Genomic DNA, 57,404 nt, shown 5'->3' with positions numbered 1-57,404 from the left:
GGGCCACGGTCATAAAGACCGTGAGACCGATCAATGGACCACGGAATCTCATGAGGGCCCTTCCTTGACGAACGACACCGCACTCCCCCGGGCCACCGGGCCGAGTAGCAATTGAGTGGCGGAAGTCGCTGAGCCACCGGCGATCACACCGAGTTGATCCCGCTCACCGCGGCTACCGACGGGACCGACGTTTCCGCCGTACGAAGCAGGCGCCAGGGCAGGCCGAACAGCCCCGTTGACACCACCAGGAGCCACCGGCGCGGGCGGTATCGGTGGCACCGCCGGCGGCGGGGGTGGTTCCAGATCGTCGGGGTCAGTCGTACCGGGTACCCGGGGCAGCGGGACGGGCTGCCACGGCGGTAGCGGCGGGTTGGGGTCGGTCAGGTTGGGTCCGCCCGGAGGGACGACTCGTGGCGGGCCGACCGCGACCAGATTTCCGTTGGGGCCGATCGCCGTTCCGGCGGGTGGAGCCAAGTCGGCCGGCGGCTTGTAGTTCTGCGGCAACAGCGTCTCGGGGAGATCTGGGCGCACCACCTGCTCGGGGGCGGTGAAACAGCTCGGGCCCTTCACCTGTCCGTACCGGGGGCAGTCGGCGCGGGTGTAGGTGTAGCTCGGCGCCAGGGTGACGGCGATCGGCATGTGCGGGAGGTCCCGGTCTGCCATCCACATCTGCTCGAACCAGTTCCGGGACAACTTGTTGATGTTCCGGAAGATCGGGACGAACTTGTCGGCGTTCTTGGCGAAGACACCGATGGGCGGGGTGAGTCCCGTGGTGATGCCGATGAGCTGGTCCGTGTGGTTGTCAAAGGCCTGCTTGTTGGTGCCCACTGTGGTGAGCCCGGCGTGCACCAGTGTCGTCAGTTGCTCGCGCTTTTCGGCCAGGGTCTGCATCGGTTGCACGGCCTGGTGCAGCGCGTCGAGCAGATCAGGGGCGCTGCGTTTGAGGCCCTCGGTGGCATCGAGAAGTGCCGAAACCGTCGACGGCCCGGTATCGGTGGCCACGATCGCGTTGAGCTGGGAGATGAGCCTGTTGAGCTGCGCGCCGGCGGTGAGCAGCTTGACCCGGCGGCTGTCGGTGGCAGCTCCCACCGCGGCCAGGATGCCCACCGAATTGTCGTCGCGGCCGCGGCCGGTGGCGTTGAGGACGTCTCGCAACTTGCTCACTGTGGTCTGGAAGAGCACAGTGGGCAGCTCTTGATCCTCGGCGATGTGGGCACCGGCGCGGATAGGTGCGCCGGGACCGCGATCCACGAGCTGCACCGACGACACCGCGAATACGTTGCTCGGCACCACCCGGGCCGTAGCGGTCGACGGGATCGACTGGGCGTACTCGGGTTTCAGATTGATACGCACAAAATTGGGTTTGCCGCCGGTGGCCGGGGTCACGTCGTCGACCTCGCCGACCAGCACACCGTGATACTTCACATCCGACTTCTGCGGCAGTCCGTCACCGACATTCATCAGATCGGCGACCACCGGCACGTAATCATTCAGCCGCCCTGCAGATTTCAACAGCATGGTGCCCGTGAGCGCCACGATCGCCGTCAGTGTGACAACGGACAGCACCAACAGCTGGTTACCGGACGGGCCACGCCCGTCGACCTCGAAGGGGTTCGGCATCTAGCCGCCTAGCCTGGCGCCGGCGTCCACGCTCCACAGCGCCATGGTCAGCAACATGTTCACCATCACCACCACGGTGATGGCTGCGCGCATGGCGTGCCCGGCGGCGATTCCCACGCCCTCCGGCCCGCCACTGGCATAGAAGCCGTAGTAGCACTGAACCGTCGAGGCGATCCAGACGAAGACAACCGTCTTGATGATCGAGTACACGATGTCGATGCCGCTGACACCGATGCCGAAGTAGTGCAGATACGACCCCACCGAGCCGCCGCTGAGAATGCCCACCATGACCTGACAGGACACGTAGCTGATCGCGAGGCAGGCCAGATACAGCGGGATCACCGCGATGATCGCCGACATCAGCCGGGTGGTCACCAAAAATGGAATCGGCCGAATGGCAACCGAATCCATGGCGTCGATCTCCTCGGCGATCCGCATCGAGCCCAGCTGCGCGGTGAATCGGCAGCCCGCCTGCATCGCGAACGCCAGGGAGGCCATGATCGGCGCCAGCTCCCGGGTACTGGCCAGTGAGCTGATGATGCCGGTAGCGGGCCCCAGCCCGAGCAGGTCAAGGAAGTTGTACGACTCGATCGCTACCAGGGCACCCGCGGTAACACCCAGGACCAACGCGACTCCCGCGGTTCCACCACCCACCACCAAGGAACCATTTCCCCAAGCGATATCGGACAGATGGCGCAGGAACTCCTTGGGGTACTGGCGTAGCACCACCGGGATGCCGCCGAGGGCACGGAAGAAGAAGGCCACCATGTGGCCGAACCGCATCAGCGGGCGGCGAATCCTGTTGTAGACAAGGATGAATGGCCGACGTCCCGGCGCTAGATAGCTGGAGACCGTCATGTCACAGTCCCGTCCGCGGGAACATCATGATGTACAGCTGACTGATGGCGACATTCACGACCATCAACAACAGGATCGACTCGACCACCGCGGCGTTCACGGAGTTGGCCACACCGATGGGGCCGCCCTTGGTGGATAGACCCTTCTGACACGACACCACGGCCACGATGGCGCCGTAGATGATGGCTTTCAGTACCGCCAACACCATGTCATCGGGGGTTGCGAACGAGGCGAAGGTCGATACGAAGCTGCCGGGGGCCCCGCCCTGCCAGTAGACGTTAAACAGATAGGCGCCAAGGAATCCGACAAAACACACCACGGCGGTCAGCGCCACCGCGATCATGATCGCCGCCGCGAACCGGGGCACCACCAGCCGGCGGATCACCGAAACACCCATCACCTCCATGGCGTCGGTCTCCTCACGCATGGTGCGCGAACCGAGGTCGGCCGTGATCGCCGAACCAACGGCCGAAGCCATGAGTACCGCGGCCACCAGGGATGCCGCCTGCCGGATGATTGCGATGCCGCTGGCCGCACCGGCCAGTGAGGTTGCGCCCACTTGCCCCGCGAGCAGGGCGAATTGGATCGAGAGCGTGACGCCGATCGGCAGGGTCACCAAGATGACCGGCATCACGGCCGTCGCGGCCTGGAATGCTCCCTGTCTGACGAATTCCTGCCACTGAAACTGCCCGGTGACGAGGTCCACGAAGAACCACTGGATGGTGCGAACACCGAGCATGAACTGCTCGCCGACCGTGCTTAGGGATTCGAGAGGGTGACGCTTGACGTAACCGGTGGCCCAGTCCTGGATTGCCGCCGCACCCTCATCGGTCGCTACTCCTGCGCCGGGTGTGGTCACGAGGGACCCAAACACAGCGCACGACGCATTCCAGACTCCTCAGTGAACCGGCATTCGCTGGCGCACTAAGGGCTGCGGCGCCAATGAGCGTTGACGATAAATGATGAATCGTTAATTGAATAGTCGGTCATATTCTATATCACACCGATCGGTGTACTGTGCGCTGCGTCACATAGGCCAGAAAGTGTTGCCGGTCCGGGATATCCCCTCGCCCATACCTGTCCCGAATCATGCGGTAAATAAGTGTTTTTGGGAGCCATTACGCCCTGCGACGTCGACCTAGGCAATCAGGGGCGAGTCATCCCATCCACGTTCCCGCAGATCGCCACCGGCCCCCGCCGCCCAGTCATCGCCCAGCGTCCGGCCCGGAGACATGAGACTCCACACCCGATTTGCGTATCAAAACTGTTTGCTGCGGGAAGACGGGTGAGACCACCCGCGTGCGCAGGTCTATTCGTCGAGACCGTGTTCTATGGCGTACCGGGTCAGCTCCACACGATTGCCCAATTGCAACTTGCGCAGCGTCGACTGCACATGGTTTTCGACGGTCCGGTGGCTCAGCGCCAGCCGAGTGGCAATCTGCTTGGCGCTCAACCCCTTTGCGACGAGCCGCAACACCTCGGTCTCCCGCTCGGAGAGCCGTGGCGTCTCGTCGGGATCCGCGGCGGGCGCGCTCGACATGCGGCGGAATTCGCCGAGCACCAACCCGGCCAGGCCCGGCGTAAACACCGCCTGCCCCCTGGCGGTCGCCTTCACCGCCTCGATAAGTTCGGCGGCAGAGGCACTTTTGACCAGATACCCTGTCGCTCCGGCCTTCACCGCTTCCAGCACATCCTCGCGTTCCGCAGAAGCCGAGAGCACCAAGATATGACTATCCGGGGACGCTGCCAGCACCGCAGCGGTGGCCTGCGCGCCGTCGCCGTCGGTCAGTTGCATATCCATCAACACCACATCAGGTTTCACCGTCGCCGCGATCCGGCCCGACGAGGCGACACCGTCGGCGGTGGCCACCACCCGCAGTCCTGCCGCTTGCAGGTCCCGGGACACCCCGTCGCGCCACATGGGATGGTCATCGACCACCATCACCGAAATCAGCTCATCGCCAACGTTTTCTGTCACACCCCCACCTCCTGAGACTTCGGCACCGTGATCTCCCATTCGGTACCCGCGCCGGGCGCCGTCTCCAGCAGAACAGCCCCACCCAGGTCCGCAACCCGGCCCAGAATCGACCGGGACACCCCCATACGCCCTTCGCGTTCAGCCTGATCCAACCTGCCGTCGGCGATACCACTGCCGTCATCGCGCACCGTCACCACCACCGAGTCCTCCAGGTCCTCGACGAGCACGTACGCGTGTGCTTCCGACCCCGCATGCAACGCGACGTTGGACAGCGCGCTACGCACCACGGCCGCTAGCTCACTGGCCATGTGCTGACCGATCAACACCGGTGAGCCCGGAGCGGAAACCGAGACAGCGGTGCTGGCCTGCGTGCGCAGCAACGGACGCAGATCGACCAACTCGTCGTCGGCGAACGTTGTCTGTGCCGCACCGGAGATGAGCTCCCGCAGCGCGACTTCCTGCTCCCCTGCGATGGCGGCCAATTCTGCCGTCGGGCCGCCGATCTCGGTACCCCGGCGCTTCACATACGACAAGACCTGCAATACCCCGTCATGGACCTGACGAGACAGCCGTTCGCGCTCGATCGCCGCCGCGGCCGCCCGTTCGGCGCGCCGCAGTTCATAGAAGGTGCGTTTCGCGGTGGTCGACGCCGCCCCGATTGCGAGCCCCACCACCACCAGTGCCGGCATGGTCGCATCGAGCCACAACGCGCTGACGGGAAGTCCGCGCGCCGCGATGCTGATCGCCGCGAGCACGAAACCGGATAAGACACCGGCGAGCTGACCACGCAACAGACCCATGGACACCACTGCATTGGCCACCCATAGCGTCGTCGGAAGCGCTTGATGTCCGCTGTACCACTGCACATCGACAACCAGGCGCCCGGCGAGCATCAGCGCGATGACGATCACCTGATCGCACAACACCAGCTGCCAGCGATGGAACCAGTTGCGCGACAGCGCGACCGCCGCGAACCCGGTCCACATCGCCATGGCGGCATAGAGTGCCCAACTCAGTCCCTGCCGCTCATAGTGGGTGTAGGACGCCAGCTGCGAGGCCAGCAGGGCGTACCCAAAACTGGCCAATCGGAACACTTGCGCCGCACGCCAGAGCGACGCTGTTGGATCGTTGCCGCTCATCCATCGCGGGACGGTTCCGTTTCCGGATGCCATGTGAATTCGTCAGTCCTTGGGCGGAGCCGGGCCTAGTTCCGGCACTCCGTTACCGGGCTTGGCGCTGACCGCCGGCGGGCCGCCATCGGGCACCATCTCCGGGTCGAGGATCACGGCTTCCTCTTCTCCTTCAAGCAGATACGGATCGTCGGAGTCTTCGGGCTCGATCAACGCGCGGATTGCGGTATTCAGCACGGCCACTGTGGGCACCGCCAAAAGCGCGCCGATGATGCCACCCAGCACACCGCCCGTAGCGATGGCGAACACCACCGCCAACGCATGGATCTGTACCGCGTGCCCCATGATGAGCGGTTGCAGCACATGGCCTTCCACCTGCATCACCACAACGACGATGACCAAGATCATTGCCGCGGTGAAGGCGCCCTTGGTGATGAGCGCGATGAATACCGCGACAAATCCGGAGATCGCGGCACCGATAATCGGGATGAACGCACCCAAGAAGACCAGTGAGGCCAGCGGAAGAGCAAGAGGCACACTGAAAGCCGCCAGACCCACGCCGATACCGATGGCATCCACCAGCGCCACCGCGACAGTGGCACGCACGTAGCCGATCAACGATCCGAAGCCCAGGACACCTGCACGGCGCACCCGCGGTCGCGCCGCCGTCGGGAAGACGCGGGTGACGAACTCCCAAATCTCCTTGCCACCATAGAGAAAGAAAATGGTGGTGAACAAGGTCAGCACGGCGCCGGTAATGATCTCGGTGACCGTAGTGGCCGTGGCCAATGCCCCGCTGGTGACCTTGTCCTGGTTGTCCTTGATGGTGTTGACCAGCGCGTCGCCGGCCTTACTGATCTGTTCCTCGCTGATGTGGAACCGGCTGTGAATCGCCCAGTTCTTCAGCGACTCGATGCTGTTGGTCAGCTGGGCCGACAGGTCCGGGAGACCCTTGATGAACTGATCCACCACAAACGTCAGGATCCCGCCAACCGCGGCGCTACCGGTCAACAGGACTACGACGACCGCCAATGAGCGCGGAATATTGTGCCGCTGAAGGTAGTTGACTGTCGGAACCAGCAGCGCCGAGGCCATCAGGGCCAGCAGCAGCGGGATGGTGATCGTCTTCAGGTGCCAGAACAACCACAGAAAGGTGAGTCCGAAAGCAAGCAGCACCAGTAGGCGCCAAGCCCACGCAGCCCCCTTGCGCACATACGGGTGAACCGACTCTGCGGCATCAACGTGCGTCATGGGCCGAGCCTAACGGCGATGAGCCGCTTGTGCGACGGGCTTCACCATGACCAGCTATCCCTTCGGCGCGGGCTCGGCCAGCACCTCCGAAAGCCACTTCACGACCAACTCGGGCTGCTCGTCGACGATGAAGTGACCGCAGTTGGGCACTTCGGTGATGTTCAGGTCGTCGGCGTGGTCCGTGAAACCATCGAGTAGCGACGGGTGCACGGCCACATCGTCGAGCCCGAACAGCACCCGCACCGGCATGGTCAGCTTCTGGTCGTCGTAGGGGCCGCGCGCAAGATTGACGAACTCCTTGCCCACCATGGAGCGATAGATCTTGGACCCCGCTACGCGACGGTCGCGATCGCGAAAACAGCCGCGGAAGAAGTCCACCGACTCCTTGGGCATGCCGCTGCGGCGAATGAACCACCACAGCGTCGGCGACAGATGCGAGAGAGGCCCGACCACGGGAGCGCCCACCACGAGCTGGTAGGCCAGCTTGTGCGCGTGCCGGGCGACGCGGCCCGGCTGCTGCCACACCGGCGGGATGTTCAGGACGGCCAGCCGCCGGACGCGCGACGGCGCCTTCAACGCGACCAGCTGTGCGGTCCAGCCACCCCAATCGTGCCCGACCAGGTCGAAGGATTCGAGCCCCAGCGCGTCGGCCGCGGCCAGCACATCGGAGGCGAACTGCTCCTTCTCGTAGCCCGTCGGAGCCACCTCGCTCCAGCCCGCGCCGCGCAGATCCATGGCGTGCACCCGGTATCCCGCAGCGGCCAGGGCCGGGATCACCTTGTGCCACATCCACCAGTTCTCGGGCCAGCCGTGCAACAACACCACCGGTCGTCCGTCCTGCGGCCCCGCGACGGCGACATGGATCTTCACGTCCCCTGCTTGTACATACTGGTGATCCACGCCGTCGAGAGCGGGCATGCTGCGCTGCGTCATGGACCGAACCCTACCGCGCAGTAGGTTCCGTGGCACCAGGGTCCCTGAGCCACCGCGCCAGCCCGACCTGGACATACCCGTGCTCTGAAGCAAGAAGAACTGGCATGCTTCGTCATGTCACGGAATTCGGAGTACAACGGGAGTAGACCGATCGGAATACCTGTGTGATGGAACGGCTGCGCGAATGGTTTCGGGCCATGCATGTGCTGGGCCCACGTTGGAGCGTGTTCGTGGGATCCATGGTCGGTATCAACGCCGCCACTCTCCTGTTGTTGTTCTACTTTCTGCGCCACTGGATGCCGTTCAAACGCCCGGCTCACGACTGGGTGTTCGAAAACGGGCCACCGCTGTTCTGGCTTCTCTTCGGCGTCATGATCCTCACCAGCGTGGGGTGGGCGCTGCACATGGAGCACCGGCTCGCCCGCTGGTACTGCCGGGGCGGGCCACCCACCGCGCTGGAGCTTCGCACCGCGCTCACCGCGCCGCTACAGCAGTCCTTGCTCCACCTGGCCGGATGGGCGTTGGGCGCGGGGGTCTTCATCGCGGCAGGAGCAGTCCACGACTCCAAGTGGACTCTCGCGACCATCATCGGTTGTGTGCAATCGGCAACGGCCAGCTTCGGCATCACCTATCTGCTCGGTGAGCGTATTCTGCGACCCATTGCCGCAAAGGCATTGAGCGCCAGCGAGTTCCACGGCCGGTTCGCGCCCTCGGTGTTCGTGCGGGTCCGGCTCAGCTGGTGGATCGGCACCCTGGCACCGGCGATCGGACTCATCTCGCTGTGCGGCATGGCCCTCTGGAAGCCCGACGATTTGACCTCGACACGCGACCTTGCCCTCACCGTCTTGCTGATCGTCTCGACCACCTTGGTCGGCAGTTACGGGCTGGCCCTGCTCACGGCCGGGCAGCTGGCCGACCCGGTGCGGCAACTGCGCAGCGCGATAAGCGATGTGGCACAAGGCGATTTCGATGCGCGGGTCGAGGTCTACGATGGCAGCGAGCTCGGCGTGCTGCAGGCCGGTTTCAACCGGATGATGCAGGTCGGCGAGGAACGCCGTCAGCTGCGCGAGCTGTTCGGTAAACACGTGGGCGCCGACGTCGCCAGCCAGGCGCTGCAGCTGGGTACCAACCTCGGCGGCGAGAATCGTTATGTCGCAGTGTTCTTCGTCGATATGATCGGGTCCACGTCGATGGCGGCGGATCGTGACCCCGAAGAGGTGCTAACGATCCTCAACGACTTCTTCCGCATCGTGGTGGAGGTGGTCGACAGCCGCGGCGGCTTCGTCAACAAGTTCGTCGGCGACGAGGCCTTGTCGGTATTCGGAGCGCCGCTGCACCGCCCCGACGCCACCACGGCATGCCTGGCGGCCGCGCGCGAGCTGCGGGACCGGCTTGACGAGGACTTCCCCCACCCGTTCGAGTTCGCGATCGGCGTCTCGGCCGGGCTGGCGGTTGCCGGGAATGTGGGCGCCCCCGAGCGCTACGAATATTCGGTGATCGGCGACCCGGTGAACGAAGCCTCACGACTCACCGAGCTTGCCAAGCACCGGCCAAGCCGGCTGTTGGCGTCCACCAACGCGCTGTATTTCGCCGACCCCGATGAACAGAAACACTGGGATCACGGCGACTCTGTGCTGCTCCGCGGCCGCACCAGGGCGACACACCTAGCGTGGCCTGCGGGAACCTGAAAGAAGCGGCCAGCCCGCGCCGTTACTGTGGTGCCCGTGCCCCCGTCCGATGACCGAGACCGCGACCGTCTCGAGGGCGGCTTTACGCCGCCCGAGCGAAACGGCCCGGAGCCGTGCTCGGACGACCCCGAGGCGGACACCGCTCCGCAACCCGTCATCAAGCGCCGGGGAAAGTACTGGTGGATTCGCTGGGCGATCCTCATCGTGCTCGCGATCGTGCTCGCGGTGGAAATCGGGTTCGTTTCCGATCAGCTGGATCGGGCCTGGCAGAGCCTGAAGACCGCCAATCCCTGGTGGGTGCTGGCAGCCGCGCTGGCCGCGATGGCGTCCATGCACAGCTTTGCCCAGATTCAGCGGACGCTGTTGCGTTCGGCGGGCGTGAAGATACGTCAGTGGCGCTCCGAGGCTGCCTTCTACGCGGGGAACGCGTTGAGCACCACCCTGCCCGGCGGTCCCGTGCTCTCGGCCACCTTTATCTATCGACAGCAGCGCCTGTGGGGTGCCACGCCGGTGGTCGCGTCCTGGCAGCTGGTGATGTCCGGGGTACTGCAGGCGGTCGGACTGGCGATCCTGGGCCTCGGCGGGGCATTCCTATTGGGCGCCAAAACCAACCCGTTCTCACTGGTCTTCAGCATCGGTGGCTTGTTGGCGATCCTGGTCCTCGCCCAGGCCGTCGCGTCACGACCGGAGATGCTCGACGGCATCGGTGTCCGCATCCTGCGCTGGGTCAACGATCTGCGCGGCAAGCCACCGATGATGGGCGTGGCCCGCTGGCGCGAGATGCTCAAGCAGATGGAGGCGGTGACGCTGACCCGTCGCGCCCTCGGGGAAGCATTCGGTTGGTCGTTGTTCAACTGGATCGCCGATGTGGCCTGCCTGGCCTTCGCCGCGTATGCGGTGGGAAGCCGTCCCTCGCTGGTCGGTGTCATGGTGGCCTATGCGGCGGCGCGTGCCGCCGGATCGGTCCCCCTGATGCCCGGCGGTCTGCTGGTGGTCGAGGCCTTCCTGGTACCCGGTCTGGTGACCTCCGGGATGACGCTGCCCGACGCGATCTCGGCGATGCTCATCTACCGCGCGGTCAGCTGGGTCTTCATTTCCGCGATCGGCTGGGTCATCTTCTTCTTCTTGTTCCGCGACGAGAGCCAGATCGACCCGGACGCGAAGCCCGGGTCGACCAAGGAACCCGAACCCGACGCCGGAGCTGCTACGGACCCGCCGCCGAAAATTTCTTCCGATCCCCCGAAATAAAGCGGACCATAGTCCGGTTGGCATGAGTGTCCGACCCAAACTTAAGGAGCACTCATGACCACCACCACGCCCGTTCTCACTGCCGGAACCTGGACCATCGACCCGGTCCACTCCGACATCACCTTCTCCGTACGCCACCTGGGCGTCTCGAAGGTTCGCGGCTCGTTTACCGACTTCGGCGGTGAAATCACCGTTGCCGAAGACGGCACCCCCTCCGTATCGGCCACCATCTCCGTAGCCTCGGTGAGCACCCGTAACGACCAGCGCGACGGTCACCTGCGTTCGGCCGACTTCTTCGACACCGACAACCACCCCACTGCCACCTTCCGGTCCACCTCGGTGCGCGCCGACGGTGACGACTACATCGTCGACGGCGAGCTGACCCTGCGCGGCGTCACCCAGCCGGTCGCGCTGAACCTCTCCCTGGAAGGTGTCGGACCCGGAGCTCAGGGCGGCGCCGTTGCGGGCTTCGAGGCCAGCACCCAGGTCAACCGCGGCGACTTCGGCGTCAACGGCGGCGCCGGACTGGTCGGCGAGAAGGTCGCGCTGACCTTCAACATCGAAGCCGGCCACCCGGAGGCACCCTCCAACTGATCGCCGCGTGGCACCCGCTACGGTCGGGGAATGCCCAGCGCGCAACCGAATTCATTGACGAAGAAGCCGACGGCGTCCGTACTGCTCGCACTGGTACTGGATGTCGTCGGCATCTTCGTTTTTTGCGCCATCGGTCGCCGCAGCCATGCCGAGGGCATCACAGCGCTCGGCGTGTGGCAGACGGCCTGGCCGTTTCTGTCGGGTGCAGGCATCGGATGGGTGCTGAGCCGGGGCTGGTCACGCCCCAGCTCGATAGCCCACACCGGCATCGCGGTGTGGGTCTGCACCGTGCTGTTCGGGATGATCCTGCGCCGGCTGAGCAACCAGGGCGTCGCATTCAGCTTCGTGGTGGTCGCATCACTGGTCACCGCACTGTTCCTGTTGGGGTGGCGTGCCGTCGCCGCCCGCGTCTCAAAAAGCTGACGACCACCGTCAGGATCTCGTCAACGCGCTTGGATCGGTGCCCCGGGGACACGCAAGCTGGCTGCATGGAAGGTCTCGCCGCCGTGCTGGTTCCCCTCGCCGGTTATGCCGCGGTACTGCTGTCTGTGCGGTACCTCAATCGTCACGACGACATCGCCCCAGCGGCGAGCTCCGACGCGCTCACCCACTAAGCCCTTCAACGCCGAGTGCGAGCCTCGCGCGGATATCTCAGTTGAGATCCGCGCCAGACTCGCACTCGATGTAGGTATGTGCCCTTAGATACGCGGCCCGGGCGCGGGGCCCGTTCCTACCGGACCCGCAGGAGCGGCGGGCTGCACCGGCTGCGCCGGTCCGGGGGCCGGTCCGGGGCCCTGCGGGAAGTTCGGCGCCGCCTGCGCGGGCGCCGGGTTCTGGATGGCGGCCTGTACGGCCGGGTTCTGCACGAGAGCCTGGGCGGCCGGGTTCTGTGCCACCGACTGCGCGGCCGGGTTCTGCGACAGGGCGGTCAGCAGCGCCGGGTTCACACCCATTGCGGCCGGGTTCAAGCCACCACCGTTGACAACCTGAGCCAGATCCAGCGGCAGACCGCACTTGGTACGCAGCTCATTCAGCGGTGCGGCGATACCGCCCATGGAGGCGGCGACATCGGGACGCGACACCAAGTAGCTCTGTGTCTTCGTGGCGATCTGGTCCTGCGGAGCCGCCTTGATCTCCGTAAAGGCTTGGTCGACGTCCGGATGCTGCTCCAGGTAGCTCGCCGCGTTCTGTACGACGTTGCCGACAGTCTTGGTCATCTTGCTGGCCTGGCATCCGTCCGGAGTGGATGTGGCCGGATTCACCGTCGCCGCGGCCGGTACGGCAGCGTTGGGGGCGGGTGCCGGCGCAACGGGAGCCGCTGGAGCCGGGACGGGCGTCGGGGGGACCGGCTCGGCCGCGGCAATCGGTGCCAGGGCGCTCATCGCGAGCCCGCCAGCTAGAACACCTGCGCTCAGCAAGCCATAGGCTGCGCGCCGCGAGGTTGTGGCTGACATGGAATTCCTCCTACTTGTTGCGGGATTACAGCCAACGTATCGAAATCCGGCGCCATTTCGAAACACGGACGCGCACCGTCACCAGAGCGTTACCCACTCTTTATCGTCGCCCAGATTCTGAAATTCAAGATCCACCCCTAGATCCAATTCAACGTTGCCAGGAACGACGAAGAGCATGTACAGCCACCACTGGTTTTTCGCTAAGGGCGGCTGTTAGTAAACACGTCACCGCAGGTTGCCGCGATATATACAGACAGGGGGCGCGGTTGGTCGCGTTGCTGTAGCATCACGACCACGCCACAGGAGACTGCGTGCGTCACACCGAACGACAGGAACCATCGTGCAGTCAGTCATGATGCGCACCAGCGACTACCTCCGTAGGTACCGATGGTTGACCGTCGCTGTCTGGCTGATTCTTATTGTCGCCGCGGTTGGACTCGTGGCCGGCAAGGGCGAGAAACTCACCGGCGGCGGTTTCGAGGTTGCCGGATCGCAGTCGCTGAAAGTGCATGACGCGATGGAGACCGGATTCCGGGAACACGGAGCCTCCCCGTTGGCACTGGTCGCCGCGCCACGTCCCGATGCGACGGTCGCAGATATGACGGCCGCCGTCGACTATCTCAAGCAGGTGGCGGCGCAGATCCCACAGGTTTCGGTCGAGCCCATCCCCCCACAGCTCACCCCGCAACCCGACCGCCCGTTCGTGGTCACCCTACGGATCGGCTTCGACAACACCGGCGCCACCGATATCGCCAAGAGCCTCCGCAAGAAAATAGGGGTGCAGGGCGGCCAGCCTGGCCAGATCGCCGGGGGCCGGGTATCCCTCTATGTGATCGGCCAGGGTGCGCTGGGTGCCGCGATGACCGAACAGATCGCAGGTGACATCAAGAAGGCCGAGAAGTGGAACATCCCGGTCATCCTCATCGTGCTGATCGCGGCGTTCGGGTCCCTTGCCGCGGCCTCGCTGCCCTTGTTGTTGGGTGTGTGCACGGTGGCGTTGAGCGTGGCAATCGTCCTCGGGCTGTCGAACATCACCACCATCTCGGTGTTCGCCCTACCAACGGTGACCATGATCGGCCTCGCTGTGGCGGTGGACTATTCCCTTTTCATCCTCATGCGCTACCGCGAGGAGCTGAACTCCGGGAAAAACCGGCAGGAGGCCATCGCGGGGGCCATGGCCACCTCGGGCCTCACCGTCACGTTCTCCGGATTGACGGTGATCGCCGCCCTCGCCGGTATCTATCTGATCGGCACTCCCGCACTGGCCTCGATGGCCTCCGGCGCCATCATCGTCGTCGCCATCGCGGTCCTTACCTCCACCACGCTGATGCCCGCAATGCTGGCCATCTTCGGCAAGGCGGCCGCCAACCAGTCCCGCTTCCTTCGTATTTCACCGTTGCGCAAGCATTCGATTCCGTTCTGGCGCAAGTGGACCCAGCAGGTGATGCGCCGACCATGGCTCTCCGCGTTGGGGGCATCGGTACTCCTGCTGGTGCTTGCGGCACCGAGCCTGCAGATGCATGTCTCCAATAGCATGCTGCGTCAGTTCGATTCGTCGCACGAGATCCGCCGGGGAATCGACGCCGCAGCGGTCGCGATGGGTCCGGGTGCGCTCGGGCCGGTGCAGGTACTGCTGACGTTCAAGGACAACCCCAGTAACCCGGACAACGCGGCAGCGCTCGAGACCGCCAAGGAAACGATCGCGCACGCTCCCAATATCGCGCGGGTTTCCGACGCGTCCTTCTCCACCAACGGACATGACGCGCTGATCTCGGCGGTGCTATCGGTGGACCCCGAGGCGAACGCAGCGCGCGACACCGTCAATTGGCTGCGCACGAATGTGCCCGATGCGCTCAAAGATTCGGGTACCGATATCAACGTGGGCGGGCCGACGGCCTTGCTGTTCGACTACGACGCCCGCGTCGAACACTCGCTGCTGGGCGTGTTCGCCTTTGTCTGCGTGCTGGCATTCGTGATGCTGCTGGCCACACTGCGTTCACCGGTGCTGGCGCTCAAGGGCGTGGTGATGACGGTGCTGTCGGTCGCCGCTGCCTACGGCAGCCTGGTGATCGTCTTCCAATGGGGATGGCTGGAATTCCTGGGCTTCCACAAGGCCAATATCGACAGCAGTATCCCGCCGTTGGCGTTGGCGCTGACCTTCGGTCTCACCATGGATTACGAGATCTTCTTGCTGGCACGGGTGCGCGAGCGGTATCTGCGCACAGGAGATTGCGGCGACGCCGTCTCCTACGGGGTCCGGACCAGCGCGCGCACCATCACCAGCGCCGCACTGATCATGATCGCGGTGTTCATCGGATTCGCCTTCGTCGGAATGCCGTTGGTGGCACAGCTGGGCGTCGCATGCGCGGTGGCGATTGCCGTCGACGCGACGGTCGTGCGCCTGGTGCTGGTCCCTGCGTTGATGGCGATGTTCAACAAGCGCAACTGGTGGCTGCCCGGCTGGCTGGACCGTGTACTTCCGAACGTGGACTTCGAAACGCCATGTGTCGACGAGCTTCCCGGCCCGCACACCGAAAGCGCGCTGCGGCTTCAGGGATCGGGCTTCGAGGAACCGCGTATCGATTACCACGCCATCGCGGTATCGGCCGCTCGACTCAAGCGCCTCGCCGACGGCGGCACGGTGACCGCACCCGACACGCAGTCGGTGCTCGCCGACCGCTGGCGTGACAACTTGACTGTGGCCCTGGAAGCGTTGCAAGCCGGCAAAAACGGAGCGGACACCGACACGGTCACGATGCCCGGCCCCCTCTCGCGGCTCACTCCGGTGGAAATCACGCAGGTGAAACTGCCGACAGGGCAGAACTGCGTGGTGCCCACCGACGCCGAAGCCCTGCGCATGCAGGGGCTGTTGTTGATGCGCCGCAACGCCGAACGCGATTACACCGAGTTCGCCCGGCTCGCTTCAATGATGGAGCCGCGGACCGCGGCAAAGGTCCTCGCCGGGATCGATCAGCATTACTGTGTACAGTCCAATCAGAGGTGGGTTTCCAGCCAGCTGGTGCGCCGGCTCGCTGACCCGAAGCCCGGTGATGGTGCGATGGAGTGCGCCACGGTGCGCAGGCAGTGCCTGTCGGTGGCGGTGGCGATGTTGGAGGATGCGAGGTGACGGTCACGAGCGACGCGCCAGCCGTCTCCCCCGAAGTGCCCGAAGAGCCTTCGGGTTCCGGCGCCATCGACTCCGGTTCCACGCAGCCCGACCCTCCCGGACGCGGCGACAAACCAGTCACTCATTGGACCACCCACGAGATTCTCGACGCCCTGCAAAGCGGCGACCTATCCGACTGGCAAGCGATTGTGCACGCGCTCAAGCGCGATCCATTTGGGCGAACCGCGCGTCAGATCGAGGAAGTCGTGGGTGCCGATGAGCTCTACGGCATTTCGACCGCGCTGCAGGAGATTCTCACGCGCGCCCGCGACGACCTTGCCGAAGCCGAGCGCCGCGAGGCCGCCAACGAGATCAACCTGCTGTTCGAGGCCTCCGGTCTGCGTGAGGCCGAGTTTGCCTCGCGCATAGGCGTTTCAAGTAACGAACTGTCCGCGTACCTCGCGGGTAGCAGCGACCCGTCGGTCGCGATGCTGGTCCGGATGCGACGGGTAGCCCGCCGGTTCGGGCGTACCCGCCCCCGCGGATGACCAGCGCGTAGATCAGGCGGGTTACATCCGGTTACCTGCGTACCCAGTGCCAGTTCCCTGGGAGCATCCCGATCGTTATGGCAGGCCACCTGAAATCGGCCTAACCTCGGTGCCATGAGCGACGAGACGAAATCAGACGAACCCACTGGCGCCATCACGACGCCCACTTACACGCCCCCACCTGCACCGACTAGCCCGGCGGGGCAACCGAAACCTCCGGCCACCAATGTCGGCTGGGCGGTGGCCTCCGTTATCTTCTTCTGGCCGTTGGCTTTCAGCGCGTTCACCAACGCGCTGAATGTCACCCAGTACTGGCTCACCGGTCAGTACGACCGCGCCCAGGAATCCTCGGACCGCGCCAAGCTACTCGGCAAGATCGCCCTGCTCACTGGCCTGGTGCTGCTGTTCCTGTTCATCACCCTGCGCATCGCATGCGCCATTTGGTGGCACACGCATGGTGGCGGCGGCTGGGGACACCACGGCGGCGGGCACCGTCCGTGGGACGACGGTGGGTGGAACGGCCCCGGCGGCCCGATGGGCCGTCCCGGTCACGACAACTAGCTAGAAGTCGTCGGGCGCACTGGGTGCAACGGGCCAGCCAAAAGCGATGGCGGCCCGTTGCACTGCGCCTGTCCGCAGTTCGGTGGCCAACCCGGCGCTGGCCAGCGCCTGCAGGCTCACCCCACCCATGTAGACAGACCCGAGATCGCGCACGGACAACGCGATATCTGCGTCATCCGTGGTGATTTCACAGCAGGCATAGTCCAGACTGCCTCGCAACCGGTAGCGTCCTGAGTTCTCCGGAAGGAACTCGTCGGTCACCTCCAGCACCACCTCCACGTCCGCGGCATACCGCCGCTGTGACAGTGCCCGCGCAATGTCGACCAATCGCACTTGGATCGCATCGCTCACGGTGCATTCCAGTGATGGATGGTTGGCCACCAAATAACGCAGTTCCTCGTGCACCGAGGCACCGTGATATTTGATCTTGCGAACCAGATCCATATCCAGCAGATAGCGCCACGTTCGGGCGTAGGCCCGTGGGTTGGTGCCCAGCACCTCTTGCACATGCAGCTCGGCATTGGGGCCCGCATCGCCCCACCCCGGCTTTGGCCGGTAGATGGCGAATCCGCTGACAGTTCCGTCTGATTCGTAGTGCAGGACGAAGCGGATCTTGCCTGACTCCTTTTGTCGTTCCTCGTTATCCAACGTCCACATCGCCCACCACTCCGGTGACCGCGACATCTGACCCGGTAACGCGGAGACGGCGGCGTCGTAAACCGCAGGGGCCGATGCCAGGAAGGTTTCGGCGTCCACCTCTTCCAGCGTGCCGTCACCCAGATCCACGGTGGAACGGAATGTCAACTCACGTACCTGCCCGGACAACTCGGCGGCCTCCGTAGCGACCCCGTAGCCAAATCGGCCGTAGATCAATGCTTCTGAGGCGTAAAGCATGGCGATGGCCTCACCGCGTGAGCGGATGTCCGCCAGTTGGTGACGCATCATGGTGGTCAACAGCCCCCGGCGGCGATGCGTAGGCGAGACCGTGACCGCGGTGATGGCGGCCACCGGTACGACGGCCCCGCCCGGCAACACCACGTGCCGGCTGTACGCCCCCGCCGTCGCCACCCACTTGCGTCCATTGTGGAAACCGATCATCCGGTCCAGCTCGGTGAACTTGCGGCTGGCCTCCATCTCGTCCTTCTGCGGGTCCTGCAGGAACACGGAGTACGCGAAGCTCATGTACGACTCGTAGTCGTCCTCATCGGCGATGGTGCGTAGGGTCAGCTCAGACACGTACCCATGTCTACCGTGCCAGGCAGACGCCTGTCACTCGAGTTTTCGATGTGCTGCGGATGACAGGAAGGGAACCGCCATGTGGACCGCCCCCGATGACGCGACCATCGCCCGGGTTCTGCGTGAGACCAAGAGCATTGCCATTGTGGGGATTTCGGCCAACCCAGATCGGCCAAGCCACGGTGTCTACCGCTATCTGGCCGCACACAGCCCCTACCGAATCTTCCTCGTCAATCCCACCATCTCCGAACTCGATGGCGTGACGGTCTACCCCAGTCTTGCGGCGCTGCCGGAGGCACCCGATGTAGTTGACGTTTTCCGCCGCCGCGAGGAGCTGGCGGGCATCGCCCAAGAAGCCATCGACATCGGCGCCCGCACGCTGTGGTTTCAGCTCGACCTCATCGATATCGACGCCGCCAACGCAGCGACCGATGCCGGGCTGCAGGTGGTCATGGATCGGTGCACCGAAATCGAATTCGCGCGTATCCGTTCGCGTTAATTCTTCGGTGGCTGGGCACCAATCCGATCGATCGGCGCGATGTTGTCCACCAGCCAGCGGCCGTCGCGTTTGGTGAGCGTCAGCCGCAGCGCAAGCACCGACTGCTCGGGCTGCGTCTTGGCGGCGACGCTGGTGCGCCGCACCAGGGCGGCCGACACCGCGTCTTCGGGGCCGAGAGCCTCGATGCCCACCGAGATGATCTCGCCCTGCTGCGATATTCCTTTGGACTTCAGGTCGGCGGTCGCCCGGTCGAAATCACCGGTAAAGGACTGCCCCTGCGCCTCGGTCATGTGCTCGGTGGCCTTGCGCAGGTAGGTCTCCGGGCTGCCCGGGGTGAAGTTCACGACCGCCTCAGCTACGGTCGCGGCAACATCGGTCACGGCAACCCGGTCCGCGTTGCCCTCCCGGTCGGGCACCGTCCAATGCCGGTACCCCACCACCGTCACCGCCAGCACTGAGGCCGTCGCCAGGGCGACAATTCCGGCCCGCAGCGCCGGCCCGTCGTCATCGGTACCGACGGTCACCGAATCCCGCCGGGCCAGATAGGCATTCACCGCCATACCTTGGGCGATAAGCAGACAGGACGCGGTGCACACCACCACCCACCAGACGGGCCAACGCAGTATCACGCCCAACGCCACGATCGCCAGCGCCGTCACCAGCGGCGCCAGCAGGTCGAAGAGGATGACCCGCAACATATTCCGGCTCATCGGAAATCACCCTCTTCGCGCAAGCGGCTCATCGGAAATCACGCTCTTCGCGCAAGCGGCTCATCGCAGCAGCTCCAGACCGGAGATCAACAGCTGGTCTCCGACCTTCGACACCGCAAGGCGCATATGCCACTGATTGACCTTGGGGGCAGCGTTGGCATCGCGCGTCACCGAGGTTGCCACCACCATGACGCGGTCCAGCCGCTCCACGGACGGCAGGCCAACATCCTCATCCGGAATGGGTCGCGCCTGCCCTCGTTCGATGGCCACCGAGTCGATCTCGCCGGCCGCATCGGCATCGACCGTTCGCGCGAGCTTCACAACGCCCGCGAGCATCTCCCCCAGGTGGTCACTGAGCCGACCAACCGTGCCGTCCTGCAGCGTCTGCACACTGGAATCAAGATTGCCCTTTTTCATGTTAATCAGGGTGTTAACCCAGGTCACAGCGGTGTCGAGTACGCGGGCATCGTAGCGGTCGCGAGCCACCTGGTTGTGATGCCCGGAGCCGATGAGCACCGAAAGCACCAGTGCGACAACCGCGGTCAACCCGAGGGCCGCGGACACCACCCCGTACCGAGAGAAGACGGATCCCTCTTCACTGCCAGGGCCGGATGCCGGGTCGTCTTTGCTCACGGGCCTCACCCTAGCGACCCGTGCCACCATGGACGGGTGACGACAGAATCCGTGCTGCCAAAATCCGGTATCGACCTGAGCCATCGTGACGAATCCATCCGCCCCCAGGATGACCTGTTCGGCCACGTCAACGGGCGCTGGCTCGCCGAATATGCCATTCCGGCCGACCGCGCCGTCGATGGCGCGTTCCGGACGCTGTTCGACCGCGCCGAGGAGCAGGTCCGCGAGATCATCATCGAGGCTGCCGACTCGGGCGCCGCCGAGGGAACCGAGTCACAGAAGATCGGCGATCTGTTCGCGAGCTTCATGGACACCGAGACCGTGTCCGGTCTGGGTCTGGCGCCGTTGCACCAGGAGCTCGACCTGATCACCGCGGCTCCTGATGTCACCGCCTTGGCCGCGGTCATGGGTGCGTTGCAGCGTGCCGGGGTGGGCAGCGGAGTGGGCTGCTACGTGGATACCGACGCCAAGGATTCCTCGCGCTATCTCCTGCACGTCAGCCAGTCCGGCCTTGGCCTGCCCGACGAGTCCTATTACCGTGAAGATCAGCACGCGGCGACACGGGACGCGTACCGCACGCACATCGCCGCGATGTTCGCGTTGGTGTACGGCGGTGGCGAACACACCGATACCGCCGAGCGGATCGTGGCGCTGGAAACCAAGATTGCCGCGGCACACTGGGATGTGGTGAAGCGCCGGGACGCCGAGCTGAGCTACAACCTGCTGAGGTTCGCCGACCTGGAGCAGACCGCACCCGGATTCGATTGGAACGGATGGATTTCCGGGCTGGGTGCGGCGACCGGCCAGGTCACAGAACTCGTGGTGCGACAGCCCGACTATCTGACCACCTTCGCACAGCTCTGGGCTTCGGAGCCGCTGAATGACTGGCAGCAGTGGGCAAGCTGGCGGCTCATCTGTGCCCGTGCCGCGTACCTCACCGAGCCGCTGGTGAACGAGAACTTTGATTTCTACGGACGCACGCTGTCGGGTACCGAGCAGATTCGCGATCGCTGGAAACGCGGTGTTGCGGTGGTCGAGTCGCTACTCGGCGAGGCCGTGGGCCAGCTCTACGTGGCACGACACTTTCCGCCGAATGCCAAGGCGCGCATGGAGGTTCTCGTCGACAACCTGCGCGAGGCGTATCGGGTCAGCATCACCGACCTGGAGTGGATGACCCCGGAGACCCGTGAACGGGCCCTGCAGAAGCTCGACAAGTTCACGCCCAAGATCGGCTACCCGTCCACCTGGCGCGACTACTCGACGATCGCCATCAGTCGTGACGATCTACTGGGGAATGTCCGGCGCGCCACCGCCGCCGAGTGCGATCGGGGCTTGGCCAAGCTGGCCGGGCCGGTCGATCGGGACGAATGGTTCATGACCCCACAGACGGTGAACGCGTACTACAACCCCGGCATGAATGAAATCGTCTTCCCCGCAGCCATTTTGCAGCCCCCTTTCTTTGACGCGGATGCCGACGATGCCGCCAACTACGGAGGCATCGGCGCCGTCATCGGGCACGAGATTGGCCACGGGTTCGACGATCAAGGCTCCAAATACGACGGTGACGGCAATCTGGTCAACTGGTGGACCGACACCGACCGTGACGAGTTCGGGGTGCGCACCGAGGCGTTGATCAAGCAGTACGACGGATTCGTCCCCCGCGAGCTCTCCGATCAGCATGTCAATGGCGCCTTCACCGTCGGCGAGAACATCGGCGATCTGGGTGGACTTTCCATCGCACTGCTCGCGTACGAGATCTCGCTGGGCGGCGGCACGGGGCCGGTCATTGACGGATTGACCGGTGTGCAACGTGTCTTCTACGGCTGGGCACAGGTCTGGCGCACCAAAGCCCGTGAGGCCGAGGCTATCCGGCGCCTTTCCGTCGACCCTCACTCACCGCCGGAGTTCCGGTGCAACGGCGTGGTGCGCAATATCGACGCGTTCTACGGGGCCTTCGAGCTCAGCACCGACGACGAGCTGTTCCTGGAAGCCGACCAGCGCGTACGCATCTGGAGTTGACGACGACGCAACGAGAAAGCCCCCGACCAATGGCCGGGGGCTTTCTCGTTGAGCTGGAAACGCTAGAAACGCTGCCAGTCGTCGTAGCCGTCGTAGTCCTTGTACGGACCGGTCGGTGAGTTCTTGACGATCACCGGATCACCGGGGTGCGACTGGTTGAAGAACCAAGTCGCATTCTCGGTGCTCAGGTTGACGCAGCCATGGCTGGTATCGCTCTTGCCCTGCTGGCCAACCGACCACGGCGCAGCGTGGACGAAGATGCCGGAGTTCGTCAGGCGGGTGGCCCAGTAGACGTCGAGCTTGTAGCCCTCGGGCGAGTTGACCGGAACCCCGTAAGTCGATGAGTCCATCACCATCTTCTGGAACTTCTCGCTGACGTAGTACGTGCCGTTCTTGGTCTCGTGCTTCTTGTCGTGCTTGCCCATCGACATCGGCATGGTGCGCTCGACGACACCGTTACGCGTGGTGGTCATCGTGAACGTCGCGTCGTCGATGGTGGACACGAATGCGTCACCGACCTTGAAACTCCACTTGGTACCGCCGGCATTCACGTTCACGTCGGTGTTCGCGGGCCAGAACTGTGTGGGCTTCCAGCGCAGCTGCTGATCGGTGTACCAGTAGAAGTAACCCGGAGCCGGCTTCGACGAGGTGATCTTCACGGCGGCCTCGGCAGCCTTCTTATCCGTCACCGGAGCCGCGAAGACAATCGTCACGGGCTGGGCCACACCGACGACGTCGCCGTTGTTCGGGGAGTTCTTCAGCAGCCCCACCGGCAGCGGCGGCACGTCACCCGTGGGGGGTGCCCCAGGCGGCGGGGTGGTGGGCGCCGGAGGTGGCGGAACGTCACCGGGCGGCGGCACATCGGGCGCCGGCGGCGGCGGTGGCGGCAACTCCCAGGGCAGTGGTGGGGGCGGCGGCGGACCGGGCTCTTCGATACCCGGATCTGCGGGATCACCCGGATCAGCGAGTGCAGGAACTACCCCGGCACCCAACAGTCCTGCGACACAGATACCGCTGACGAGGGCGCGCCGGAACCAACGAGTTAAGACAAGCATGCTCACTCCTGTAGACACGACACATCCAGTGTGTCATAGGGTTCGTCGCCACCTGGCGACGCGATGTTTCACCCGCCCAAGAAAATAGGCTCTGAGCAGTCATAATCGCCGTTGATTAGAAAAGGTCACATTCATAACCCCATAGGGGTATGTGACGTGGATCATCACACTCGATCGCTGAGCAAGAGCCCTAAGGCACTCGTCCAGCTAAGTACTACTGACAGATTACCGGGTCAGCGCGCGGGCAATGAGCATCAGCTGTACCTCGCTTGTGCCCTCACCGATCTCCAGGATCTTGCTGTCCCGGTACTGGCGAGCGACCGGAGACTCGTTCATGAATCCGGCTCCCCCGAAGATCTGGGTGGCGTCACGGGCGTTGTCCATGGCCGCCTCACTGGCCATCAGCTTGGCAATCGAGGCTTCGGTCTTGAACGGTTTTCCGGCCAACAGCAGTGCGGCAGCGTGGTAGTACGCCAAGCGAGCGGTGTGCGCGCGGGCCTGCATCCGGGCAATCTTGAACGAGACGGATTGGTAGTCGATGATGGCGCTGCCGAAGGCCGGACGGCTGCGCGCGTAGCGCAGGCTCTCGTCGACACATCCCTGCGCGGCGCCGGTGGCCAACGCCGCGATAGCGATCCGCCCCTCGTCGAGAATGCGCAGGAACCCCGCGTACCCCCGGCCGCGTTCACCCAGCAGATTCTCGTAGGGCACCCGGACATCGTCGAAGCTCAGTGGATGGGTGTCCGAGGCATGCCAGCCGACCTTGTCGTATCCCGGCTCGACGGTGAACCCCGGTGTTCCTGCCGGCACGTGAATGACGGAGATTTCCGGCGATCCGTCCGCGGCGCGTCCAGTCACCGCCGCGACGCCCACCACAGCGGTGATGTCGGTGCCGGAGTTGGTGATGAATGCCTTGGAGCCGTTGATGACCCAACTTCCGTTGTCCTCGACGGCCCGGGTGCGGATCGATCCAGGGATATCGGTACCCCCACCGGGCTCGGTTAAGCCGAAGGCGGCCAAAGAATTTCCGGAGGAAAGCTCGGGCAGCCAGCGCTGCTTCTGCTCCTCACTGCCGAACCGATAGATCGGCATGGCGCCCAGCGAAACGGCCGCCTCGAGGGTGATGGCCACGCTCTGGTCCACCCGGGCCAGTTCTTCCAGCGTCAGGCACAGGGCGAAGTAGTCGCCGCCCATACCGCCGTACTCCTCGGGGAATGGCAGACCGAACAGTCCCATCTCACCCATCTGCGCCACCACCGCATACGGGAAGGTTTTGGTGGCATCATGGTGCGCGGCGACGGGTGCGACCACCGAATTCGCAAATTCCTCAACGGTTTTGCGCAGCGAGTTGTACTCGTCGGGCAGTTCGGCGGTGCTGAAGGTCATGGTGTCCCCTCCTCGGGGTTGATGGTCGGATGGATGGTCGCCAGAAGCTGGTCGACGGCCACCTGGTCGCCGACGGCCACCGATACCGTCACGGTTCCGGCAATGGGTGCACGCAGGGTGTGTTCCATCTTCATGGCCTCGACCACCACCACTGGAGCGTCGCGCTCCACCACGGTGCCCGTGCTCACCGAAACCACCCGCACAACCCCCGGCATGGAGCTACGGATCTCCCCGTCCTCGTCTTCACCGTCGATATGCCGCAACCGGGGCTCGGGCGCGATATCGGCGCGCCAGGTACCGTCCTCGGTCGCGATCCACGCGGCAGAATCTGCCCGGATGGCGTCGGCACGGTGCAGCTGGCTCGCCAATTCGACACTCACTTGCCCTGTCCCGCAGTGCACTCCGCCCGGAGTCTGTTCGCCATCACCGATGCTGACATCGGTAACCGGGTCACCCCAGAGCCGCACCAATTCGACCGAATCTCCGACGCAGAGTCGATGTGCCCGCGGCGCGTGTACCCCAACGCGCCATCCGGACTTTCCGTTCCACAGTGTCCCGGAGCTGGATTCACCGTCAAGCAAGCCGGACGCGGCCACCCATACCCACGGCGGCGCGACGGGCGGATGGTATTCAGTCGCGATCTTGTCGAGTAGCGCCGTATCGATGTCTCCAGATACCACAACGGGATTGGTCAGCAACGCACGTAGGAAATCGATATTGGTGCCCACCCCGAGTATCCGGGTTTCGGCGAGTGCCTGGTCAGCATCGGCGAGCGCGGTTTCGCGGTCGGCCGCATGCACGATGACCTTGGCCAGCATCGGGTCGAATCGTGAACCCACCACCGATCCCGTCGCCAACGCTGTATCGGTGCGTGCACTATCCGAAAAGCGTGCCAATGCAACCGTTCCGCCGGTGGGGAGGAACTCGCGAGCGGGATCTTCGGCGTATACCCGAGCCTCGACCGCGTGCCCGGTCAACGAAATCTGCTCCTGCGCCAGCGGGAGCCGTTCTCCCGAGGCGACGAGGATCTGCCACTGCACCAGGTCAATCCCCGTCACCATCTCGGTGACCGGGTGTTCTACCTGCAGCCGGGTGTTCATCTCCATGAAGTAGTAGGACTCGGGAGCATCGCTATCGAGGATGAACTCGACGGTTCCGGCACCGAAATATCCCACGCTACGTGCGATCTGACATGCCGTCTCCCCCATCGCGGCACGCAATTGCGGGGTCAGCAGCGGCGACGGCGCCTCTTCGATCACCTTCTGATGCCGGCGCTGCAGGCTGCATTCACGCTCACCCAGGTGCACCACGTTGCCATGGGTGTCGCCGAAGACCTGAACCTCGATGTGCCTGGGTCGAGCCAGATAACGCTCGACCAGCAAGGTGTCGTCGCCGAAGATGGCGGTGGCTTCACGCCGGGATGCGACCAGCGCATCGGATATGGCGCTCAGATCGTGCACCACGCGCATGCCCTTGCCGCCACCGCCCGCGGAGGGCTTGATGATCAGCGGGGTTCCGATCTTCTCGGCAGTGGCGACCAGCTCTGCGTCGGAGAGCGCACCGACGCTGCCCGGAACGACCGGCTCACCTGCCGCGGCCACGGTGTCCTTGGCCCTGATCTTGTCGCCCATGGCATCCATGGCTTCGGCGGGCGGTCCAACGAATACGATTCCCGCGGCCTGGCATGCGCGCACGAAATCGGCGTTCTCCGAAACGAATCCGTATCCGGGGTGGATAGCTTGCGCGCCGGTCTGTTTGGCCGCACTGATGATCGCGTCGATGTCGAGGTAGCCCGAGGAATCGGAACCGAGACGCACGGCGGTGTCGCAGGCACCGAGGTGGTCGGTGTCTCCGTCGGTGTAGACCGCGATGGAACGAATTCCCATGGCCCGCAGCGTCGATGCGATGCGGACCGCGATCTCGCCACGGTTGGCAATGAGGACACTCTGCACTGTCACCTGTTCACATCCTGAAGACGCCGTAGGAAACCGGTTCAAGGGGTGCGTTGGCGCAAATCCCCAAGGCCAAGCCGACCACCGTGCGGGTGTCGGCGGGGTCGATGACCCCGTCGTCCCAGAGGCGCGCGGTCGAGTAGTACGGGTTGCCCTGCCGCTCATATTGTTCGCGTATCGGCGCCTTGAAGGCTTCCTGTTCAGCCTCGGTGAACTCCTTGCCCGATGCGGCACTCTGATCTGCGCGCACGGTGGCCAGCACCGAGGCGGCCTGTTCACCACCCATCACCGAGATGCGGGCATTCGGCCACATCCAGAGGAATCGCGGCGAGTACGCGCGCCCACACATCGAGTAATTGCCGGCCCCGTAGGAGCCGCCGATGACCACGGTCAGCTTGGGCACCCGCGCGCACGCCACGGCGGTGACCATTTTTGCCCCGTGTTTGGCAATTCCGGCTGCCTCGTAGTCGCGGCCCACCATGAACCCGGAGATGTTCTGCAGGAAGAGCAGCGGAATGCGCCGTTGGTCGCACAGCTCGATGAAATGCGCTGCCTTCATGGCACTTTCGGCGAAAAGTACACCGTTGTTGGCGATGATCCCTACCGGATGCCCATGCAGTCGCGCGGTGCCGGTGACCACCGACTTGCCGTACTCCGCCTTGAACTCGGTGAAGGTGCCGCCATCTATGAGCCGGACGATCACCTCGTGTACGTCGTACGGGATGCGCGGATCGGTCGGCACCACGTCGTACAAAGTGCTCGGATCACGCTCCGGTGCAATTGTTTCCACGACGGGCCACGGTGACTCGGCCCTGGGCGCAAGGGTGGACACGATCCGGCGCACGATCTGCAGCGCGTCCTTGTCGTCCGCGGCGAGGTGATCGGTCACGCCAGAAGTACGCGAGTGCAGGTCACCACCGCCCAATTCCTCGGCGGTCACCACCTCACCGGTGGCGGCCTTCACCAGCGGCGGTCCACCCAAGAAGATCGTGCCCTGTTTGCGCACGATGACGGCTTCGTCGCTCATCGCGGGCACATACGCACCACCTGCCGTGCAGCTGCCCAGCACCGCGGCGATCTGCGGAATTCCCTTGGCGCTCATGGTCGCCTGGTTGTAGAAGATGCGGCCAAAGTGTTCGCGATCCGGGAACACCTCGTCCTGCTTGGGCAAGAACGCGCCACCGGAATCCACCAGATAGATACAGGGCAGCCGGTTCTGCAGCGCGACTTCCTGAGCGCGCAGATGTTTCTTGACCGTCATCGGGTAGTAGGTGCCGCCCTTGACCGTCGCGTCATTGGCGGCGATCACGCATTCGCGACCCGATACACGGCCGATGCCGGCGATCATGCTGGCACCGGGGGCGTCATCGTCATACATGCCGTTGGCCGCCAACGGCGACAACTCCAGGAACGGGCTGCCCGGGTCGAGGAGCGCATCCACCCGATCGCGCGGCAGCAGCTTGCCCCGGTCGACATGTCGTTGCCTGGACTGTTCGTTGCCGCCGAGCGCCGCGAGTGCGAGCCGCTCCCGCAGCTCGGCGACCAGCCGGGCGTGCTCCGCCCTGTTCTGCTCACCAACCAGAGTCATTACCCAGCTCCGAAGTTTGAAATTTCAGTTAATGACGATTAACTAGGTTTAGGCTAATCTCGATTAACTGTTTTGTCTATAGCGGGCCATGGCGGAGGTTTGATGACCAACCTGATACCCGAGTCGGAATCCCCGAACAAGCGCGAACGCGCCAAGGCCGATCGGCGCGATCAGCTGCTGCACGCCGCCGGCCGTCTCCTGGCCATGCGTGGATACGCGCGAGTGCGACTGGAGGATCTGGGCTCCGCGGTCGGCATCAGCGGTCCGGCGATCTACCGGCACTTCCCCAACAAGGAAGCGCTCCTGGTGGATCTACTCACCGGCATCAGTCGCCGGCTCCTCGAAGGCGGGATGGCTGTTGCGGAGGCGGCCGGCACCCCGGCCGAGGCTCTCGACGGCCTCATCGATTTTCACCTCGACTTCGCGCTCAACGAGAGTGATCTGATCCGCGTGCAGGACCGCGACCTTGATTCACTACCCGAGAACGCCCGGCGCCAAGTGCGCCAGTATCAGCGCCGCTACGTGGAGGCCTGGGTTCAGGTGCTGTGCCGGGCGGACCCCGGCCTTGATGAGTCGGACGCGCGAATCAAGGCACACGCGGCCTTCGGGCTGATGAACTCCACGCCCTACAGTGCGGGCCGATCGGCGCCCGCGCAGACACGAACGGTATTGCGACAGATGGTGGTTGCCGCACTGCACTCCTAGCTGCGGACCAACCGGGCGATCGCCGCAGAGGCCTCTGCCAGCTTCTCGTCGGCATCTGCGCCGCCGGAGGCGACAGCGTTGGAGACGCAATGACCGAGGTGCTCGTCGAGCAGCCCGAGTGCGACCGACCGCAGTGCACTCTGCGCCGCGCTGATCTGGGTCAGCACGTCGATGCAGTACTTGTCCTCGTCGATCATCTTCGCGATACCGCGCACCTGTCCCTCGATGCGCAGGAGCCGCTTGGCGTAGTCATCTTTTTTCAGCGAGTAACCGTGTCCGGTCGAAGTCTTGGTGGTCATGTCCCTTTACCCCTTGAGAAGGCCCTGCATTGTGTCGATCTCAGGCTGCTGATTATCGATGATCTGTTGCGCCAACTGCTTTGCTGCAGGGTACTGGCCTCCGGAGAGTTCCGCATTCGACATAGCGATGGCCCCCTGATGATGGGCGATCATCGACTGCAGCCACAGCTGATCAAAGACCTCACCATTGAGCGTCTTCATCCGGTCTAGCACCGGTGTGTCCACCATGCCAGGCATGTGCCCCGCCGGATCATGCCCCTCGGGCATGGTGGGCTGATTCCAGTTCTTGAGCCACTCGGTAAAGGTGTCGATCTCCGGCTGTTGAGCCGTCTCGATGTTCTTCGCGAGATCCAGAACCGCGGGGTTGACGGTGCGCCCCTCCGTCAATTTCGACATCTCAACGGCCTGCTGGTGATGCATGATCATCTGCTGGGCGAAGGTCACATCGGCATCGTTGTGGTCGGATACCGGAGCCGCGGCGCTATTGGTGTCCAGCGTCGTCGTCATCCCCGGCATACCGGAATGACCCGAATGCTCGGACTTCGATTCATCCCCCTTGTTATCCGAGCTACAAGCCGACAGAATCAGCACTGCGGCAGCAGTGCTAGCCAGGAAGGCAGTACGAGTTCGGTTCCGCATGCCACCATGGTAGCCCAGATACCCCCGTAGGGTACGAAATCGTGATGTGGCATACCCCTCGTGGGTATGAATCCGCTAGGCCACCGACTCTTCCAGTTGTGTCAACGCCTCTTCTAGATGAGTGAGGATGCGCTGCAGATGCGGCACGCTCGTGCGGCATCCGGTCAATCCGAAATGCATGGACGGTCCACTGCTGGTGCAGGTGATGTTCAGGGCCACCCCGTCGATCGGAATCGATGCGGGATAGCACCCATCCATCTCGAACCCGTTCCAGAACATGTCGGTGCGCGGGCCGGGCACATTAGAAATGATCACGTTGAACGCGGGTGCCGCCCGGTCCACCAAGCCCGGGACCGCACCGCTCAGCACAGGAGCACCGTTGAGCGCACCCACCAGCATCCGCTGCAGGGGCGTCATCTCGGAGAGCACCGACTTGGCCGCCTGTACCGAGTCCCTGATGGCGCTGAACCGCTCCAGCGGATCGGGCTTATCGGTCGCGAGGTTAGCCAGCAGTGCGGTGATCGAGTTCCCCGCGTTCTGGTCACCATCCGCCCGGATCGACACCGGGCACATGGCGATGAGGGGCTTGGCCGGTAGCGCGTTCTGCTCCTCCAGATAGGTACGCAAGGCGCCCGCGCACATGGCCAGCACCACATCGTTGACGGTGCCGCCCAGCGCCTTGCCCGCCTCCTTGATCCGGGCCATCGACCAGGTTTGCGCCGCGAATCGCCGCGCACCTCCGATCGAGACGTTCAGCATGGTGTGCGGCGCCGAAAGCGGCTTCACCAGCTGCGGATCAGACAGCGCATGACGGCCGTATTTGAGCAGACCGGGCGGAATGGACACGACCTGTCGCACCGCACCTGCCGCACCCTTGACCAGATCCAGGGCCGAGGTGTTGGTCGTGCTTACGATGCTGCTCTTGGCGCGCCGCTTGGCCGGGGCCCACACGGCCTGGCAGTCACGCGCATCAGGATCGTCCGATAACGAGCGCATCATCATCCGCAAGGCGCCGACGCCATCGATCACCGCATGATGCATTTTGGTGTAGACGGCCAGGCGTCCATCCGAAAGCCCCTCCACCACATGCATTTCCCACAACGGACGGTGCCGGTCAAGCGAGGAACTGTGCCACCGGGAGGTGACGGTCAGCAGCTCACGCACACGGGCCGGGCGCGGCAACGCCGAACGGCGCACGTGGTACTCCCAGTCAACCTCGTCGTCGATGATCCACCTGACGTTGCCCATCACCGCCAGCGGCTGGCCCGGTCGTTTGCGGAAGTCTGATGACACCTCGGTGGTCGACATCAACTGTTCGTAGAACACCTCGGCATAGTCCGGACCGGCGTCGACGGGCGGTTTGAACAGCTGCAAGCCGCCGACATGGAAGGGATGTTCCCTCGTTTCCCCGATGAGAAACATCGAGTCGCTGACCGGCATGAATGGCATACCGGCCATCATTGCTGTCGACTCTCCGTTTTGCGGCGGTTTCGTCGCGCACGTTTTCGCCAGCAGACGGCGTGTCGACGCCTGCGCAATGCCGTTTGCACCGGCGAGGGATACTTAACCCCATGTCAGCCCCGCAGCAGCCCGATATCAAGCCCCGTAGCCGCGACGTCACCGACGGCCTCGAGAAGACCGCCGCCCGTGGCATGCTGCGCGCGGTAGGCATGGGTGACGACGACTGGGTCAAGCCGCAGATCGGCGTCGGCTCGTCCTGGAACGAAATCACCCCCTGCAACATGTCGCTGCAACGACTCGCTCAGTCGGTCAAGGACGGCGTGCACGAGGCCGGCGGCTACCCGTTGGAGTTCGGCACCATCTCGGTGTCCGACGGCATCTCGATGGGCCACGAAGGCATGCACTTCTCGCTGGTATCCCGCGAGGTCATCGCCGACAGCGTCGAGACCGTCATGCAGGCCGAGCGCCTCGATGGATCGGTGCTGCTGGCCGGATGCGATAAGTCGATCCCCGGAATGCTCATGGCCGCGGCACGTTTGGACTTGGCCTCGGTATTCGTCTACAACGGTTCGATCATGCCCGGCAAAGCCAAGCTGACCGACGGCACCGAGAAGGAAGTCACCATCATCGACGCCTTCGAGGCGGTCGGCGCGTGTGCGCGCGGGCTGATGTCGCGCGAGGATGTCGACATCATCGAGCGCGCCATCTGTCCGGGCGAGGGTGCCTGCGGCGGCATGTACACCGCGAACACCATGGCCAGCGCCGCCGAAGCATTGGGAATGTCCCTGCCGGGTAGTGCCTCTCCCGTCGCCATCGACAAGCGCCGCGAGGTCTATGCGCGCAAGTCCGGCGAGGCCGTTGTCGAGATGCTGCGCCGCGGGATCACGGCGCGCGACATCCTGACCAAGGAAGCCTTCGAGAACGCCATCGCCGTGGTCATGGCGTTCGGCGGGTCCACCAATGCGGTGCTGCATCTGCTGGCCATCGCCCGTGAAGCAGAAGTGCCGCTGTCCCTGGCCGACTTCACCCGCGTCGGTAACAAGGTGCCTCATCTGGCGGATGTGAAACCCTTTGGCCGCCACGTGATGAAGGACGTCGATGAGATCGGCGGTGTGCCCGTGGTGATGCGTGCACTGCTGGATGCCGGTCTGCTGCACGGTGATTGTCTGACCGTCACCGGCAAGACCATGGCCGAAAACCTGGCCCACATTGCCCCGCCAGATCCGGATGGCAAGGTGCTGCGTGCCATGAACAACCCGATCCACCCGACCGGCGGCATCACCATCCTGCACGGGTCGCTGGCACCCGAGGGCGCTGTGGTGAAATCGGCAGGCTTCGACTCGGATGTGTTCGAGGGCACCGCAAGGGTTTTCGAACGGGAGCGGGCGGCGCTCGATGCGCTGGAGGACGGCACCATCACCCACGGCGACGTCGTCGTGATCCGCTACGAGGGCCCCAAGGGCGGCCCCGGCATGCGTGAGATGCTGGCGATCACCGGCGCCATCAAGGGCGCGGGGCTCGGCAAGGACGTGCTGCTGATGACCGACGGACGTTTCTCCGGAGGCACCACCGGCCTGTGCGTCGGGCATATCGCGCCGGAAGCCGTGGACGGTGGACCCATCGCCTTCGTCAAGGACGGTGACCGCATCCGGCTCGACGTCGCCAACGGCACGCTGGACCTCCTCGTCGACGAGGCGGAACTTGCCGCGCGCCGTGAGGGATTCGAACCGTTACCGCCGCGCTATAAGACCGGCGTGCTGGCCAAGTACACCAAGCTGGTGCAGTCGGCGGCTGTCGGAGCGGTCTGCGGCTAGACCTTCCGGCCCCTCTTGAGCGCGGGGTGGCTCCGCGCAACCATCCGCGTGAGCAATCCACGCGGGAGCAGATGGTTGGCAGCCACACCGATCCGGTTGGCCAGACCGGGCACGATCACCGTCTTGCCCGCTGCCAGTCCATCGACCGCGGTCCTGGCGACGGTGGCCGCGTTCACCCACATGACCTTGGGCATCGCGGCTTCGGCATCTTCGTCCGAGATTCCCACCGCCGCACCGAATCCTGTCTTCACAGGCCCCGGACACAGCGTCGCGGCACTGACGCCGGTGCCGCGCAGCTCTTCGTTCAGCGCGTGGGTGTACGACACCACGAATGCCTTCGCGGCCCCGTAGGCGGCCTGGCCGGGCAGTGGGCCAAAAGCGCCGACCGAGCCGACGTTGAGCACGGCACCGCTGCCGCGTGTCACCATCTGCGGCACAAAACGTGAACACAGGTCCACCACCGCGCTGACGTCCACCGCTACGAGGTTGAGCTCGGCGGCAGGGTCGGATTCGGCGACGGGTCCTGCGGTACTCAGCCCGGCGTTGTTCACCAGCACATCAACCGCGAGTCCCAGCTCGGCGACTCGGCCCGGCAATTGGGCGCGTTCGTGATCGTTGGACAGATCAACGGCCAACACTCGCGCGGATGGTCCTAGTGTCTCGGCCAGCTCCTGCAGCCGATCGGCGCGCCGGGCCACCAACACCACGGGATAGCCGCGTCGCGAGAATTCGCGCGCCAACTCCTCGCCGATACCCGACGAGGCTCCGGTGATCAGGACGGCGGCAGCGGCGCGCGGTGAGGGAAGCACACTCCGAGCCTATGCGGCCGGCGCTGCCGCGGCGGAAGGAAATTTTCGGGGCTAGCCGAGACGCGCGGGATCTCGGTAACGCTGCGCGTTCCGTGCGATTTCCCCGGGTTCTGGCAGCGGCTCCTCACTATCGAGGTAGACACCACCCGTGCGCAGGTTGTCTTCGACAATGAGCCAGATCCGCCGGACCAGACTCTCGATCAATCGCTCTTGAGAGGTCTCCCCCGGCTGATCGAGCCAGTAACTCACCGAGGTCTCGGCCATCCCCACGATGCACATCGCCAGCAGCTCGGCGTCGGTATCGACCCCAAACGCATCGAGATAGACGGCGAACACGCGCGAAAGATGCAGTCCCGCAGACATTTTGATATCTGCAATGGCGTCGGGTGCGTCCGAACCCTCCGAGAGGGAGCAGCGCGCAAGATACCGATACAGATTGCGATGCCCGACGAGAAAACGGACATACCCACCGATGCCCGCCTCGATGATCTGCGTCATCGACCCCAGCGGCTGCCATACGGGTGCAAGCTCGGCGATGATCATGTCACCGGCCCGCCGGGCCACGGCGCGCTGCAAGTCCACGGCGCCGTCGAAATGCCTGTAGAGCTTCGTTCTGGTGACCCCCACGTAGACCGCGATCTGCTCCGTAGACGTCTGCGGTCCGTGCTCGGCGATGGCGGCAAGGGCGGCCTCGACGAACTCGGCCCGGCGCCGTTCGCGCTGGCCATCCCACCTACCAGCGGGGAGTTCTTGGCTTTCGGGCTGCACAAAGCTCACTCTAGCAATGGGGTGGTACGTCACGTACCATGTGACCCACCGAACATGTCATCACCCGACTTCGACTAGAGCGCGAGCTGAATTCCATGACCGACGTACAGATCGAATCCCCCGTCGACCAGGCCCTGCAGGATTTGGCCGAAGGCGAAAAGAACTGGGCCGAAACCTCTTTGGCGCGGCGCTTGCAGCTGCTGGCGGACACACGTCAACGCGTGATCGACAACGCGCGGCAGTGGGTGCAGGCCGCGGCGTTCCAGATCAAGAAGCTCGACCCGGAATCCCCGCTGGTCGGCGAGGAATGGATCTCGGGCCCCTACGCCGTCGCGGGCGCCCTTGCCGCCCTGATCGCCAGCCTCGAACAGCTTCAGGCCGGGCACAGCCCGCTGCGCGAGGCCACGTTCGGTGTCACCCCCGGTGGCCGTACGACGGTTTCGGTCTTGCCGCTCAACATCTTCGACAGCCTGCTGCTGTCCGGATTCAGTGCCGAGCTGTGGTTGCAACCCGGCGTGGACCAGGCTGAGGCACTACGCACCGCGGGCCTGGCACAACGCGACCCGAGCCACACGAACGGGGTCGGCGCGGTGCTCGGCGCCGGCAACATCACCTCGATCGCTCCCCTGGACACGCTGTATGAGCTGTTCGCCAACAACCGAGTGGTGGCGCTCAAGCTCAACCCCATCACCGATCCGCTGCTGCCGGTGTTTACCAAGGTGCTGCAGCCCTTCATCGACATCGGCGCGGTACGGATTCTGACCGGCGGGGCAGATGTCGGCACCTACCTGGTGCACCACCAGCTGGTCGACCACGTCCACATGACCGGCAGCTCGATCACCCACGACGCGATCGTGTTCGGCACCGGCGAGGAGGGCGCGCAGCGCAAGGCCGCCAACCAGCCGGTTCTGGACAAGGCCATCACCAGCGAGCTGGGCGGCGTCTCGCCCACCATCGTCGTGCCCGGCGAGTGGAACTCCTCGGACATCGAGTTCCAGACCCGTCATATCGCCACCCAGCGCCTGCACAACAACGGCTACAACTGCATCGCTTCGCAGGTCGTGGTGCTCTCGAAATCATGGCCGCAACGCGAGGAGTTCCTCGCCGCGCTGCGCAAGGCCGTCGATGAGGCGCCGCCCCGTCCCGCCTACTACCCCGGATCCGATGATCGGGTGGCCGGCGCGCAGCAGTCCTATCCGGACGCCGAGCGACTCGGCCAAAACGGTGCGCGCGTGCTCGTCGTCGATCCCGAGGATCGCACAGCCCTGCTGCGCACCGAATACTTCGGGCCGGTCCTGGGTGTCATCGAACTCGATATCGCCAACGACCCGGACGGAGCCGAGTTCATGCGCGAGGCGACGCGGGTCGCCAACGAGGAATTCGTCGGAACTCTCGGCGTGAACGTACTGGCGCACCCCGACACCATCGAGCAGCTGGGATCGCAATTCGATGCCCTGATCGAGGACCTGCGGTACGGCACCGTCGCCATCAACGCCTGGACCGGCGTGGGTTACCTGACCCCCGCCGCCACCTGGGGCGCATTCCCCGGCCACGTCCTCAACGACGTGCAAAGCGGAATCGGTGTGGTGCACAACGGGTTCCTGGTCGAAAAGCCGGAACGTACCGTGGTGCGCGGACCTTTCCGGCCCTTCCCACGGTCCGTGGTGCACGGCGAGTGGGCGCTGTCCCCGAAGCCGCCGTGGTTCGTGAGCAATGCCACAGCGGCGGGCACCGGCGAACTGCTGGTCAACTTCGCCAGTAAGCCCAGCCTGCTGAAAGTCCCCCGGATCTTCATCTCCGCGCTACGGGGCTGACACGAATCACCTTGTGCGCCACGGTCTACATGCGGCGTAGTGTCGAATCATGGCCGAGGCAGACACCCGCTGGACAAAGATCGACGACTACCTGGAGCGCACCGTCGCTACCGACGCTGCCGAGTTGAACCACATTCGGCAGGCACAGGAGGACGGCGGGCTGCCGGATATCGCGGTGTCGGCGACACAGGGCAAGTTCCTGTATCTGCTGGCCACGATCGCCAAGGCCCGCAGGGTGCTGGAGGTCGGGACGCTCGGCGGGTACAGCACCGCGTGGCTCGCCAAGGCGGTCGGACCCGAGGGCGCGGTGGTGACCCTCGAATTCGATCCCAAGCACGCCGCCGTCGCCCAGGCCAGCCTGATCGAGGCGGGCCTCGGGGACCGGGTACAGGTTGTGGTGGGCGCTGCCCTGGACTCGCTGCCCGCCGTCGAGGGCCCGTTTGATCTGGTGTTCATCGACGCCGACAAGTCCAACAACCCGGGCTATCTGGACTGGGCGCTGCGGCTGACCCAGCCGGGAGCAGTCATCGTCGTGGACAACGTCATTCGCTGGATCTCCGAAGAGGGCCCGAATGCCGAAGGAACCCGCGAGGCGCTGGAGCGGCTGGGCTCTGATCCACGTCTGGATGCCACCGCGCTGCAGACCGTGGGCGTGAAGGGCTGGGACGGGCTGGCGATCGCGGTGGTGCGCTAGCGCGCACCCTCGCGGGCATAGACCGTCCGCAGAATGAATTCGACCTCCGGCCCCATCGCCAGCCCCGCCAACTCGGGATACAGCACGACGAAGTTGTGCCCGTGCGCCGGGCCGTCCTGCGGGCACAGGTGGTGCGCGAGCTCGTGCAGGATCACCAGTTCACGCATGGCCCAAGCGCTTCCATTGCGATCGTCGGGGACGGCGATGGCCGCTCGATCCCCGTCCCGCTCGTAGTGGGCCGCCGTCGCACCGCGCCGGGCACGCACCGTGACGGGCCCGGCGGACCATCTACTGCCCACGAGGGCCAGCACGTCATCGACATAGCGCTGCACCGATTCAACCGAAGCGAAACGCGCCTCGGGCGGGAGTGTCAGCCGGGTACCGAAAAAGTCGATATCGCGTTGGCTGTGGCCGGCCGCCCGTTCGAAGATGGTGCGCACGAACTCTTCGGCCGCGTACACCTTGGCGCGCTGCGTATCGCGAGGGCGCAGCTGATCGCTCAGTTTTTGTCCAATGCTGTTCGGGCACCGGCCAATTCCGGGCTCGCGCCCAGTCTGGCTCGTCGGCCCGCACGATCGCCAGCACGACGGGCATGCGACGAATACCCAGCCTGCGCACTCACCGCACGCCACTGCCCGCGCGCCATCGAGGCACCCTTGTAGAAGTCACGCAGCTCGATGTCCTTATCGCGCAGCACCAGTTCGGTCCCCGTACCACGTTTCTCGGTCTTGACGGCCTCGGCTCGCGCCTCCTGGCGCGCATCGGTCAGCCGCTGCCCCACCCGCGTGCCGAACGCCAACTGGAAGTTGAGGCGGGCCGTGATGGTGGGGGTGGGGCGGTGCGCCCCCGAGCTGATGTAGGCATCCGAAGCTCTGACCATCTGGACTACCAGGCTGGCGTAGAGCGCATGCACGGCATCGATGTCCTCGGCGAAGCCGTAGGCATACACATACGTGGAGTTGGACGCGACATCACAGGTGACGTCGTTCGCGCCGGCGATCAACGCGAAAAGGTTGACGTATGTCCGCAGGCCGCGGGTACCGGCCTCGCCGATGGTGATGGTGCGCTGGGTGGGCCGCGCCTGGGCGTCTCGCTTGGCCGAGTGCGCTCGGGCAACCGCCAGATCGATCGAGGTGGCGGTGGCCAGTCGCTGCGCCGCCGCCATGAAGGCCTCGGCCTCGTGCGCGTTGTCCGTGCCCTCGGCCTGACGGAGCAGGGCGGCGATCCGCGAGAGCTGCTTGTCCTCTGTCACGAAGGCCAGGTTAGGCGAGGGCGGCGACAGACGACGGCAGCAAGTACCGGGCGCATTCTGACAACCATGGTTGTCAAGTCGTTCGGGTTGTGTTTCGATTAGCCACACATGAGACACCGGGAGACAGTGGAGGCCGCGTGACCCTGCAGGAAAATGCCGTACTGCCTGCGGCTTACGCGGAGAATCTCTCGCACCCCGCACCGGCGCACACAAAGGTGCGCAATGTCCTTCGCCGCTGGACCGGGTTCGATCTCACGCCCCCGGAAGACGTGGTGCGCCAATACGGAGCGGGCCTGTGGATAACCGATCCGGTCGCCGAACGCTTCGTGGAAGAGATTTACTACGGGCAGATCGGCCCGGAGCGCGGGCGCGCCTTGCTGGACCGCGCGCTCAGCGAGGGAATCGACGCCGTCGAAGACGCCCCGGAATCGATGCGGGCGCTGTTTGCGGAGTTCGACACCCTGCCGCCCTGGGCCGACCCGGAGCTCATCGAGGCCGGGGCCGCGGTGTGGAGGCGGTGGGGCTACGACATGGGCTCCATCGCCAACGCGGGCACCATGGACACCTACACCGAGGGCTGGCTGGCGACCCCGCTCTCGCTGGCGGGCGGTTACGCGGGGCAAGGCGCGATGCACCGCCATCTGGAGACCAGCAGGTGGTGGCTGGAGTGTGCGCGGCCCGGCGCCGCCCTGGACCGGTACTCGGTTGCCCGGCAGATCACCATGAAAATCCGCGTCATGCACGTTTCGGTACGCCGCGGGGTCCGCAAGCACCCGGAATGGCGCCGCGAACAATGGGGTGAGCCCATCAGCCAATCGGAGATGCTGCTGACACTCATCGCCGGCAGTGTGGCGCCCGGACTCGGGTTGTGGGCAGTCGGCTATCTCACCACACGATCGGAAATGATTGCGGCCCTGCATTTTTGTCGATATCTGGGGTATCTACTCGGAGTGCGATGTGATGACATCTACCCCGAGACCGTCGCCGACGCGGTACGCATTCTGTACCACTTCGACGCCACCCGCGCCTATGACGGCGGAGAAGCCTCGCGCGAACTCGTCGAGTCGTTCGTCCCGTCCTTCACGCCGAGTCCCGGCTCGTCACCGGCGAATCGGCTACGGGGGCTGTTCCATCTGCAACTCCAGGCCGGATTCACCCGACTGTTCATGCTGCCGTGGAACCGCAAGCTCTATCAGATACCCAATGGCTGGCTGGGCACCGCGGCGCTCGTCGCACGTTTCCCGTTTGTCGCCGCAATCGAGCTCGCGCGTCATGCCGTGCCTGCGGTAGATCGGCGCTGGCAGCAGGGCAAGATGCGGCGCTGGGAACACTGGATCGACTGGCAGTCAGGTACGCACACCCACGACTTCCGCGATCTCTCGGATATGCGCCGCTAGCCGCCGACACGCCGCCTCACGGCGAACATGTGCGATACGAATCCGCCACAACGCGGCGTGTCGGGGGGTCAGGACAGACGGGCGTCGATCCAGCCGACGACCTCGTCGAGCACGAGGTCCTTCTCGAATTCGTTGAAGATCTCGTGGTAGAGGCCGTTCCAGATCTTCAGCGTCGCATCGGGCGCTGATTCGGCCAGCCACAGACTGCCCTCGGGCGCCGTCAGCCGGTCGTCCCCGCCGTGCATGGTCAGTACCGGACGCTTGAGACCGGCGGCGCGCTGCCGCATTGTCTTGCCCACGCCCAACAGCGCACGCCCGATCCCTGCCGGCACCCGGCCGTGGTGCACCAGCGGATCGGCGTTGTACGCGGCGATGATCGCCGGGTCGTGCGAGATCCCGTTGACATCCAGCTTGGTCACCGGCAGCCCGGGCGCCAGGCGTCCCACGACCGGAGCCACCAGCGTCAGCACGTACGGCAGCCCCACCTGGGCGGCGATGGCCGGCCCGGAGAGCACCATCAGGTCGTAGCGGTCCTGGTGGTCCGCACCGTAGACGAAGACGATTCCGCCGCCCATGCTGTGCCCCAGCACGATCCGCTTGAGATCGGGGTACTCACGCGCCGCGATGTCGACCAGGGTGCCGAAGTCGTCGGTGTACTCGGAGATGTCCCGCAGATAGACGCGTTTGCCTCCCGATCGGCCGTGACCACGGTGATCCAGGGCGTAGACCAGGTATCCGGCGTCATTGAATCGCCGGGCGACGTGGTCGTACCGGCGCGCGTGTTCGCCGAATCCGTGGGAGAGCACCACTACCGCGCGCGGCGATCCCGCCGGCGTCCAGGTGTCGTAGACGATCCGCACGTTGTCGGCGCCGTCGAAGGCGCGCTGTACCCGAGATCCGCTCACGGTGGAAACTCTACGGAACTGCCGAACCCGCCAACATCAACTAGAACACGTTCTAGTGTGGGCGCATGGGATTCCTCAAGCCCACGCTGCCCGTCGTCGATGTCGCCGAATGGAGCAAGGGAACTCGCGCCGAGAAGATCCGCCCCATGGCCCGGCATTGGGCCGAGGTGGGCTTCGGGACGCCGGTCGCCTTGCACCTGTTCTATGTGTTGAAGATCGGCCTATACGTCTTGGGCGGCTGGCTATTCGCCGTGGTCTCGACGGACGGACTCGGGCTCACGGAATACTCCGCACCCGTCGTCTTCCAGAAGGTGGTGCTCTACACCATGCTCTTCGAGGTCATCGGCCTCGGATGCGGGTTCGGACCACTCAACAACCGTTTTTTCCCGCCCTTGGGCTCCATCTTGTACTGGCTGCGCCCCAACACTATTCGCTTGCCTCCCTGGCCCCGCATCCCGCTCACCAAGGGATCGGGACGCACCCCTGTCGATATCGTGCTCTACGCCGCCTTCCTGGGCATGGTCCTGTTCGCCCTGCTGTCCCAGCCCTCCGCAGCCGGCTTGCTGCCCACCTGGCAGACGGCCACCATCCTCGGGCTGCTGGCCATCACCGGCCTACGTGACAAGGTGATCTTCCTGGCAGCCCGCGGCGAGGTGTACGGCACACTCACCGTGACCTTCCTGTTCACCGGGGCCGACATGATCGTGGCCGCCAAACTCATCTTCCTTGTCATCTGGATCGGCGCGGCGACCTCAAAGCTCAACCACCACTTCCCCTTTGTCATTTCGACGATGATGTCCAACAACCCGCTCATCCGCGCCAAGCGGCTCAAGCGCGCGTTCTTCGAGAAGTTCCCCGATGACCTACGTCCCGGGCGCCTGTCACGCTTTGTCGCACACGTGAGCACCGCGGTCGAAGGCCTGGTGCCGATCGCACTGTTCTTCAGCCATGGCGGCTGGGTAACCACCACCGCGGCCATCGTCATGGTGTGTTTTCACCTGGGCATCCTGACCGCCATCCCGATGGGCGTGCCGCTGGAGTGGAACGTATTCATGATCTTCGGCGTGCTGTCGCTGTTCGTCGCGCATGCGAACGTCGGCCTGGGCGACATGACGCACCCCGTGCCCGTGCTGCTCCTGTTCGTGCTCAGCGCTGGTGTCGTCGTCGCCGGAAACCTGTTGCCCCGCAAGATCTCCTTCCTGCCAGGTATGCGGTATTACGCCGGAAACTGGGACACCACATTGTGGTGCGTCAAACCGTCGGCGAGCGCGAAGATCGACAAGGGGATCGTCGCCATCGCGAGCATGCCGCAGGCACAGATGGAGCGCTACTACGGCACCGAGCAAGCGCCGCTGCTCATGTACATCGGCTACGCGTTCCGTGCCATGAACACACATGGGCGGGCCATGTTCACGCTCGCGCATCGCGCCATGGCGGGGCAGAACGAAGATGACTACGTCATCACGGATGGCGAACGCATCTGCAGCACCGCCATCGGCTGGAACTTCGGTGATGGACACATGCACAACGAGCAGCTGATCGCCGCGATGCAGGAACGCTGCCAGTTCGAACCGGGCGAGGTCCGCATCGTGCTGCTCGACGCCCAACCCATCCATCGGCAGACCCAGCAATATCGGCTTGTCGATGCTGCCACCGGCGAATTTGAAAGTGGCTACGTGCGGGTGGCCGATATGGTGAACCGCCAGCCCTGGGATGACGCGCTACCCGTGCACGTCAACCCGGCCTAACCACCTGACATGTGTCGGTGGACCGGACTATTCTCGCGGCCGTGACGGCACAAGCCATCGAGGATGAATTTCTTTCGCACACCGAACAATATCGGCGCGAGATTCTGGCCCATTGCTATCGGATGACGGGGTCCATCCACGACGCCGAAGACTTGGTGCAGGAGACCTACCTGCGCGGGTGGAAAGCGTACGACCGGTTCGAGGGCAAGTCGTCGGTGCGCACCTGGCTGTACCGTATCGCGACCAATACCTGTCTGACGGCGCTGGAGGGCAAGCAGCGCCGGCCCCTGCCGACGGGATTGGGAGCCCCCAGCGCCGATCCGCTCGATGAACTGGATGAGCGCACCGAGATCCCGTGGCTGGAACCACTGCCCGACGATGCCACCGATCCCGCTGCCATCGTGGGTTCACGAGAGTCGGTGCGCTTGGCATTCGTCGCGGCATTGCAGCATCTGCCCGCCAAACAGCGCGCGGTGCTGGTGCTGCGCGAGGTGTTGCAGTGGAAGGCTCAGGAGGTCGCCGACGCGATCGGTTCCAGCACCGCCGCGGTGAACAGCCTGTTGCAGCGCGCCCGCGCTCAGCTGCAGGAGGTGTCGCCGCAGGAGGAAACCCTGCTGGAGCCCGGGGACCCGATGCTGCGGGAACAGCTTCGCCAATACATCAACGCGTTCGAACGTTACGACGTCGATGCGATCGCGAAAATGTTTACCACCGAGGCGATTTGGGAGATGCCGCCGTTCACCGGTTGGTATCGGGGCGGGCCGAGTATCGCCGCACTCATCAAGGAACAGTGCCCCGCCGAAAAGGCCGGCGATATGCGTCTCATCGAAACGTCCGCCAACGGTCAGCCCGCCGTCGGTCTCTACATGCGTGAGGGCGACGGGGTGCACCGTCCGTTCCAGATGCACGTTCTGGACGTCACCCCAGACGGCGTGGCGCATGTGGTGTGCTTCTTCGACCTCTCGTTGTTTGAAAAGTTCGGTCTACCAACCGAACTCCCCGACTAGCCGCCTCGACGACCAACCGGTTACCGCTGGGCGAGGCTCCCGGGGAACAAGTACTGGTCCGCGGGCCGGGTCACGCTGTGGAACCAGGCAGTGAAGAACCCGGACAGGTCCTTACCCGTCACCTTCTGCACATACGCCTCGAACTGCGGCCAGGTGGCGTTGCCCCACTTGTGTTCGGACGGCCAGGTTCGGAGGATCTGCAGGAATGCCTTGTCCCCGATGGTGCGCCGCAGCGCATGCAGCGCCAGCGGTCCCTTGCCGTACACGCCCAACGGGTTGAATACCTGGTCCGCGCTGCATTCCGTGCCGCCCGGGCACATGTCGTAAAGCAGGTTTCCCCAGACCTTGTCGTCGTCCCACACCTTGTCGACGGTTTCGCGATAGTGCTTGTCGATCGACTTGCCTTCCTTCTCCTCCGACCACATCCACGGCAGATAGGAGGCGAAGCACTCATTGAGGCAGATGTCCCGCCATTGCTCGACCGACACCACGTCGCCGTACCACTCGTGGGTGTTCTCGTGCACCACCACCGCAAGTCGCTTGTCGTCCTCGACATCCCGGCTGAATGTGTAGTACGGGCGGGTCTGAGTTTCCAGGGCGCTGAACGCGATGTCCTCACGGATCGGGTCGGCGAAGATGCCACCGGCGGCCACGTGGGGGTACTTGCCGAGCTTGGACTCCAGGAAGCTCAGTATCTCGGGCAGTCGTGCCTCGGCATTGCCCGAACCGGCGTCGGGCGCAAACGCGCTCACGACGGGAGTGCCGCTGGGCAAGGTGGACCGGAACACCGAGAAGTGATCCACCGCAAACGGAACCAGGTACATGGCAACGGGATTCGGCTCATTCCAGGTCTTGGTGGTCCAGCCACCAGACTCGACGGCCTTCCCTTCTCTGCCACCGCCCACCGCAATCCAGGAGGACGGCACCGTCGCAGTGAGCGTGAACGGGGCCTTGTTCACCGGGGTGTTGTTCGACGGATACCAGTTCTCGGCTCCATCAGGCTCCCCGCCCTTGGCATAGCCGCCGCTGGTGCTGCGGACCCAGCCGGGCAACGCGCCGAGACCGCGCTTTTGCGCCTCCTGTTGCTCGTTGAAGGCGTAGTCGACCGTGGTGCTGAAGGAGCTGCCGGTGCGGATGCCCTTTTCCGGGGTGACGGTCATTTCGTGCTCGCCGCTGAACTCGGTGGTGGCGGGCCGGCCGTCCACCGAAGCCGTCGCGGTTCCCAGATCCGAAAAGTCCAGGTTGAAGCTCGACAGATTCTGGGTGGCGGCGGCACTGATCACCATCGTGCCGTGTACGTCGGTGGTCTCGGGGTCCACCCGCAGCGTCAGGTCGTACTGGGTGACGCGATAGCCGCCGTTGCCGTCCTGCGGGAAGTAACTATCAATGCCGGTGGGCGATCCGGGGGTGAAGGCGTCGGTCGCGTACGCGGGCGCCGCACCCGCGCTGCCGGCGGCTAGGAACACCGCTACTGCGACGGGTACCCCGAGAATCCTGTGTGTCATGTGAACCTTACGTAGAGCGAGCCGGTATGACTCCAGAGGAAGACTCTACGTAAGGCATCACCGATCGCGGGTAGCTACTGCAGGTGCGCCGGGTCCATCCAGCTGACCTCCCACACGTGACCGTCCAAGTCGCGGAACGAGCGCCCGTACATGAAGCCCAGTTCCTGCGCCGGCATCCAATCCACACCACCGGCGGCCAGTGCCGCATCTGTCAGCTCGTCCACCCCGTCACGGCTGTCTGCCGAAACGCACAGCAGTACTTCGCGATTCTTCGAGGTGTCGGCGATGTCGTCGGCGATGAATCCGCGGAATCGGTCTTCCTCCAGCATCATCACCCAGCTCTGCTCGTTGATCGCCATGCAGAGGGTGTTCTCGTCACAGAACTGGTCGTTGAAGGAGAAACCGAGGTGATCGAAGAATTTGCGGCTAGCCGCGGCGTTGGCGATGGGAATGTTGACGAACAACATGCGGGACATCGGGTCTCCTCGATACAGGACGGCGGCATTTCCACCGTTTCACCTGTATTGACAGCGCTGCGCCCAGAAACTCATCGCCGTTTCCATGCTCAGCACAACGATCTATTGCTGCTGTTGCGGCGGCGGGTTCAGACGGTCGAAGGCCCCTCGGATATTGGGCACGTTCCGCGCCTGCGGATCGTCCAGTTCGAAGTACTCGGCCTCGGTGAACCCGAACCAGCCCGCGACGAGATTGGACGGCACCGTCTGCACCTTGGTGTTGAGCGCCCGCACATTGCCGTTGTAGAAACGCCGGCCCGCGGCAATGCGGTCTTCGGTGTTGGCCAGCTCGCTCTGCAGTGCCACGAAGTTCTGAATCGACCGCAGTTGCGGGTAGCTCTCGGCGATGGCGAAGAACCGCCCCAACGCTCCGGAAAGCTGCTGCTCGGCCTGCGACTGGGCGGCGACCCCCTGATGCGTCGCCGAGACCTCGCGCGCGAGGTTCCGGGCAGCGGTTACCTGCTGCAGCGTGTCCCTCTCGAACTGGGCTGCCGCGCTGGCTGTTTCGATGAGGTTGGGAATGAGGTCGTGTCGGCGTTGCAGCTCCACGTCAATCTGCTTCCACGCCTCCTGCACCAGATTGCGAATTCTGACGAACCCGTTGTACGTGGTCAGGAGCCAAAGTCCGATCACCAGGGCAATGAATACTGCGATGACGCTCACGATCAGAACTGGGGTCATTTCCTTCTCCTAGTGTTGTTCCCACGCGTAGGCAGGCACGGGTTCGAGAGTATCGATCAGGTACTGCACCTCGCCGGTGATCCTTTGTTCGTCGAGCTTGCCCCGGCGCCACGTCAACAACCGGCTATTCTCGAATCGCAAAGGCTGGGAATACCTTTGATCGGCCAGCATTCGTTCCATGGTGCGCGGATTGAGCACGTCATAGGCGAACCGTTCCGGTGTGGCCTTGATTTTGAACTTCTTGTTGAACTCGTCGGACTCGAATTCCAGATCCGTAAAGCCAACGGCGCGAGCCAGTCCCGCGAACACGCCCTCGCGCTTGATCTCCAGCCGGTATGACGACGGCGGTGTGACGATGGCCGTCACCATGAACTCATAGGTCTGTGTGCTCTGTTGCTCGCCCGAACCGGTGGTCACCTTGTACGAGTACTGGAAGGACACGAAGTCGTGTCCGCCGATCGAGCCGTTGAAGACATCTTGCGCGGTGCGGCTGTGCCCCTGCCTAAACGGCTCGCCCTCGGATAGCGCCACCAGGCTCTGATCGTCAGGTGTGTATGTCCAGCCCTGTGTCTGAGCCCAGGATGCCAGCTTGGCGATTCGCTTCTTGCGCATCCTGGCCAAGAGAAACCACAACCCGCCGAAGACCAGCGCGAAGAAGCCAAGGCCCGCCAATATCGGCACACCTGCTGACACGATTCCCCCTCGCCACCTGTTGCCCCTGCGCCCATCGTACCGGGACACTGAAGGTTGCCCGTTAGCTCGACGAAACCCGCACCCCCGGCGCTCCGGAACGGCAGGATCGGCATATGCAATTCACCCAGTGGCTGCACCGTGCCTTGCAGCAGGACCCGAGCCGCCTCATCACGATCCACCAGGGTCGGGAGCGCACCGTGGAGCAGTTCGCCGACCGTGTCGCCCGCTTGGCCGCCGGGCTTCGAGCCCACGGTGTCCAGCCCGGAGATCGCGTGGGCATGCTGTCTCTGAACTCTGACCGCTACGTCGAGTACCTCACCGCGGTGCCGTGGTTGGGCGCCGCACTGAACGCCGTCAACATCCGGTGGAGCCTTGCCGAGATCGGTTACTCCCTGCGGGAGTCCGGCACCCGGGTGTTGCTGGTGGACGACGCGTTCAAGGCCGCCCCCGCGCCGCTGCGCGCGGCCTGCGCATGCCTGGACACCGTCATCTACTGCGGTGACGGTCCGGTACCCGAGGACATGATCGGGTACGAGGATCTCCTGTCCGCGCACGATCCGATCGAGGACACCCGCGCTGGCGGCGACAGTCTGCTCGGCGTCTTCTACACCGGCGGCACCACCGGAAATCCCAAGGGCGTCATGTTGTCTCACAACAACGTGCTGACCTCCGCGATGGGGTCACTGTCCACCGGCAACTTCCTGACGCGCGGCGGCCGACTGCTGCATTCGGCGCCGATGTTCCACATGGCCGACTTCAGCGCCGTGATGGCGGGGAACCTCTCCGGTTCCACCCATGTGATCGTCCCCTCGTTCACTCCGCAGGGGGTGCTGGATACGATCGTCGAACACGATGTGCAGGATATGCTGTTGGTGCCCACCATGATTCAGATGCTGGTGGACCATCCGGGAGCCGCTCAGCTCGACCTCAGCGGAATCCGCACCATCACCTACGGAGCCTCGGTGATCTCCGAGGCGGTATTGCAGCGCGCCAAGCACGTGTTCCCCAATGCCCGATTCACCCAGGCCTACGGCATGACCGAGGTGTCGCCCGTGGCAACACTGCTTCTTCCCGACGATCACGACGACCCGGCACTGCTGCGTTCGGCGGGACGGGCGGCTCCACATTGCGAGGTGAGGATCGTCGACCCGGACCACAACGAGGTGCCGCGCGGTGAGATCGGCGAGGTAATCGTTAAGGGCGACAACGTCATGCTCGGCTACTGGGAGCTCCCCGAGGAATCGGCTACCGCCATCCGGAACGGGTGGATGCACACCGGCGACGCCGGACGGATGGATGATCGCGGGTATGTCTTCATCGTCGATCGCATCAAGGACATGGTGGTAACCGGCGGCGAGAACGTCTACTCGGCCGAGGTAGAGAACGCGCTGGCCAAGCATCCGGCGGTGGCGGCCTGCGCGGTAATCGGCATCCCCGACGAACGATGGGGCGAACGCGTGCACGCCGTCGTCGTCAGACAGGCCGAAGCCGACTGTTGCGGGGACGACCTGACGGAGCACTGCCGCGAGCACATCGCCAACTACAAGGTGCCGCGTAGCTTCGAGTTCGTCGACGAGCTCCCCTTGTCCGGTGCGGGCAAGATCCTCAAGCGTGTGCTGCGTGAGAAACACTGGGAGAGCCACGACGCCGGGGTGTCCTAGTCGGGTATGTGCTCGGCGACCGTGAGCCGGAATCGGAACTGACTCATCGCACCATCGACGACGACAACCCAGCCGTCGGCCGTGCGGAAGCGCGCGCGTCCCTGAGGGCTCATGGGATGCCGCGGGGCGTACGACGACGAGAGTTTCTCAGCGAGCCGTTCGGCCGCGCCGCGTTCGTCGCCGGCCGCTCGGATCGCCGTCAACTGCCATTCCCGGTACTCCCTCGAGCCGACCTGTTCCTCGATCAATACGTTCCATCGCGCGTTCGTCATGCGCACATCGTCCGCCGCGGCGGGCCTCAGCGCATGGATGACAAGACCTCATAGCTGTGCATAGGTCGTAGTCAAAGCCACTGTTGACCCGCTGACCACGCACTTTTAGAACGCGTTTCACTTTTCGCCGAGAGCCGCTATCCTCGTCCACGAGAGTGATCTGGTTCACGTGTATCTGGAAGGACTAGCCAGTCAATGAAGACAAAAGGCGCGCTGATTCGCGAGCTCAACAAGCCGATCGTCGTCGAAGAGATCACGTTCGGTGATCCGGCCGAGGGCGAAGTCCAGGTCCAGCTGCACGCCGCCGGCATGTGCCACTCCGACTACCACGTACTCACCGGCGCCACCCCGATGGAACTGCCCGTGCTGCCCGGCCACGAGGGCGCGGGTGTCGTCACCAAGGTCGGCAAGGGTGTCACCTCCGTTCAGGAGGGTGACCACGTCATCTTCGCGTTCATCCCGGCCTGCGGTAAGTGCCCGCCCTGTATGCGCGGTTACCGATCGCTGTGCGACCGTGGCGCAATCCTGCTGGGCGGCAAGGCTATCGCCGACGGCACCAACCGCATCCACGCGGGTGACACTCCCGTCTCCGCGATGAACCTGCTCGGCACTTTCTCGCCGTACGCCGTGGTCCACGAGGATTCAGTCGTCAAGATCGACGACAGCGTGCCCTTCGAGTCGGCCGCGCTGCTCGGCTGCGCCGTGCCCACCGGGTTCGGCTCCGCCACCAACATCGCCGAGGTCAAGCCCGGCGAGGACGTCATCATCATCGGGGTCGGTGGAATCGGCATGAGCGCCCTACAGGGCGCCGTCGTCTCCGGCGCCCGCTACGTCATCGCGATCGACCCGGTGCCGTGGAAGCGTGAGCAGGCCCTCAAGTTCGGCGCCACCCACGTCTATGCGTCGATGGCCGAGGCCATCATGCCGGTTATGGACCTGACCTGGGGAATCATGGCACAGAAGACCATCATCACGGTCGGCGAGATGAAGGGCGAATACATCGAAGAGGCCATGATCCTCACCGCCAAGACCGGCACCTGCGTGGTCACCGGCATGGGCGCCATGGTCGACGTGGACGTGAAGTTCAACCTGTTCCTGTTCACCATGTTGCAGAAGACACTGAAGGGCAACATCTTTGGTGGTGGCACCACGCACACCGAGACCCCGCGTCTGGTCGGCCTGTACAAGCAGGGCCTGCTCAAGATCGACGAGATGATCACCACCACCTACAGCCTGGAGCAGATCAACGAGGGTTACCAGGACATGCTTGACGGCAAGAACATCCGCGGCGTCATCAAGTACACCGAAGCCGACTGGTAGGCCCCTTCTTTCCCCGCGAGCAGGCGCTCAGTCCTCGTCAAGACACACTTTTCCTAGGACTGAGCGCCTGTTCGGCATACTTGGGTAATGGACATCCGCCGCGCAAGCGATCGGCTCGCGACCAAGATCTCGTGGCTGGATTCCAAGCACTCGTTTTCGTTCGGCGAGCACTACGACCCGCACAACACCCACCATGGGCTACTACTGGTCAACAATGACGACATCGTGCTTCCGGGCGCCGGGTTCGAGACGCATCCTCACCGCGATATGGAGATCGTCACCTGGGTGTTGCAAGGTTCGTTGGTACACCAGGATTCCGAGGGCAATTCCGGGGTGATCTATCCCGGTCTGGCACAGCGGATGTCGGCCGGTACCGGCATTCTGCATTCGGAGAAGAACGACTCCTGGCGGCTGTCCGGCGAGCGGCACTCCGATCCGGTGCGCTTCATCCAGATGTGGGTGACCCCGGACGACTCCGGAATCGATCCCGGTTACCAACAACTCGAGATAGACCACGAGTTACTCCGCGGCGGGCTGGTGACCGTGGCCTCCGGGATGCCACGGCATCGGGATCAGACAGCGATCACCATCGCCCAAAAGAACGCCGCGCTGCATGCGGCACGCATCGCCGCCGGCGACAGCGTCGAACTGCCCGCCGCACCATTCCTGCATCTCTTCGTCGCCCGCGGGGCCGTGACCATTGAGGCCGCCGGTGAGCTGACCGAGGGAGATGCCGTGCGCCTCACCGACACCGGCGCCTTACGAGTCACCGCGACCACCGATGCCGAGATCTTGGTCTGGGAGATGCACACCCGCTTAGGGGGCTAGCCGAGTATTACCCGGCTGGCGGGATGCAGCTAGACCCCTACTTCGGCGGGTCAACGGGGAGCGTGGGCCCACCGTACGGCGTGGGAATGGTGAAGCGGCCCTTGGGAGTTGGATCGGCCATCCGGCCCAGGTCGGCACCCAACGGCGGACTGGCCGTGTCATCGTCGGCCGGCCGTGGAGCGTTCTTGGCACCGCGCACCAGCACCGCGGGGTCCTGATCTCGGCAGTAGCCCGCATACAGGAAAGGCTCCGGGTAGTCCGCGGCCGATACCGCGGTGCGTGGGTATCCGTAGTCGCAGGTGTATCGCGGATAGATGTCGGCGACGGCCCAAACGCCATGGTCGTAGAACGTGTTGGCGACCGCCTCGATCACCGATCCACGGTACGAGGGGAACAACGCGTTCAGCGCCGGCACGCGCACGTAGGACAACTGCGCCACCGTGGTGAGATTCCCCAACAGCTGCGCCATATTGTCGGAGTTGTCCGCAATCACCGCATCGGTAGTGGCCAACGGCCCCGGAACCCTGTCGATCAGCGTACGAAAACCGCCATCCATCCGCGCCACACCGTTCAAGGACCGATTCAGACCCCGCGTGGTGGTGGCGAGACCATTGTTCATTTCCGCGAACGAGGACAGCGTCACGCGGCTCTGCTTGAGCACACTCACCGTCTGCGGAAGCACGGAATCCAATGTGGACAAAAGGAATACACCACCGTCGATGATATCCGTCATCTTGCGCGGCGCCTCGCGGGAGAGATGCAGTTCCTTCTTGATGAGCTCCAGCTTCTTGGTATCAGCCTGCGCCAGTGCACCATCGGCATTGGCGAGTAGTTTCGCCAACGAAACAGGAACCGTCGCTTCCCCGCGCGCGATCACACTGCCATCACTCAGATACGGGCCCGCAGTGGTCACCGGCGCGAAGTCCACATATTGCTCGCCTCCCGCAGAAAGGCCCGACACGCGCACCGGGCTTCCCACCGGGATCTTGACCGAGGACTCGATATGAACCACCGCGACCGGTCCCCGAGGCGACGGAGTCACCGACTCGACCCGGCCTATCCGCAAACCACGCAGCGCCACATCCTGATTGGGGATCAACCCACCGGATTCGGGCAGCTCGATCGACACCTGATAAGTCGAAGCGAAGGCGCTGGCACGCAACGCGCCAACGGCCAGGTAGGTGCACGCCACCCCCAGCGTGAGAGCCAGCGCCAGCCCCGACAGCCAGAAGCGGTTGCGGTGGCCCAATTTCACGGTGTCGACCACCGCGTTCGCCAATGTTCTGATCATCGCGGCGGTCCTTGAGGCACGGGCACGGCACCCGGTACCGGTTCGATCACACCCGGCTCGGTCGGGCTGGGCCGCATAGGAACTGTCGGGACATCGGGTCCCTGACCCACCACGCGCTCTTGCAGGCGCCACAGGGTGTACTTGAACGAGCCGACAAGTTTGGCCCAGTCATAACGCTTCGGGCCATGCAGCCCCGGATCACCCTTGTATCCGATATCGGGAATGGACCCGAGGGCAATCTTGTCGATCGACACCCGGGCCGCGAACGCCGATCCCGCCATGATTTTGATGATCGGCGGCATCAACCGGTTCAGGGCGGCAAGGCTGGTGTCCGGGCTGACGGCGATGTCGTTGAACGAGGCCGACAGGGTATTGAAGTCGGCGATGACGCTTCGGCCGCTGTTGTCGGTGCCCGCGATCGACGGGAACTTGGAAAGCTGCTTTGTCACCGCGCCTACCTGGTCGGCCAGATCGGCGATGTGGGATGCATTGGCCGACAGCGTGTCGGTGGCGGGTGCGGCCGCCACCAACAAATCGGAGAGCGCCTCATGCCGTGTATTCATCTCGGAGGCAAGCTGTGCGGTATCGCGCAGTGCGGAATCCAGCTGACCGGATCGGGCGTTGAGCGTGCCCAACAATCGATTCGACTTGCCGATCAGGTCTCCGAACGCCTGGCCGTTGGGTCCCGTCGCGCGACCGAGTCCATTGACCGTGCCGGTGAGATTGCGCACCGCACCACCGTTGACAATGATCGCCGCCGAACTCAGAACCGCCTCCACGGTCGCGGCAGCTGTTGTCGAATCGAGCCCGAAGGTGTCCCCGTCGCGCAGGAGCGGCGCGTTGGGGTCAGCCGGCCGGGGCGGTTTCAGTGCGACAAACACGTCTCCCAGCGGTGTCGCGGTGCGCAATTCCACCGTCGTCCCCTTGGGGATCTCCACATCCGAGCGGATCCGCATGGTGACCACTGCGGTGTAGTTGGTGGTGCTCATGGAGTCGACTTCGCCGATATCGGCACCGCCCAACTTCACCTTGGCACGCGACGGCAAGTTCAAGATGTTGGTGAACATTGCCGTCAAACCATAGGAACCACCTGTCATGCCCGGCGCCGGAAGCGGCAGGCTGGCAAGACCGCTGGTGCCGCATCCACTGGTCAGCAGCACGGCAATGGTCACCGCGGGCGCGGCCAGTTTTCGTAGTCTGTTCATTTCTGCCCCATCGCCGCGAGACCGTCGAGCACATAGGTCAATCCGAAATCGGGTCCGTAGTCCTGCAAAGTTCCGGTGCTGCAACCAAGTTGGCGCAGGCCCATCAGATTGCAGATCTCCTTGGCGGCCTGTGTGTCGAACAGCAGCCTGTCCGCCGGGACATGGGCGCGCACCACATTGTTGACCGGATCGATGATGTTGTAGACGTTGTCGGCCATCAGCGGAAGCAGATCGAACCCTTCGGAGAGTTCACGCCGGTTGTCGTACACCGCCTGGGCGATCTGACCAGAATTTGCCACCGAATCCTTGATGGCATCCCGATTCTGCTCGAGAAGTGAACCTGCTTGCAGGAGAATGTTATTCAGCTGCTTGCCGGTGGTGCCGGATCCGAGCTGTTCCTCGTCGAGCACCTGGGACAACTGCCGCACCGTCGAGGAGAACCCGCGGATGTTCTGGTCATTGCGTGCCGCGGCCTCGAAAAGTGAGCTGAGGCGGGTGATGATCTTGGTCAGCTGGTCCCGGGTCATCGCGCCGCCGTCGGCACTCAATCGAAGTGCCTTGGCCAGTTCATCCAGGGATGACGTCATCAGTTCGCCGTTTCCGGACAATGCGTTGGCGCTGTTGTTCACCACGTCCGCGAGTGGTCCGCCGCCCTTACCGTCGCCCTTGAGTGCCTTCGAGAGCCTGTCAACCATCGCCAGCACCCGGTCGAATTCCACGGGCGTTTTGGTGCGGTCCAGCCCGATGATGTCGCCGTTCTTGAGTGTCGGTCCACCGCGGTAGACCGGGGTGAGTTCGATGTGCCGGTCGGTCAGGATCGAGGACGACACCGTGACGGCCTTCGCATCGGCCGGCACCTTGACCTTCGAGTCGACCGTGAACTCCACCTCCATGTAAGTGCCGCGTGAGGTGATCTTGGTGACCTTACCTATGGGCATGCCCAGCACCGACACCTTGTTGTCCGGATACAGACCGGATACGGACTCGAACTGCGCCGTGATGGTCAGCCTGTTGCTCCGCTCACGCAGATAGGTCCATCCGAAGGACGCCACCACCACCGCGGCCACCAGCGCCAGTGCCCCCGCGACCCAGATGATTCGTCGCGTCTTGGTACTCAGTGGTGTGCTCATTTGCAGTCCTTGAAGTACGGGATCATGTTGAACTGCTTTGCTCTTCCGCTGATCGCACACATCCATGAATCCACCGCGAGACCGCCGGGCGCACTGAGCTCAAGTGCGTTGCCATAGCCCGTGAGGTTGGTGAAGTTGCGGGCCGCGACCGCGGTCACCTGCAGGAGACTCCGGAACAAGTCATCGTGACCACCGATCAACTTGCTGAAGGTCTTCACATCGGCGATCAGTGCATCGACGGCCCGCCTGTCTTTCACCACGATCTTGCTCAGCACGGTCACCAGCTCGTTGACCGCCCGCATCATCGAGTGGAAACTCGCTTGTCGAGAGACGAATTCACCCAGCAGGTCTCGTCCCTGGACAATCAGCTTGCCGATATCCCCCTGCTGCCGGTACAGGGTGCCCGACACCAACTCCGTGCTGGACAGCAGCGTGCCGATCTGATCACGCCGATGTGAGATCACCGAGGACAGCGTGCGGATGTTCTCCATGGCCTGGGGTAGCACCGGAGGCAGGCCCTCCAGTTGTTTGGCCAAGATCTCCATGGACTCCGCGATCTTGTTGGCGTCGACCTGTTCGAACGTCGACGTGGCGTCCTGCAGTGTCGCCTGTAGATCGTACGGAACCTCGGTGTGCGCCAGATCTATTCGACGGTTCGGCAAGACACCGTCACCACCGTTGCGCAGTTCCACGTATTGATTACCGAGAATCGTGGTGATCTTGATGGCCGCCTTGGCATCCTTGCGGAGTTTGATGTCATCGCGGACCCGCATGCCGACCTCGATGCGGTCGCCCACCAACTCGACGCTGGTGACCTCCCCCACCGATACTCCCGCATAGGACACGTTGGCACCCGGTTGCAGCGACGCCGCCTGTAGAAACTCCCCGGTGTAGTGGCTGTAACCAACACCGATCACCTTCACCAGCAGCATTGCCCCGACCAGGGCGCCGATGACCGCGAGCGCGATCGCGCCCAACCACGTCTTGTTGTAGGTCTCGACGGGACGTCGCGAAATACGCTGCCACACACTGGGTTTATCCATCTGCCAGGTTCCTGCACTTCGGGGTGTACTGGGCCTTGTTGCCGGGAGTGGCGGCGTTCACGATGATCGGTACGACGTCGTTGAGTCCGGGGAAGAACCCTGTGATGTTGAGGTCGCAGACATATCCGTTGATGAAGGCACCTTCTTGGGTGGTCCGCGCGACTCCCTTGAGGAGCAGCGGCAGGTTATCCCCGGCGAAGGCCAGCTGCGGCTCGACGGTGTTCAAGTGGCTGACGAATCCCGGTTCCCGGTGCAGTATCTCGTTGAGCTGCGGATATACCGTGTCCGAGATCTTCGACAGCCTGCGCACGGCGAACGCCGTCGAACCAACCGAATCGACCAATGCCGCGCGTCGATTGTCCAGAATCGCGACCATCTCGCGGGTGTGCGTCAACACGGTGTCCAGGTTTTTATTCTGCCCAGCAAGGGTTTTCGTCAAACCGTTGAGATTGGTGATCACATCGTCGAGCACCTTGTCTCGACCTGCGAAGGTCTCGGTGAGTTGCGATGTCTGGTCCACCAGCCCGACGATCGAGCCGGTATCCCCCTGCAGCGACTTGACGACACCTTCGGTGAGGTTGTCGACCTGCGTGGGGTCGAGCACGCTGAATAGGGGCTCGAACCCGTGCAGCAGCATGCCGATATCGAACGAAGGCTCCGTCTGCTCCACGGGAATGACGCTTCCCGGCTTGAGCCGATCGGTGCTTCCGGTCTTGCCCAACGACAACCCGAGATAACGCTGACCCACGATGTTTTGGTAGGTGATCGTGGCAATCGTGTTGCCGTACAACGACTGCCCCGTCTCAACCCGGAAGTCCACTTTGGCCAGGTCACCGGCAATGGCCACGGATTCGACGCGGCCAACGCGTACACCCGCGATCCGGACGTCGTCCCCATCGCGCAATCCGGTCACGTCCGTGAACATCGCGGCGTAGCTGTTGGTCGACCCTGCGACTTCACGCCGCAGGGTCGCATATACGAGCCACGTCATGGCCAGCGCGATCACCATGAACACCGATAGCCCGATCAACGGACCGCGAAACTTCATCGCTGCCCTCCTGCTGAGACTTGCTGGGCAATAACGGGTTTGGTACCCCGCGCAACCGGACCCAGCAGCAGCTGAGTGGACGAATTCGCCTCGCCTCCGGTGATCAGACCCAACTGCTCACGCTCGCTCCTACTGCCGACGGGACCAACGGCCCCGCCGAACGAGGCCGGCGCGGTCGCCCCGGGGGCGGGAACACCCGGGCTACCCGGCGGAGGCTCGGCATCACCCGGGTCGGCCGAACCCGGCACCCGCGGGGATGGGTTGGGCTGCCACCACGGCAAGGGCGGATTGGGGTCCTGCAGATTCGGGTACGGGTTATGCAGTGGAGGTCCGGTCACGATCAGGTTCCCATCCGGCCCGACCTCGGTGCCCGGCGGCGGCGCCAGATCGGGCGGCGGCTTGTAGTTCTGCGGGAGCAACGTTTCCGGAAGGTCGGGACGGACTACGAGCTCCGGTGCGGTGTAACAGCTCGGCCCCTTCAGTTCCCCGTATTGCGGGCAGTCGGCGCGTGTATACATCGTCGACGGCGTGAACGACAGGACTCCGCGGATGTTGACGACGTCCTTCTCCGGGTCCCACACATCGCTGAAGAACTTGTCGGAGAACACCTTCAGCCGTGTGGCGATCGGCAGGAAGTGCACGGAATTCTGGGCAAGCACACCAATGACCGGAGTCAGCTTGGTGGTGATGTCGATCATGCGATCGGTCTGGTTGTCCAACGACTGCCGCAGCGTGCCCGTCGTATGCAATCCGGCGTTGAGCAGCGTCTGCAATTGCTCACGCTTTTCGGCAAGCGTCTGCATGGGCTTGATGGCCTGGTGCAGCGCATCGACAAGCTCCGGGGCTGTCGTCT

At 64.2% G+C, this 57,404-nt stretch carries 55 protein-coding genes (2 of these 55 cut by a window edge); 20 read left to right on the top strand and 35 right to left on the bottom strand.

Going from position 1 to position 57,404, the window contains the following annotated elements; all coding sequences use genetic code 11:
• From BKG76_RS12975 to BKG76_RS12940, 8 genes are all read right to left on the bottom strand, one after another.
• Positions 1–52: the 5' end (the start) of an MlaD family protein gene (locus BKG76_RS12975; protein WP_070938002.1), read on the bottom strand. It extends 1,016 nt beyond the left edge of the window; only the first 52 of its 1,068 coding nucleotides appear in the window; the start codon lies at positions 50–52; the stop codon falls past the left edge of the window.
• Positions 49–1,620, bottom strand: coding sequence for an MlaD family protein (locus BKG76_RS12970; protein ID WP_070938001.1), 1,572 nt, complete (start codon positions 1,618–1,620; stop codon positions 49–51). Before BKG76_RS12970 ends, BKG76_RS12975 begins: the two co-directional genes overlap by 4 nt.
• Positions 1,621–2,478 carry an MlaE family ABC transporter permease gene (locus tag BKG76_RS12965; protein WP_070938000.1) on the bottom strand — a complete coding sequence of 286 codons (858 nt, stop codon included), beginning with the start codon at positions 2,476–2,478 and terminating at the stop codon, positions 1,621–1,623. It abuts the gene before it with no gap.
• A gap of 1 nt (position 2,479) precedes the next feature.
• Positions 2,480–3,337 (bottom strand): MlaE family ABC transporter permease, encoded by an 858-nt coding sequence (locus BKG76_RS12960; RefSeq protein ID WP_070937999.1) that lies wholly within the window; start codon positions 3,335–3,337, stop codon positions 2,480–2,482.
• A 450-nt stretch (positions 3,338–3,787) separates the two neighbouring features.
• On the bottom strand, positions 3,788–4,420 hold the full coding sequence (locus BKG76_RS12955; protein ID WP_070939189.1) for a response regulator: 633 nt from the start codon (positions 4,418–4,420) through the stop codon (positions 3,788–3,790).
• Positions 4,421–4,452: 32 nt separating this feature from the next.
• The gene (gene macS, locus BKG76_RS12950) at positions 4,453–5,628 is read right to left on the bottom strand and encodes a MacS family sensor histidine kinase (protein ID WP_070937998.1); all 1,176 of its coding nucleotides are present in this window, start codon (positions 5,626–5,628) and stop codon (positions 4,453–4,455) included.
• Between the two features lie 9 nt (positions 5,629–5,637).
• Positions 5,638–6,837, bottom strand: coding sequence for an AI-2E family transporter (locus BKG76_RS12945; protein ID WP_070937997.1), 1,200 nt, complete (start codon positions 6,835–6,837; stop codon positions 5,638–5,640).
• A gap of 54 nt (positions 6,838–6,891) precedes the next feature.
• Positions 6,892–7,770, bottom strand: coding sequence for an alpha/beta fold hydrolase (locus BKG76_RS12940; RefSeq protein ID WP_070937996.1), 879 nt, complete (start codon positions 7,768–7,770; stop codon positions 6,892–6,894).
• A 164-nt stretch (positions 7,771–7,934) separates the two neighbouring features.
• Here BKG76_RS12940 and BKG76_RS12935 point away from each other — a divergent pair, with 164 nt between their 5' ends.
• From BKG76_RS12935 to BKG76_RS25415, 5 genes are all read left to right on the top strand, one after another.
• Complete coding sequence (locus BKG76_RS12935; RefSeq protein WP_083338026.1) at positions 7,935–9,458, top strand: adenylate/guanylate cyclase domain-containing protein; 1,524 nt, start codon at positions 7,935–7,937, stop codon at positions 9,456–9,458.
• Positions 9,459–9,485: 27 nt separating this feature from the next.
• Positions 9,486–10,706 (top strand): lysylphosphatidylglycerol synthase transmembrane domain-containing protein, encoded by a 1,221-nt coding sequence (locus tag BKG76_RS12930; RefSeq protein WP_070937995.1) that lies wholly within the window; start codon positions 9,486–9,488, stop codon positions 10,704–10,706.
• 54 nt (positions 10,707–10,760) lie between these two features.
• On the top strand, positions 10,761–11,300 hold the full coding sequence (locus BKG76_RS12925) for a YceI family protein (RefSeq protein ID WP_070937994.1): 540 nt from the start codon (positions 10,761–10,763) through the stop codon (positions 11,298–11,300).
• 30 nt (positions 11,301–11,330) lie between these two features.
• Positions 11,331–11,723 carry a DUF3054 domain-containing protein gene (locus BKG76_RS12920; protein WP_070937993.1) on the top strand — a complete coding sequence of 131 codons (393 nt, stop codon included), beginning with the start codon at positions 11,331–11,333 and terminating at the stop codon, positions 11,721–11,723.
• Positions 11,724–11,788: 65 nt separating this feature from the next.
• The gene (locus BKG76_RS25415; RefSeq protein ID WP_269085936.1) at positions 11,789–11,914 is read left to right on the top strand and encodes a hypothetical protein; all 126 of its coding nucleotides are present in this window, start codon (positions 11,789–11,791) and stop codon (positions 11,912–11,914) included.
• An 84-nt stretch (positions 11,915–11,998) separates the two neighbouring features.
• Here BKG76_RS25415 and BKG76_RS12915 read toward each other — a convergent pair whose 3' ends face one another.
• Entirely contained in the window at positions 11,999–12,754 is a 756-nt protein-coding gene (locus BKG76_RS12915) for a hemophore-related protein (protein WP_070937992.1), read from the bottom strand.
• 352 nt (positions 12,755–13,106) lie between these two features.
• Between BKG76_RS12915 and BKG76_RS12910 the strand changes: the two genes are divergently transcribed.
• The 3 genes from BKG76_RS12910 to BKG76_RS12900 all read left to right on the top strand — a co-directional run bounded on the left by BKG76_RS12910 (position 13,107) and on the right by BKG76_RS12900 (position 16,969).
• Positions 13,107–15,881, top strand: coding sequence for an MMPL family transporter (locus BKG76_RS12910; protein ID WP_070937991.1), 2,775 nt, complete (start codon positions 13,107–13,109; stop codon positions 15,879–15,881).
• Positions 15,878–16,408, top strand: a complete 531-nt coding sequence (locus BKG76_RS12905; RefSeq protein ID WP_070937990.1) for a helix-turn-helix domain-containing protein — start codon at positions 15,878–15,880, stop codon at positions 16,406–16,408. Before BKG76_RS12910 ends, BKG76_RS12905 begins: the two co-directional genes overlap by 4 nt.
• Positions 16,409–16,522: 114 nt before the next feature.
• The gene (locus BKG76_RS12900) at positions 16,523–16,969 is read left to right on the top strand and encodes a CD225/dispanin family protein (RefSeq protein ID WP_070937989.1); all 447 of its coding nucleotides are present in this window, start codon (positions 16,523–16,525) and stop codon (positions 16,967–16,969) included.
• On the opposite strand, the gene BKG76_RS12895 is transcribed toward BKG76_RS12900, so the two are convergent.
• Entirely contained in the window at positions 16,970–18,205 is a 1,236-nt protein-coding gene (locus BKG76_RS12895) for a GNAT family N-acetyltransferase (protein ID WP_070937988.1), read from the bottom strand.
• 79 nt (positions 18,206–18,284) lie between these two features.
• Here BKG76_RS12895 and BKG76_RS12890 point away from each other — a divergent pair, with 79 nt between their 5' ends.
• Positions 18,285–18,704, top strand: a complete 420-nt coding sequence (locus BKG76_RS12890; RefSeq protein WP_070937987.1) for a CoA-binding protein — start codon at positions 18,285–18,287, stop codon at positions 18,702–18,704.
• Here the strand turns inward: BKG76_RS12890 and BKG76_RS12885 are convergent.
• Together BKG76_RS12885 and BKG76_RS12880 are read right to left on the bottom strand one after the other, a co-directional pair.
• Complete coding sequence (locus tag BKG76_RS12885; RefSeq protein ID WP_070939187.1) at positions 18,701–19,402, bottom strand: hypothetical protein; 702 nt, start codon at positions 19,400–19,402, stop codon at positions 18,701–18,703. The genes BKG76_RS12890 and BKG76_RS12885 overlap by 4 nt on opposite strands.
• 72 nt (positions 19,403–19,474) lie before the next feature.
• Positions 19,475–19,960, bottom strand: coding sequence for a hypothetical protein (locus BKG76_RS12880; protein WP_070939186.1), 486 nt, complete (start codon positions 19,958–19,960; stop codon positions 19,475–19,477).
• 123 nt (positions 19,961–20,083) lie between these two features.
• Between BKG76_RS12880 and BKG76_RS12875 the strand changes: the two genes are divergently transcribed.
• Entirely contained in the window at positions 20,084–22,066 is a 1,983-nt protein-coding gene (locus BKG76_RS12875; protein WP_070937986.1) for a M13 family metallopeptidase, read from the top strand.
• 62 nt (positions 22,067–22,128) lie between these two features.
• Here BKG76_RS12875 and BKG76_RS12870 read toward each other — a convergent pair whose 3' ends face one another.
• The 4 genes from BKG76_RS12870 to BKG76_RS12855 all read right to left on the bottom strand — a co-directional run bounded on the left by BKG76_RS12870 (position 22,129) and on the right by BKG76_RS12855 (position 28,047).
• Positions 22,129–23,121, bottom strand: a complete 993-nt coding sequence (locus BKG76_RS12870; protein WP_070937985.1) for a L,D-transpeptidase — start codon at positions 23,119–23,121, stop codon at positions 22,129–22,131.
• Between the two features lie 225 nt (positions 23,122–23,346).
• Positions 23,347–24,507, bottom strand: a complete 1,161-nt coding sequence (locus tag BKG76_RS12865; protein WP_070937984.1) for an acyl-CoA dehydrogenase family protein — start codon at positions 24,505–24,507, stop codon at positions 23,347–23,349.
• Entirely contained in the window at positions 24,504–26,465 is a 1,962-nt protein-coding gene (locus BKG76_RS12860; RefSeq protein ID WP_070937983.1) for an acetyl/propionyl/methylcrotonyl-CoA carboxylase subunit alpha, read from the bottom strand. The genes BKG76_RS12865 and BKG76_RS12860 overlap by 4 nt, the downstream gene beginning before the upstream one ends.
• A gap of 4 nt (positions 26,466–26,469) precedes the next feature.
• On the bottom strand, positions 26,470–28,047 hold the full coding sequence (locus tag BKG76_RS12855) for a carboxyl transferase domain-containing protein (RefSeq protein ID WP_070937982.1): 1,578 nt from the start codon (positions 28,045–28,047) through the stop codon (positions 26,470–26,472).
• Positions 28,048–28,149: 102 nt separating this feature from the next.
• Here BKG76_RS12855 and BKG76_RS12850 point away from each other — a divergent pair, with 102 nt between their 5' ends.
• The gene (locus BKG76_RS12850; RefSeq protein WP_070937981.1) at positions 28,150–28,752 is read left to right on the top strand and encodes an SACE_7040 family transcriptional regulator; all 603 of its coding nucleotides are present in this window, start codon (positions 28,150–28,152) and stop codon (positions 28,750–28,752) included.
• Here the strand turns inward: BKG76_RS12850 and ricR are convergent.
• The 3 genes from ricR to BKG76_RS12835 form a co-directional block, all read right to left on the bottom strand.
• Positions 28,749–29,051, bottom strand: a complete 303-nt coding sequence (gene ricR / locus BKG76_RS12845) for a copper-sensing transcriptional repressor RicR (protein ID WP_070937980.1) — start codon at positions 29,049–29,051, stop codon at positions 28,749–28,751. The genes BKG76_RS12850 and ricR overlap by 4 nt on opposite strands.
• A gap of 6 nt (positions 29,052–29,057) precedes the next feature.
• The gene (locus tag BKG76_RS12840) at positions 29,058–29,690 is read right to left on the bottom strand and encodes a DUF305 domain-containing protein (protein WP_070937979.1); all 633 of its coding nucleotides are present in this window, start codon (positions 29,688–29,690) and stop codon (positions 29,058–29,060) included.
• Positions 29,691–29,765: 75 nt separating this feature from the next.
• The gene (locus tag BKG76_RS12835) at positions 29,766–31,151 is read right to left on the bottom strand and encodes a WS/DGAT/MGAT family O-acyltransferase (RefSeq protein ID WP_070937978.1); all 1,386 of its coding nucleotides are present in this window, start codon (positions 31,149–31,151) and stop codon (positions 29,766–29,768) included.
• 110 nt (positions 31,152–31,261) lie between these two features.
• Here BKG76_RS12835 and ilvD point away from each other — a divergent pair, with 110 nt between their 5' ends.
• Positions 31,262–32,965 (top strand): dihydroxy-acid dehydratase, encoded by a 1,704-nt coding sequence (ilvD, locus tag BKG76_RS12830; protein WP_070937977.1) that lies wholly within the window; start codon positions 31,262–31,264, stop codon positions 32,963–32,965.
• On the opposite strand, the gene BKG76_RS12825 is transcribed toward ilvD, so the two are convergent.
• Together BKG76_RS12825 and BKG76_RS12820 are read right to left on the bottom strand one after the other, a co-directional pair.
• On the bottom strand, positions 32,962–33,774 hold the full coding sequence (locus BKG76_RS12825) for an SDR family NAD(P)-dependent oxidoreductase (RefSeq protein ID WP_070937976.1): 813 nt from the start codon (positions 33,772–33,774) through the stop codon (positions 32,962–32,964). The two genes, ilvD and BKG76_RS12825, sit on opposite strands and share 4 nt — an antisense overlap.
• 51 nt (positions 33,775–33,825) lie before the next feature.
• A complete protein-coding gene (locus tag BKG76_RS12820; protein WP_109420719.1) occupies positions 33,826–34,551 on the bottom strand; it encodes a TetR/AcrR family transcriptional regulator in 726 nt (241 codons plus the stop codon).
• An 86-nt stretch (positions 34,552–34,637) separates the two neighbouring features.
• On the opposite strand from BKG76_RS12820, the gene BKG76_RS12815 reads away from it, so the two are divergent.
• Together BKG76_RS12815 and BKG76_RS12810 are read left to right on the top strand one after the other, a co-directional pair.
• The gene (locus tag BKG76_RS12815) at positions 34,638–36,356 is read left to right on the top strand and encodes an aldehyde dehydrogenase family protein (protein ID WP_070937974.1); all 1,719 of its coding nucleotides are present in this window, start codon (positions 34,638–34,640) and stop codon (positions 36,354–36,356) included.
• Between the two features lie 49 nt (positions 36,357–36,405).
• Positions 36,406–37,050 carry an O-methyltransferase gene (locus BKG76_RS12810; RefSeq protein ID WP_070937973.1) on the top strand — a complete coding sequence of 215 codons (645 nt, stop codon included), beginning with the start codon at positions 36,406–36,408 and terminating at the stop codon, positions 37,048–37,050.
• Here the strand turns inward: BKG76_RS12810 and BKG76_RS12805 are convergent.
• Entirely contained in the window at positions 37,047–37,541 is a 495-nt protein-coding gene (locus BKG76_RS12805; protein ID WP_070939185.1) for a TIGR04338 family metallohydrolase, read from the bottom strand. The two genes, BKG76_RS12810 and BKG76_RS12805, sit on opposite strands and share 4 nt — an antisense overlap.
• Before the next feature lie 8 nt (positions 37,542–37,549).
• Entirely contained in the window at positions 37,550–38,302 is a 753-nt protein-coding gene (locus BKG76_RS12800; protein ID WP_070937972.1) for a DUF2786 domain-containing protein, read from the bottom strand.
• Between the two features lie 137 nt (positions 38,303–38,439).
• Between BKG76_RS12800 and BKG76_RS12795 the strand changes: the two genes are divergently transcribed.
• The gene (locus BKG76_RS12795; RefSeq protein WP_330220042.1) at positions 38,440–39,699 is read left to right on the top strand and encodes an oxygenase MpaB family protein; all 1,260 of its coding nucleotides are present in this window, start codon (positions 38,440–38,442) and stop codon (positions 39,697–39,699) included.
• Between the two features lie 68 nt (positions 39,700–39,767).
• Here BKG76_RS12795 and BKG76_RS12790 read toward each other — a convergent pair whose 3' ends face one another.
• Entirely contained in the window at positions 39,768–40,604 is an 837-nt protein-coding gene (locus BKG76_RS12790) for an alpha/beta hydrolase (RefSeq protein ID WP_070937971.1), read from the bottom strand.
• 65 nt (positions 40,605–40,669) lie between these two features.
• Here BKG76_RS12790 and BKG76_RS12785 point away from each other — a divergent pair, with 65 nt between their 5' ends.
• Positions 40,670–42,352 (top strand): DUF3556 domain-containing protein, encoded by a 1,683-nt coding sequence (locus tag BKG76_RS12785; RefSeq protein WP_070937970.1) that lies wholly within the window; start codon positions 40,670–40,672, stop codon positions 42,350–42,352.
• 41 nt (positions 42,353–42,393) lie between these two features.
• Positions 42,394–43,359 carry a sigma-70 family RNA polymerase sigma factor gene (locus BKG76_RS12780; protein WP_070939183.1) on the top strand — a complete coding sequence of 322 codons (966 nt, stop codon included), beginning with the start codon at positions 42,394–42,396 and terminating at the stop codon, positions 43,357–43,359.
• Positions 43,360–43,379: 20 nt separating this feature from the next.
• On the opposite strand, the gene BKG76_RS12775 is transcribed toward BKG76_RS12780, so the two are convergent.
• From BKG76_RS12775 to BKG76_RS12760, 4 genes are all read right to left on the bottom strand, one after another.
• Positions 43,380–44,864 carry a M1 family metallopeptidase gene (locus BKG76_RS12775; protein WP_070937969.1) on the bottom strand — a complete coding sequence of 495 codons (1,485 nt, stop codon included), beginning with the start codon at positions 44,862–44,864 and terminating at the stop codon, positions 43,380–43,382.
• A 74-nt stretch (positions 44,865–44,938) separates the two neighbouring features.
• Positions 44,939–45,340, bottom strand: coding sequence for a VOC family protein (locus BKG76_RS12770; protein ID WP_070937968.1), 402 nt, complete (start codon positions 45,338–45,340; stop codon positions 44,939–44,941).
• A gap of 102 nt (positions 45,341–45,442) precedes the next feature.
• Complete coding sequence (locus BKG76_RS12765) at positions 45,443–46,060, bottom strand: LemA family protein (protein ID WP_070937967.1); 618 nt, start codon at positions 46,058–46,060, stop codon at positions 45,443–45,445.
• 9 nt (positions 46,061–46,069) lie between these two features.
• The gene (locus BKG76_RS12760) at positions 46,070–46,753 is read right to left on the bottom strand and encodes a DUF3137 domain-containing protein (protein ID WP_070937966.1); all 684 of its coding nucleotides are present in this window, start codon (positions 46,751–46,753) and stop codon (positions 46,070–46,072) included.
• A gap of 113 nt (positions 46,754–46,866) precedes the next feature.
• Between BKG76_RS12760 and BKG76_RS12755 the strand changes: the two genes are divergently transcribed.
• On the top strand, positions 46,867–48,414 hold the full coding sequence (locus BKG76_RS12755) for a long-chain-fatty-acid--CoA ligase (RefSeq protein ID WP_070937965.1): 1,548 nt from the start codon (positions 46,867–46,869) through the stop codon (positions 48,412–48,414).
• On the opposite strand, the gene BKG76_RS12750 is transcribed toward BKG76_RS12755, so the two are convergent.
• Positions 48,411–48,686 (bottom strand): hypothetical protein, encoded by a 276-nt coding sequence (locus tag BKG76_RS12750; protein WP_070937964.1) that lies wholly within the window; start codon positions 48,684–48,686, stop codon positions 48,411–48,413. The two genes, BKG76_RS12755 and BKG76_RS12750, sit on opposite strands and share 4 nt — an antisense overlap.
• A 195-nt stretch (positions 48,687–48,881) precedes the next feature.
• Here BKG76_RS12750 and BKG76_RS12745 point away from each other — a divergent pair, with 195 nt between their 5' ends.
• Together BKG76_RS12745 and BKG76_RS12740 are read left to right on the top strand one after the other, a co-directional pair.
• Positions 48,882–50,006, top strand: coding sequence for an NDMA-dependent alcohol dehydrogenase (locus tag BKG76_RS12745; RefSeq protein WP_070937963.1), 1,125 nt, complete (start codon positions 48,882–48,884; stop codon positions 50,004–50,006).
• 87 nt (positions 50,007–50,093) lie between these two features.
• Positions 50,094–50,834 (top strand): pirin family protein, encoded by a 741-nt coding sequence (locus BKG76_RS12740; protein WP_070937962.1) that lies wholly within the window; start codon positions 50,094–50,096, stop codon positions 50,832–50,834.
• Between the two features lie 37 nt (positions 50,835–50,871).
• Here the strand turns inward: BKG76_RS12740 and BKG76_RS12735 are convergent, their stop codons facing one another.
• The 6 genes in view from BKG76_RS12735 to BKG76_RS12710 are tightly spaced (each overlapping or abutting the next) and all read right to left on the bottom strand, a layout consistent with a single transcriptional unit that may run on beyond the window.
• Positions 50,872–52,125 (bottom strand): MlaD family protein, encoded by a 1,254-nt coding sequence (locus tag BKG76_RS12735; protein WP_070937961.1) that lies wholly within the window; start codon positions 52,123–52,125, stop codon positions 50,872–50,874.
• Entirely contained in the window at positions 52,122–53,330 is a 1,209-nt protein-coding gene (locus BKG76_RS12730; RefSeq protein ID WP_070937960.1) for an MlaD family protein, read from the bottom strand. Before BKG76_RS12730 ends, BKG76_RS12735 begins: the two co-directional genes overlap by 4 nt.
• The gene (locus tag BKG76_RS12725) at positions 53,327–54,460 is read right to left on the bottom strand and encodes an MCE family protein (protein WP_070937959.1); all 1,134 of its coding nucleotides are present in this window, start codon (positions 54,458–54,460) and stop codon (positions 53,327–53,329) included. Before BKG76_RS12725 ends, BKG76_RS12730 begins: the two co-directional genes overlap by 4 nt.
• Positions 54,457–55,503 carry an MlaD family protein gene (locus BKG76_RS12720; RefSeq protein ID WP_070937958.1) on the bottom strand — a complete coding sequence of 349 codons (1,047 nt, stop codon included), beginning with the start codon at positions 55,501–55,503 and terminating at the stop codon, positions 54,457–54,459. Before BKG76_RS12720 ends, BKG76_RS12725 begins: the two co-directional genes overlap by 4 nt.
• Positions 55,496–56,551 (bottom strand): MCE family protein, encoded by a 1,056-nt coding sequence (locus BKG76_RS12715; protein ID WP_070937957.1) that lies wholly within the window; start codon positions 56,549–56,551, stop codon positions 55,496–55,498. Before BKG76_RS12715 ends, BKG76_RS12720 begins: the two co-directional genes overlap by 8 nt.
• A protein-coding gene (locus BKG76_RS12710; protein ID WP_070937956.1) for an MlaD family protein crosses the window boundary here: on the bottom strand, positions 56,548–57,404 show its 3' portion. The gene runs 679 nt beyond the window's last position; the window shows 857 of its 1,536 coding nt (coding positions 680–1,536); its start codon lies off the right edge, out of view; the stop codon is at positions 56,548–56,550. Before BKG76_RS12710 ends, BKG76_RS12715 begins: the two co-directional genes overlap by 4 nt.

Origin of the sequence: Mycobacteroides franklinii, assembly GCF_001853795.1 — a bacterium.
Lineage (GTDB): Bacteria > Actinomycetota > Actinomycetes > Mycobacteriales > Mycobacteriaceae > Mycobacterium > Mycobacterium franklinii.
The sequence above is the reverse complement of the archived record's forward strand: the minus strand, read 5'-3'. Positions and strand labels throughout refer to the sequence as shown.

Bases quoted from the DNA above. Each gene is read 5' to 3' on its own strand.
- BKG76_RS12915 (WP_070937992.1), bottom strand. From the start codon at position 12,754: ATGTCAGCCACAACCTCGCGGCGCGCAGCCTATGGCTTGCTGAGCGCA.
- BKG76_RS12945 (WP_070937997.1), bottom strand. From the start codon at position 6,837: ATGACGCACGTTGATGCCGCAGAGTCGGTTCACCCGTATGTGCGCAAG.
- BKG76_RS12855 (WP_070937982.1), bottom strand. From the start codon at position 28,047: ATGACTCTGGTTGGTGAGCAGAACAGGGCGGAGCACGCCCGGCTGGTC.
- BKG76_RS12770 (WP_070937968.1), bottom strand. From the start codon at position 45,340: ATGTCCCGCATGTTGTTCGTCAACATTCCCATCGCCAACGCCGCGGCT.
- BKG76_RS12920 (WP_070937993.1), top strand. From the start codon at position 11,331: ATGCCCAGCGCGCAACCGAATTCATTGACGAAGAAGCCGACGGCGTCC.
- BKG76_RS12970 (WP_070938001.1), bottom strand. From the start codon at position 1,620: ATGCCGAACCCCTTCGAGGTCGACGGGCGTGGCCCGTCCGGTAACCAG.
- BKG76_RS12735 (WP_070937961.1), bottom strand. From the start codon at position 52,125: ATGATCAGAACATTGGCGAACGCGGTGGTCGACACCGTGAAATTGGGC.
- BKG76_RS12785 (WP_070937970.1), top strand. From the start codon at position 40,670: ATGGGATTCCTCAAGCCCACGCTGCCCGTCGTCGATGTCGCCGAATGG.
- BKG76_RS12775 (WP_070937969.1), bottom strand. From the start codon at position 44,864: ATGACACACAGGATTCTCGGGGTACCCGTCGCAGTAGCGGTGTTCCTA.
- BKG76_RS12885 (WP_070939187.1), bottom strand. From the start codon at position 19,402: ATGTTGCGGGTCATCCTCTTCGACCTGCTGGCGCCGCTGGTGACGGCG.
- BKG76_RS12755 (WP_070937965.1), top strand. From the start codon at position 46,867: ATGCAATTCACCCAGTGGCTGCACCGTGCCTTGCAGCAGGACCCGAGC.
- BKG76_RS12840 (WP_070937979.1), bottom strand. From the start codon at position 29,690: ATGCGGAACCGAACTCGTACTGCCTTCCTGGCTAGCACTGCTGCCGCA.
- BKG76_RS12910 (WP_070937991.1), top strand. From the start codon at position 13,107: ATGATGCGCACCAGCGACTACCTCCGTAGGTACCGATGGTTGACCGTC.
- BKG76_RS12725 (WP_070937959.1), bottom strand. From the start codon at position 54,460: ATGAGCACACCACTGAGTACCAAGACGCGACGAATCATCTGGGTCGCG.
- ricR (WP_070937980.1), bottom strand. From the start codon at position 29,051: ATGACCACCAAGACTTCGACCGGACACGGTTACTCGCTGAAAAAAGAT.
- BKG76_RS12900 (WP_070937989.1), top strand. From the start codon at position 16,523: ATGAGCGACGAGACGAAATCAGACGAACCCACTGGCGCCATCACGACG.
- BKG76_RS12940 (WP_070937996.1), bottom strand. From the start codon at position 7,770: ATGACGCAGCGCAGCATGCCCGCTCTCGACGGCGTGGATCACCAGTAT.
- BKG76_RS12715 (WP_070937957.1), bottom strand. From the start codon at position 56,551: ATGAAGTTTCGCGGTCCGTTGATCGGGCTATCGGTGTTCATGGTGATC.
- BKG76_RS12815 (WP_070937974.1), top strand. From the start codon at position 34,638: ATGACCGACGTACAGATCGAATCCCCCGTCGACCAGGCCCTGCAGGAT.
- BKG76_RS12890 (WP_070937987.1), top strand. From the start codon at position 18,285: ATGTGGACCGCCCCCGATGACGCGACCATCGCCCGGGTTCTGCGTGAG.
- BKG76_RS12810 (WP_070937973.1), top strand. From the start codon at position 36,406: ATGGCCGAGGCAGACACCCGCTGGACAAAGATCGACGACTACCTGGAG.
- BKG76_RS12870 (WP_070937985.1), bottom strand. From the start codon at position 23,121: ATGCTTGTCTTAACTCGTTGGTTCCGGCGCGCCCTCGTCAGCGGTATC.
- BKG76_RS12745 (WP_070937963.1), top strand. From the start codon at position 48,882: ATGAAGACAAAAGGCGCGCTGATTCGCGAGCTCAACAAGCCGATCGTC.
- BKG76_RS12955 (WP_070939189.1), bottom strand. From the start codon at position 4,420: ATGGTGGTCGATGACCATCCCATGTGGCGCGACGGGGTGTCCCGGGAC.
- BKG76_RS12750 (WP_070937964.1), bottom strand. From the start codon at position 48,686: ATGACGAACGCGCGATGGAACGTATTGATCGAGGAACAGGTCGGCTCG.
- macS (WP_070937998.1), bottom strand. From the start codon at position 5,628: ATGGCATCCGGAAACGGAACCGTCCCGCGATGGATGAGCGGCAACGAT.
- BKG76_RS12865 (WP_070937984.1), bottom strand. From the start codon at position 24,507: ATGACCTTCAGCACCGCCGAACTGCCCGACGAGTACAACTCGCTGCGC.
- BKG76_RS12965 (WP_070938000.1), bottom strand. From the start codon at position 2,478: ATGACGGTCTCCAGCTATCTAGCGCCGGGACGTCGGCCATTCATCCTT.
- BKG76_RS12850 (WP_070937981.1), top strand. From the start codon at position 28,150: ATGACCAACCTGATACCCGAGTCGGAATCCCCGAACAAGCGCGAACGC.
- BKG76_RS12765 (WP_070937967.1), bottom strand. From the start codon at position 46,060: ATGACCCCAGTTCTGATCGTGAGCGTCATCGCAGTATTCATTGCCCTG.
- BKG76_RS12720 (WP_070937958.1), bottom strand. From the start codon at position 55,503: ATGGATAAACCCAGTGTGTGGCAGCGTATTTCGCGACGTCCCGTCGAG.
- BKG76_RS12730 (WP_070937960.1), bottom strand. From the start codon at position 53,330: ATGAACAGACTACGAAAACTGGCCGCGCCCGCGGTGACCATTGCCGTG.
- BKG76_RS12925 (WP_070937994.1), top strand. From the start codon at position 10,761: ATGACCACCACCACGCCCGTTCTCACTGCCGGAACCTGGACCATCGAC.
- BKG76_RS12835 (WP_070937978.1), bottom strand. From the start codon at position 31,151: ATGATGGCCGGTATGCCATTCATGCCGGTCAGCGACTCGATGTTTCTC.
- ilvD (WP_070937977.1), top strand. From the start codon at position 31,262: ATGTCAGCCCCGCAGCAGCCCGATATCAAGCCCCGTAGCCGCGACGTC.
- BKG76_RS25415 (WP_269085936.1), top strand. From the start codon at position 11,789: ATGGAAGGTCTCGCCGCCGTGCTGGTTCCCCTCGCCGGTTATGCCGCG.
- BKG76_RS12740 (WP_070937962.1), top strand. From the start codon at position 50,094: ATGGACATCCGCCGCGCAAGCGATCGGCTCGCGACCAAGATCTCGTGG.